The 57,671-nt window shown below is 59.5% G+C and carries 53 protein-coding genes (1 of these 53 running past the window's edge); 36 read left to right on the forward strand and 17 right to left on the reverse strand.

Translation table 11 applies throughout. The features are described 5' to 3' along the window. Positions 1-339: 339 nt before the first annotated feature. A complete protein-coding gene (locus ABAC402_RS28370) occupies positions 340-1,011 on the forward strand; it encodes an outer-membrane lipoprotein carrier protein LolA (protein ID WP_031235435.1) in 672 nt (223 codons plus the stop codon). Between the two features lie 201 nt (positions 1,012-1,212). Continuing rightward, positions 1,213-2,010 (forward strand): exodeoxyribonuclease III, encoded by a 798-nt coding sequence (xth, locus tag ABAC402_RS28375; protein ID WP_023449112.1) that lies wholly within the window; start codon positions 1,213-1,215, stop codon positions 2,008-2,010. Between the two features lie 94 nt (positions 2,011-2,104). On the opposite strand, the gene ABAC402_RS28380 is transcribed toward xth, so the two are convergent. The 3 genes from ABAC402_RS28380 to ABAC402_RS28390 all read right to left on the reverse strand — a co-directional run bounded on the left by ABAC402_RS28380 (position 2,105) and on the right by ABAC402_RS28390 (position 3,747). Beyond that, complete coding sequence (locus tag ABAC402_RS28380) at positions 2,105-2,626, reverse strand: lipocalin family protein (RefSeq protein ID WP_023449113.1); 522 nt, start codon at positions 2,624-2,626, stop codon at positions 2,105-2,107. 61 nt (positions 2,627-2,687) lie between these two features. Further along, positions 2,688-3,044: a hypothetical protein gene (locus ABAC402_RS28385; RefSeq protein ID WP_023449114.1), complete on the reverse strand. Its 357-nt coding sequence runs from the start codon at positions 3,042-3,044 to the stop codon at positions 2,688-2,690. Between the two features lie 16 nt (positions 3,045-3,060). Further along, positions 3,061-3,747, reverse strand: coding sequence for a response regulator transcription factor (locus ABAC402_RS28390; protein WP_023449115.1), 687 nt, complete (start codon positions 3,745-3,747; stop codon positions 3,061-3,063). A gap of 48 nt (positions 3,748-3,795) precedes the next feature. Here ABAC402_RS28390 and ABAC402_RS28395 point away from each other — a divergent pair, with 48 nt between their 5' ends. From ABAC402_RS28395 to ABAC402_RS28405, 3 genes are all read left to right on the forward strand, one after another. Further along, positions 3,796-4,320 carry a L,D-transpeptidase gene (locus ABAC402_RS28395; protein WP_031235437.1) on the forward strand — a complete coding sequence of 175 codons (525 nt, stop codon included), beginning with the start codon at positions 3,796-3,798 and terminating at the stop codon, positions 4,318-4,320. Between the two features lie 171 nt (positions 4,321-4,491). After that, the gene (locus ABAC402_RS28400) at positions 4,492-4,953 is read left to right on the forward strand and encodes a MarR family winged helix-turn-helix transcriptional regulator (RefSeq protein WP_023449117.1); all 462 of its coding nucleotides are present in this window, start codon (positions 4,492-4,494) and stop codon (positions 4,951-4,953) included. Positions 4,954-4,956: 3 nt separating this feature from the next. Beyond that, a complete protein-coding gene (locus ABAC402_RS28405) occupies positions 4,957-5,352 on the forward strand; it encodes a DUF1398 domain-containing protein (RefSeq protein ID WP_023449118.1) in 396 nt (131 codons plus the stop codon). Between the two features lie 107 nt (positions 5,353-5,459). On the opposite strand, the gene ABAC402_RS28410 is transcribed toward ABAC402_RS28405, so the two are convergent. Then, positions 5,460-6,140: a YggS family pyridoxal phosphate-dependent enzyme gene (locus ABAC402_RS28410; RefSeq protein ID WP_023449119.1), complete on the reverse strand. Its 681-nt coding sequence runs from the start codon at positions 6,138-6,140 to the stop codon at positions 5,460-5,462. Between the two features lie 113 nt (positions 6,141-6,253). On the opposite strand from ABAC402_RS28410, the gene ABAC402_RS28415 reads away from it, so the two are divergent. Further along, the gene (locus tag ABAC402_RS28415; protein WP_235079935.1) at positions 6,254-6,781 is read left to right on the forward strand and encodes a thiamine phosphate synthase; all 528 of its coding nucleotides are present in this window, start codon (positions 6,254-6,256) and stop codon (positions 6,779-6,781) included. Positions 6,782-6,809: 28 nt separating this feature from the next. Here ABAC402_RS28415 and ABAC402_RS28420 read toward each other — a convergent pair whose 3' ends face one another. Continuing rightward, a complete protein-coding gene (locus tag ABAC402_RS28420) occupies positions 6,810-7,232 on the reverse strand; it encodes an NtrZ family periplasmic regulatory protein (RefSeq protein WP_023449121.1) in 423 nt (140 codons plus the stop codon). A 465-nt stretch (positions 7,233-7,697) separates the two neighbouring features. Here ABAC402_RS28420 and ABAC402_RS28425 point away from each other — a divergent pair, with 465 nt between their 5' ends. The 4 genes from ABAC402_RS28425 to holA all read left to right on the forward strand — a co-directional run bounded on the left by ABAC402_RS28425 (position 7,698) and on the right by holA (position 12,521). Beyond that, on the forward strand, positions 7,698-8,204 hold the full coding sequence (locus ABAC402_RS28425; RefSeq protein ID WP_031235440.1) for a DUF3576 domain-containing protein: 507 nt from the start codon (positions 7,698-7,700) through the stop codon (positions 8,202-8,204). A gap of 146 nt (positions 8,205-8,350) precedes the next feature. Next, the gene (gene leuS, locus ABAC402_RS28430; RefSeq protein ID WP_023449123.1) at positions 8,351-10,921 is read left to right on the forward strand and encodes a leucine--tRNA ligase; all 2,571 of its coding nucleotides are present in this window, start codon (positions 8,351-8,353) and stop codon (positions 10,919-10,921) included. Between the two features lies 1 nt (position 10,922). Continuing rightward, positions 10,923-11,426 carry a hypothetical protein gene (locus tag ABAC402_RS28435; RefSeq protein WP_023449124.1) on the forward strand — a complete coding sequence of 168 codons (504 nt, stop codon included), beginning with the start codon at positions 10,923-10,925 and terminating at the stop codon, positions 11,424-11,426. Between the two features lie 42 nt (positions 11,427-11,468). Further along, positions 11,469-12,521, forward strand: coding sequence for a DNA polymerase III subunit delta (gene holA, locus ABAC402_RS28440; RefSeq protein WP_023449125.1), 1,053 nt, complete (start codon positions 11,469-11,471; stop codon positions 12,519-12,521). 324 nt (positions 12,522-12,845) lie between these two features. Here the strand turns inward: holA and ABAC402_RS28445 are convergent, their stop codons facing one another. From ABAC402_RS28445 to hemE, 10 genes are all read right to left on the reverse strand, one after another. After that, on the reverse strand, positions 12,846-13,727 hold the full coding sequence (locus tag ABAC402_RS28445) for a ParB/RepB/Spo0J family partition protein (protein ID WP_031235441.1): 882 nt from the start codon (positions 13,725-13,727) through the stop codon (positions 12,846-12,848). A 21-nt stretch (positions 13,728-13,748) separates the two neighbouring features. Beyond that, on the reverse strand, positions 13,749-14,534 hold the full coding sequence (locus tag ABAC402_RS28450) for a ParA family protein (RefSeq protein WP_023449127.1): 786 nt from the start codon (positions 14,532-14,534) through the stop codon (positions 13,749-13,751). Positions 14,535-14,541: 7 nt separating this feature from the next. After that, on the reverse strand, positions 14,542-15,183 hold the full coding sequence (rsmG, locus tag ABAC402_RS28455; RefSeq protein ID WP_023449128.1) for a 16S rRNA (guanine(527)-N(7))-methyltransferase RsmG: 642 nt from the start codon (positions 15,181-15,183) through the stop codon (positions 14,542-14,544). Next, positions 15,180-17,048: a tRNA uridine-5-carboxymethylaminomethyl(34) synthesis enzyme MnmG gene (gene mnmG, locus ABAC402_RS28460; protein WP_023449129.1), complete on the reverse strand. Its 1,869-nt coding sequence runs from the start codon at positions 17,046-17,048 to the stop codon at positions 15,180-15,182. The genes rsmG and mnmG overlap by 4 nt, the downstream gene beginning before the upstream one ends. 88 nt (positions 17,049-17,136) lie before the next feature. Continuing rightward, complete coding sequence (mnmE, locus tag ABAC402_RS28465) at positions 17,137-18,468, reverse strand: tRNA uridine-5-carboxymethylaminomethyl(34) synthesis GTPase MnmE (RefSeq protein WP_040409873.1); 1,332 nt, start codon at positions 18,466-18,468, stop codon at positions 17,137-17,139. Positions 18,469-18,480: 12 nt separating this feature from the next. Further along, positions 18,481-18,741, reverse strand: a complete 261-nt coding sequence (locus ABAC402_RS28470) for a DUF6489 family protein (RefSeq protein ID WP_023449131.1) — start codon at positions 18,739-18,741, stop codon at positions 18,481-18,483. 222 nt (positions 18,742-18,963) lie between these two features. After that, the gene (gene rho / locus ABAC402_RS28475; protein WP_023449132.1) at positions 18,964-20,346 is read right to left on the reverse strand and encodes a transcription termination factor Rho; all 1,383 of its coding nucleotides are present in this window, start codon (positions 20,344-20,346) and stop codon (positions 18,964-18,966) included. A gap of 413 nt (positions 20,347-20,759) precedes the next feature. Further along, on the reverse strand, positions 20,760-21,209 hold the full coding sequence (locus ABAC402_RS28480) for a CopD family protein (protein WP_023449133.1): 450 nt from the start codon (positions 21,207-21,209) through the stop codon (positions 20,760-20,762). Beyond that, positions 21,206-22,231, reverse strand: a complete 1,026-nt coding sequence (gene hemH / locus ABAC402_RS28485) for a ferrochelatase (protein WP_023449134.1) — start codon at positions 22,229-22,231, stop codon at positions 21,206-21,208. Before hemH ends, ABAC402_RS28480 begins: the two co-directional genes overlap by 4 nt. Next, a complete protein-coding gene (hemE, locus tag ABAC402_RS28490) occupies positions 22,231-23,259 on the reverse strand; it encodes a uroporphyrinogen decarboxylase (protein ID WP_023449135.1) in 1,029 nt (342 codons plus the stop codon). Before hemE ends, hemH begins: the two co-directional genes overlap by 1 nt. A gap of 527 nt (positions 23,260-23,786) precedes the next feature. On the opposite strand from hemE, the gene ABAC402_RS28495 reads away from it, so the two are divergent. The 5 genes from ABAC402_RS28495 to dnaQ all read left to right on the forward strand — a co-directional run bounded on the left by ABAC402_RS28495 (position 23,787) and on the right by dnaQ (position 27,473). After that, positions 23,787-24,638, forward strand: a complete 852-nt coding sequence (locus ABAC402_RS28495) for a pyruvate, water dikinase regulatory protein (RefSeq protein WP_023449136.1) — start codon at positions 23,787-23,789, stop codon at positions 24,636-24,638. Between the two features lie 91 nt (positions 24,639-24,729). Then, complete coding sequence (locus tag ABAC402_RS28500; RefSeq protein WP_023449137.1) at positions 24,730-25,326, forward strand: Maf family protein; 597 nt, start codon at positions 24,730-24,732, stop codon at positions 25,324-25,326. Positions 25,327-25,331: 5 nt separating this feature from the next. Next, the gene (locus ABAC402_RS28505) at positions 25,332-26,177 is read left to right on the forward strand and encodes a shikimate dehydrogenase (protein WP_031235444.1); all 846 of its coding nucleotides are present in this window, start codon (positions 25,332-25,334) and stop codon (positions 26,175-26,177) included. Continuing rightward, on the forward strand, positions 26,174-26,752 hold the full coding sequence (gene coaE, locus ABAC402_RS28510) for a dephospho-CoA kinase (RefSeq protein ID WP_023449139.1): 579 nt from the start codon (positions 26,174-26,176) through the stop codon (positions 26,750-26,752). The genes ABAC402_RS28505 and coaE overlap by 4 nt, the downstream gene beginning before the upstream one ends. 31 nt (positions 26,753-26,783) lie before the next feature. Next, on the forward strand, positions 26,784-27,473 hold the full coding sequence (dnaQ, locus tag ABAC402_RS28515; RefSeq protein ID WP_023449140.1) for a DNA polymerase III subunit epsilon: 690 nt from the start codon (positions 26,784-26,786) through the stop codon (positions 27,471-27,473). Positions 27,474-27,641: 168 nt separating this feature from the next. Here dnaQ and secB read toward each other — a convergent pair whose 3' ends face one another. Further along, a complete protein-coding gene (gene secB / locus ABAC402_RS28520) occupies positions 27,642-28,121 on the reverse strand; it encodes a protein-export chaperone SecB (RefSeq protein ID WP_023449141.1) in 480 nt (159 codons plus the stop codon). 178 nt (positions 28,122-28,299) lie between these two features. On the opposite strand from secB, the gene ABAC402_RS28525 reads away from it, so the two are divergent. Continuing rightward, positions 28,300-28,947 (forward strand): Tim44/TimA family putative adaptor protein, encoded by a 648-nt coding sequence (locus tag ABAC402_RS28525; RefSeq protein WP_031235445.1) that lies wholly within the window; start codon positions 28,300-28,302, stop codon positions 28,945-28,947. Between the two features lie 142 nt (positions 28,948-29,089). After that, a complete protein-coding gene (locus ABAC402_RS28530) occupies positions 29,090-30,241 on the forward strand; it encodes an MltA domain-containing protein (protein ID WP_031235446.1) in 1,152 nt (383 codons plus the stop codon). Positions 30,242-30,402: 161 nt separating this feature from the next. Here ABAC402_RS28530 and ABAC402_RS28535 read toward each other — a convergent pair whose 3' ends face one another. Next, on the reverse strand, positions 30,403-30,816 hold the full coding sequence (locus ABAC402_RS28535; protein WP_031235448.1) for an MAPEG family protein: 414 nt from the start codon (positions 30,814-30,816) through the stop codon (positions 30,403-30,405). Between the two features lie 466 nt (positions 30,817-31,282). Here ABAC402_RS28535 and ABAC402_RS28540 point away from each other — a divergent pair, with 466 nt between their 5' ends. From ABAC402_RS28540 to ABAC402_RS28620, 19 genes are all read left to right on the forward strand, one after another. Beyond that, a complete protein-coding gene (locus ABAC402_RS28540) occupies positions 31,283-36,181 on the forward strand; it encodes an NAD-glutamate dehydrogenase (RefSeq protein ID WP_023449145.1) in 4,899 nt (1,632 codons plus the stop codon). Positions 36,182-36,376: 195 nt separating this feature from the next. Next, entirely contained in the window at positions 36,377-36,943 is a 567-nt protein-coding gene (locus tag ABAC402_RS28545) for a NifU family protein (RefSeq protein ID WP_023449146.1), read from the forward strand. A gap of 14 nt (positions 36,944-36,957) precedes the next feature. Next, complete coding sequence (tsaB, locus tag ABAC402_RS28550; protein WP_082179888.1) at positions 36,958-37,584, forward strand: tRNA (adenosine(37)-N6)-threonylcarbamoyltransferase complex dimerization subunit type 1 TsaB; 627 nt, start codon at positions 36,958-36,960, stop codon at positions 37,582-37,584. Next, positions 37,581-38,027: a ribosomal protein S18-alanine N-acetyltransferase gene (gene rimI, locus ABAC402_RS28555; RefSeq protein ID WP_023449148.1), complete on the forward strand. Its 447-nt coding sequence runs from the start codon at positions 37,581-37,583 to the stop codon at positions 38,025-38,027. Before tsaB ends, rimI begins: the two co-directional genes overlap by 4 nt. 71 nt (positions 38,028-38,098) lie before the next feature. Then, a complete protein-coding gene (locus ABAC402_RS28560; protein WP_023449149.1) occupies positions 38,099-38,512 on the forward strand; it encodes a Fur family transcriptional regulator in 414 nt (137 codons plus the stop codon). A gap of 228 nt (positions 38,513-38,740) precedes the next feature. After that, positions 38,741-40,099, forward strand: coding sequence for a tRNA (N6-isopentenyl adenosine(37)-C2)-methylthiotransferase MiaB (miaB, locus tag ABAC402_RS28565; RefSeq protein ID WP_023449150.1), 1,359 nt, complete (start codon positions 38,741-38,743; stop codon positions 40,097-40,099). After that, positions 40,096-41,064 carry a PhoH family protein gene (locus ABAC402_RS28570; protein ID WP_023449151.1) on the forward strand — a complete coding sequence of 323 codons (969 nt, stop codon included), beginning with the start codon at positions 40,096-40,098 and terminating at the stop codon, positions 41,062-41,064. The genes miaB and ABAC402_RS28570 overlap by 4 nt, the downstream gene beginning before the upstream one ends. Further along, complete coding sequence (gene ybeY, locus ABAC402_RS28575) at positions 41,064-41,546, forward strand: rRNA maturation RNase YbeY (RefSeq protein ID WP_023449152.1); 483 nt, start codon at positions 41,064-41,066, stop codon at positions 41,544-41,546. The genes ABAC402_RS28570 and ybeY overlap by 1 nt, the downstream gene beginning before the upstream one ends. Next, positions 41,539-42,414: a hemolysin family protein gene (locus ABAC402_RS28580; protein ID WP_031235451.1), complete on the forward strand. Its 876-nt coding sequence runs from the start codon at positions 41,539-41,541 to the stop codon at positions 42,412-42,414. Before ybeY ends, ABAC402_RS28580 begins: the two co-directional genes overlap by 8 nt. 85 nt (positions 42,415-42,499) lie before the next feature. Beyond that, the gene (lnt, locus tag ABAC402_RS28585; RefSeq protein WP_235079936.1) at positions 42,500-44,071 is read left to right on the forward strand and encodes an apolipoprotein N-acyltransferase; all 1,572 of its coding nucleotides are present in this window, start codon (positions 42,500-42,502) and stop codon (positions 44,069-44,071) included. A gap of 110 nt (positions 44,072-44,181) precedes the next feature. Further along, positions 44,182-44,601 (forward strand): helix-turn-helix domain-containing protein, encoded by a 420-nt coding sequence (locus ABAC402_RS28590; RefSeq protein WP_023449155.1) that lies wholly within the window; start codon positions 44,182-44,184, stop codon positions 44,599-44,601. Between the two features lie 234 nt (positions 44,602-44,835). After that, positions 44,836-46,008, forward strand: coding sequence for a methionine adenosyltransferase (gene metK, locus ABAC402_RS28595; RefSeq protein WP_023449156.1), 1,173 nt, complete (start codon positions 44,836-44,838; stop codon positions 46,006-46,008). Positions 46,009-46,017: 9 nt separating this feature from the next. Beyond that, positions 46,018-46,713, forward strand: a complete 696-nt coding sequence (gene trmB / locus ABAC402_RS28600; RefSeq protein ID WP_023449157.1) for a tRNA (guanosine(46)-N7)-methyltransferase TrmB — start codon at positions 46,018-46,020, stop codon at positions 46,711-46,713. Positions 46,714-46,983: 270 nt separating this feature from the next. After that, the gene (locus ABAC402_RS28605; RefSeq protein ID WP_031235454.1) at positions 46,984-47,595 is read left to right on the forward strand and encodes a hypothetical protein; all 612 of its coding nucleotides are present in this window, start codon (positions 46,984-46,986) and stop codon (positions 47,593-47,595) included. Positions 47,596-47,719: 124 nt separating this feature from the next. Continuing rightward, entirely contained in the window at positions 47,720-48,337 is a 618-nt protein-coding gene (rimP, locus tag ABAC402_RS28610) for a ribosome maturation factor RimP (protein WP_031235455.1), read from the forward strand. A gap of 15 nt (positions 48,338-48,352) precedes the next feature. Beyond that, on the forward strand, positions 48,353-50,020 hold the full coding sequence (gene nusA, locus ABAC402_RS28615) for a transcription termination factor NusA (protein ID WP_023449160.1): 1,668 nt from the start codon (positions 48,353-48,355) through the stop codon (positions 50,018-50,020). Continuing rightward, the gene (locus tag ABAC402_RS0120005) at positions 49,998-50,891 is read left to right on the forward strand and encodes an RNA-binding protein (protein WP_023449161.1); all 894 of its coding nucleotides are present in this window, start codon (positions 49,998-50,000) and stop codon (positions 50,889-50,891) included. The genes nusA and ABAC402_RS0120005 overlap by 23 nt, the downstream gene beginning before the upstream one ends. Positions 50,892-51,022: 131 nt before the next feature. Continuing rightward, positions 51,023-54,214 carry a translation initiation factor IF-2 gene (gene infB, locus ABAC402_RS0120010; protein ID WP_031235458.1) on the forward strand — a complete coding sequence of 1,064 codons (3,192 nt, stop codon included), beginning with the start codon at positions 51,023-51,025 and terminating at the stop codon, positions 54,212-54,214. Between the two features lie 144 nt (positions 54,215-54,358). Beyond that, positions 54,359-57,671: the 5' end (the start) of an autotransporter outer membrane beta-barrel domain-containing protein gene (locus ABAC402_RS28620; RefSeq protein WP_023449164.1), read on the forward strand. 4,400 nt of this gene lie beyond the right edge of the window; the window shows 3,313 of its 7,713 coding nt (coding positions 1-3,313); its start codon is at positions 54,359-54,361; the stop codon falls past the right edge of the window.

The raw sequence follows: 57,671 nt of genomic DNA on the forward strand, positions 1-57,671 counted from the left end.
GGCGACAAAAGGCTGCACCCGCTCTGAGATTTGACAAAGGGATCGAATCGCCGTCATGATAAATGTTTGCGCTCATTTTCAATGATTGAGAATTTACCGACTGTTAACCTCTTCCGGTAACGATTGTTCTTCAATCATTGACAGTTTTTCGCGTCAGAACGCCGCTTTTCAACGTTCTGCCCCGGAATTCACGCGTTGCACGAACGCTTGAACGGCCGGTTCACCCCGCCTTCATTTCCGGGCCACAAAGCGGCGGCCTTGCGTCTTTTTCGCGCCTTTGAATTGCCGTTGCGGCCGTTTACGGTCTAGAGACTGAACATGACCTTCAAGGGTAAACTCATGACCGATCTCAACCGCCGTCTCCTGCTGTCCGGCCTTACAGCCGCAGCGCTGGCGTCCACTGCGCCGGCTTTAGCCCAAAGTGGCAAGAATCAATTCGGAGGCCTGATCACGCCGCCTAGTTTCAATGCCGCCGACAAGGGGCGCATTGAAAAGGCGACCGCCTATCTCCAGGCCCTGACGACAGCCCAGGGCCGCTTTGAGCAGACCGATTACCGCGGCCGCAAGACCCAGGGCAACTGGTTCCTGTCTCGCCCTGGCAAGATCCGCTTCGAGTATGATGCGCCCTACGCGCTTCTGATCGTCGCCGATGGTCAAAAGGTGAAGATGTGGGACCCACGCCTGAAGTCGTTCGACGAATATCCCCTGGGGGAAACCCCGCTTTCGCTGTTCCTGTCTCGCCAGATTCGTCTCGACCAGAATGTCGTGGTGACCCAGGTCACGTCCAATGCGTCCGGCTTTACCCTGAAGGCGCGCGATCGCCGTAAGCAGGTCGAAGGCGGGATCGCCCTTGTCTTCGAACAGGCCGTCAATGGCGGCCTGACCTTGCGCGAATGGACGGTTACGGACGCGCAAAGCCGAGCCACCAGGGTGCATCTGATCAGTTTCAATCGTGGAGGCGGTTTCAAAGGCGACCTATTCGTGCTCAACAAGCCGCAGCAAAAAAAATAAATCCATTTTGAACTTTTTACTTGAGAATTTTCTCAAGCGTGTTATTTTTCACACATGGAAATTGGACCGCGTTCGATTTCCGGACGTGCGTTTTTCCTTTTTTCTCTTCGTGTTATGTGCCAAAATCTTGCCCGGTTCGCGAAAACGAACCGGGTTTTTTGTTGTTTTACAGCGGCTTGACCCGCAAGATTTCCGGACAGTATGCGCCTTTCCCTCGTTACCTGGAATGTCAATTCCGTTCGCCTGCGCATGCCGCAAATCCAGGCCTTTCTCGCTCAAACAGAAGTGGACATTCTCTGCCTTCAGGAGATCAAGTGCCAGGAGCACGAATTTCCCCATGATGCCTTCCGCGAACTGGGTTTCGAGCATATCCAGGTCGCCGGCCAGAAGGGCTGGCATGGTGTTGCTATCGTCTCAAAGGTGCCGTTCGAATCGGGTGGTCTTCTGCCCTTCTGCCGCCGCGGCGAGGCCCGGGCCCAGGCGATCCGCGTCACGGATGTCGATATCTGGAACTTCTATATCCCGGCCGGCGGCGACGTCCCCGATCGAACCACCAATGACAAGTTCGATCACAAGCTGGAATTCTACGAACGCCTGTGCATCCACCTGAAACAGCGCAACCGCGACCATCCCCTGCTGATTTGCGGCGACCTCAATATCGCGCCCGGTGAATTTGACGTGTGGAGCCATCGCCAGATGTTGAAGGTCGTCAGCCACACACCGCAAGAGGTAGAGACCTTCAACGGATTCATGGCCTGTGGTAACTTCCATGACCCGTTCCGGGTCGCCTATCCCGATCCGCAAAAGATCTTCACCTGGTGGAGCTACCGCGCGGCCGACTACCGAGCCAGCAATCGTGGCCTTCGGTTAGACCATATTCTGCTGAACCCGGCGTTGATGGCCAGAGTGTCCGACCTGACGGCAACAATTCACGACAACGTCCGCGGCTGGACCCAGCCCAGCGACCATGTCCCGGCCCAGGTCAGCTTCGAACTTTAGAGCGGGATGGCTTTATGTAGAATCGCCAGTTCTAGTTTTTTGATTTGTCGCGCAATTTTCCCGAAAAGTGGCATCCACTTTATCGGATTGCGCTCTAGAATGCCGGGAATTCGAGTTGGTTGGTGTCGTAACCCAATTCCTTCGCCTTTGCGACCATCACGGAGCGCTCGGCGTCTGACGGCACCTTGCGGGCGTAGATCCACAGGTTCTTCATCTTCGGATCGGCGCTGATGAACCAGCTGTTGTCGGGCGCTTCGTACAGTACCCAGTAATGCCAAGTGATGAAAAGCGGATAGCGCACCTTCAGCTTGGCATTGGCGCCGCCGAAATCTTCTATCGTCCCCTGGCCGCGGATGGTCTTAAGTTTGCCTGAGGGGGTGTCCTTGTAACATCCATCCTCGACCGCAACCTCTCCCTTTTCATCGGAGGAATAGGTGCTGTACCCGGCTACGCAGCCGTCGGTCAACCACATAGGTCTTCGGCCGATTTCCAGCCAGGTGCCGGAATAGTGGCTAAGCGGAACCTGCACGGTCGCAGGACCGCCGCCTTCGGGAACCGAAGCGCAACCGGCCAGGGCAAGGGTGGCGGCAGACAGCATAAAGGCTTTGGCAAGCATCGTGTTCTCCTTGTGGCCCCTCATGAATACGCTCCAGCCATCGTTCAGATCATCGCGGCCGTCAGTCTTTGCTTTTTATGTAGTATTCATCTGCGCCGTGCGAGATCACGGCGCCGCCGTCGATCGACCAGTGAGCACAGGGAAGAAAACCGGCGCCCCCGGCTTCCATGAATTCAAGCCGCGTACAGGCGTTGGCGCGCTCATGAATCCGCCACTGGTACTGACGTACTGCGTCGTCCTTCGTAACGGTTGCTGTGCCGTCATCCCTGACGACGAGCTTCGATCTGTCTTCCGAACTTAAATAGGACCCGGGCAAGTCGTTGGGGTTGACCGTGCAGCCCGCAACGCCCGCAAAACTAACGAAAACCGCCAAAATCCGAAACCACATCTCATTCCCCAAAAACAAAACCGGAGCCATTCGGCTCCGGTTTCAGCTAGAACTGTAAGCGGTAACCACCCGCGTCGGTCATCAGCAACCGTGCGTTGGCCGGATCCGGTTCGATCTTCTGACGCAGGCGATAGACGTGGGTTTCCAACGTGTGAGTCGTCACTCCGGCATTATAGCCCCACACCTCGGTCAGCAGCTCTTCGCGTGAGATCGGCTTGCCGCCGGCGCGATAGAGATACTTCAGGATGTTGGTTTCCTTTTCGGTCAGGCGCGTTTTCTTCTGCGTCTGATCGACCAGGACCTTCAACGCCGGCTTAAATTCGTATGGCCCGATACGGAAGGTGGCGTCCTCCGAGGTCTCGTGCGAGCGAACCTGGGCACGAATCCGCGCCAAAAGCACCGCAAAGCGGAACGGTTTGGTCACGTAGTCGTTGGCACCGGCATCCAGCCCCAGAATGGTGTCCGAATCGGAAACCTGGCCGGTCAGCATGATCACCGGCGTGGTCAGCCCGCCCTTGCGCAGAATACGGCAGGCCTCACGGCCATCCATGTCCGGCAAGTCGACATCGAGCAGGATCAGGTCGGCATTGATCGTTTTGGCCAGACGCACGCCTTCGGCGCCGTTCGCGGCCTGAGTGACCTTGAATTCCTCATGAAGTTCGAGTTGCTCAGCCAGGGCTTCGCGCAGTTCGTCGTCGTCATCGACTATTAGGAGGGTTTTTTGTTGCACCATGATCCTGTATCTTGTGTTTTCTTTTCAGTTTGAGGGAAACTTCGTCCGATGGTCAAGGTTTATACCGCACAGGTAGCGGACACAGGTGTCGGAATCCCTTCACTTTCCCTTGATGAACATAGTGTGCGTTGTGCTCTGGGGAAAGGGGGCGTGATCGCTGCGGGTGACAAAAGGGAGGGCGATGGCAAATCACCTGCCGGTGTTTGGCCTATCCGCTACGTTTTTTACCGACCGGATCGCATGGATACCCCGCAAACGCGGCTGAAACTTGTTGCTCTGTCGCCGGACGACGGCTGGAGCGACGATCCGGCGGCCCCCGACTACAATACCCACGTCAAACTCCCTTATGCCGGCAGTCACGAAAAACTATGGCGTGATGACCATGTCTACGATGTGATCGTCGTTTTGGGGCATAACGATGACCCGCCTGTCGCTGGTATGGGGTCGGCCATTTTCCTGCACCTTGCGCGACCCGACTATTCCGCTACCGAGGGCTGCGTGGCCGTGTCCGGTGATGGCATGCTGGCATTCCTGCGCGCGGCCCAACCCGGAGACCAGGTCGAAATCCGATAGAGCGCAATCCGATAAAGTGTGACGCACTTTTCGGACAAATTGCGCGACAAAACAAAAACGTAGAGCGAGATGGCGATTCTACCAGAAGCCATCTCGCTATAGCTGCCTCGAAATTATAGTTGACTAGGATATTGTCTTTATATAGTTGCCTAGGCAACCAATGAGAGCCAGATGTCCAACGCCGCTCAGATCAGCCCGCTGACACGCCACCTCGGCTACTGGCTGCGCTTTGTCTCCAATCACGTATCCCACGCTTTCGCCCAAAAGGTCGAAGCCAGGGGGGTCACGGTGGCGGAATGGGTCGTCCTGCGCGAACTGCTGGAAAACGGACCAATGTCACCGTCAGCCCTGGCGGATCATCTTGGCTTGACGCGCGGTGCCATTACCAAGCTGGCCGATCGGCTGATTGTTAAATCCATGATTGGCCGGGCCTTTCGCCTGGATGACCGCCGCTGCCAGATCCTGGAAATCCATGACAAGGGCCGCGAACTGGTACCCCTGCTGGCGGCCCTGGCCGATCGCAACGAATGTGAGTTCTTCGGACATATGAGCGAATCCGACCGCGAAACCCTGGGTCGGCTGATGCGCGATCTGGTCCGCTACCACAAACTGAAAACCATCCCGACGGAGTAAACCGTGACCAGCGACATCCGCAGCGCAGCGCAAGCCTGTACCCTTGGCTCCGATCAGGAGCTTATGTCCTTTCCAGAGGTCCTGGGCCGATTGGCGGCCGTGGGCATAGAACGGTATCATGCCGACCTGCAACGGGCGGAGAAGACCTACTATCTGCCGGACGGCCGGTTTGAAGTGACGCCCACCCTGGATCTTGCCGAACCCGCCGCGGAGGCTTTCGATGCCGCCGGCGTCGAGTTGGCAGTCCGCGACAGCCAGGCCGGCATCATCAAGTATAAGGCGTTTTGTTCACGTATTTTGCGCGCCGGCTGCGTCGGCTATTTCGTGTCCCTGGCCGGGCACCGCGCCGTCTATTATGGCCGCACCGGCGAAACCCACGTCGAGCTGTTCCCAAACTGAAGCTGCCGTAAGGCGGCAGACCATCCTTGGGACTCCGCAGACTACACAAATTAACTCTCTGAATAATCTGCGAAATTTGTGTAATCTGTGGACCCGCTGCCTTTGCTTTAACGCGCGCCGAAGATGGCCGAACCGACACGAATTTCGTTCGACCCAAATGCCAGGGCGGCTTCGAAATCGTCGCTCATCCCCATGCTGAGGTGCGTTACACCATTGCGCTGCGCGATCTTGCGCAACAAGGCAAAATACGGTCCCCGCGGACCCTCGACCGGCGGAATGCACATCAGGCCCGCCACCTCCAACCCGAAAACCTCGCGGCACTCCCGGATAAATCCATCCGCCTCGGCCGGCAGTATCCCCGCCTTCTGGTCTTCCTCGCCGATATTGACCTGGACATAAGTCACCGGCCGCCGGCCCTGTTTCTGGATCTCCTCCGCCAAGGCCCGCGCAATCTTTTGGCGGTCAACCGTTTCGATCACATCAAAAAACCCGACCGCCTCCTCCGCCTTGTTGCTCTGTAACGGCCCGATCAGCCGCAACTCCAGTCCCGGCCAGTCGCCACGCACCGGTGACCAGCGCTCTTTCGCTTCCTGGACCCGGTTCTCGCCAAAACGGCGATGACCGGCCTGCAATACCGGCAGGATGACGTTCCACGGCTGGGTCTTGGACACCGCCGTCAGGAAGGCTGACTCCGGCGCTCGTCCGGCGTCGACCAGGCCCTTGTGCATCCTGGCCATCAGCCTAAGATAGGCGGCACTCGAGTCGTTCAGGGTTTCCACCAATGACATACCGGACTCGCTTTCAATATCTGCTCGACAAGGCCACTGACATAACCCGGGAGGCTCGGGCTTTCCTACCCTTACATCAACGTTTGCCGCCGCTTTTTTTCGTCTCTGACCCGGTGCGCACCCCCCACCCTGAGGATATTGCCACCCTGCTGCCCGCCGGTACTGGCATTATCTTCCGCCATTTCGGCGAAGCCCACGCCCGGCAGCGTGCCAAGCTGCTGCGCAAGATCGCTGACGATCACGGTCTGGTCCTGCTTATCGGTGAAGATGACGCCCTGGCGCTGGACGTCGGCGCCGACGGCGTTCACCTGGCCCAGGCCAGTCTGGGACGCGCCGCCGACCTGCACCGCAACCACCCTCAGCTCAGGCTCAGCGCTGCCTGCCACGACATCGACACGCTGGCACGCCTGCCCGACTCCACGCCGTTGCAGGCTGTGTTTATCTCGCCTGTCTTTAACAGCCGAAGCGCTTCTGCCAGGGACGTGACCCCCCTCGGCGCCAGGGGCGCACGCGACTATACCGCCGTGACAGGCTTACCGGTCTACGGGCTGGGGGGGATTACCTGTTATTCGATCGCGGAGTTACGAGATTGCGGACTGGCCGGTTTCGGCGCTGTCGACGCATTTCATATCGCGGATTAGAATTTTTACGGCTGGAGCCTGGCAGGTCTTAAAACTTGAATTTCGTTTCAAATTTAACGCGCGGCTGGGACTTGTCCTTGACTGTCTTAGGTTCGGGCTTCAGCGGATCGGACTTTTCACCGAAACCGACGGTACCACCGACACGCAACGACGGGGTCAGCTTATAGAAGGCGCCCGCATCGATATCATTAAGACCGGACGGCGCGGTTTCAGGCTGGTTGACATCGAACTTGACGCCCCACTTGCCCTTCAGGTCGAACTGATAGATTTTCGACTGGGTCTTGGGGTAGGTAATGCTCGGCTGGTCGATCAGGCTGTCCTTGGACTGCGTGAAGCCGAGGAAACCTGTGTTGGAGCCCGTCTTGGACTGGCCCGCGGCATGGGCGAGCGTCGAGGAACCGGCGATTGCCAGAACCAAAACGGACATAGCCATGGTCACAACGGGTTTCATCAACTCAGCTCTTCAAGCCCTTGGTCCAATTCCGGCGAAAAAGTATACCTTTTTCGTCCAGCCCCGGACGCACATTAGCGTTCTACACATCCAATTTGGCATAGATGTGTCAATTTCGAATTAAGGCGAATTGCCACCGGGGTCAATTTTGAATCGTACGCAAAATCGCTCAAGATTACATTCGCGTAATTGATGTGTTGAATCGGCAACGGATTCGGCCTAGGCAAAACACAGTTACGCGGTAAACCGGCATTGATCCCTTATATTTCATGCCAGACATGGCGCAACGCCTTGAATTTGCCGTTCTGTTGGTAAAGTAAGAAAGCACCTCTTGTCATACCCCACCGGCGGCGTGCTATAGAAGGGCCGGACCAGACGGTGGTAAAGAGAAAACTTAGGAATCCCGGCCTTGGGGGAAAGTTCAAGCCGCCCGCGGATCCGACCATTTGCGGAGTGATCAATTCGATGACGACTAAGCGGTATATGGCCTTCGCGGCTTTAGGACTAGCCCTGGCCTTGAGCGCCTGTGCCAGCGCAGGCAAGAAGGACGGCGTGGCCTACACGACGCCCGAAAGCGACGGCAAGATCCTCGGCATCTTCGGCGGCGGCGACAAGGCAGCGAAGCAGGCAGCTTACAACGAACAGGCCGGCATAGGCGTGAACGCCTATCTGTGGCGCGCGTCGCTGGACACCATCTCCTTCATGCCCCTGATCTCAGCCGACCCGTGGGGCGGCGTCATCATTTCGGATTGGTACGCCAATCCGCAAAAGCCGGACGAGCGTTTCAAGACCACCGTCTATATCCTCGATGCACGCCTGCGCGCCGACGCCCTGAATGTCTCGGTCTACAAGCAGGTCCAACAAGGCGGTCAATGGATCGATGCCGACGTCTCGCAGCAGACCCAACTCGACATCGAAAACGCCATCCTGACCCGGGCACGCGAGCTTCGCCTCTCGGACGTCAGAAACTAAGGTTTTTCCTTCACCTCATAAAAGGCCGCCGCGGGAAACCCGGCGGCTTTTTTGCTGCGTCACATTTCAGTGGCGCCCCCTGCCGCGTCACCTTATAAGCACGGCATTCCCGTTCCTTCCTTACCGCACCCCAGTCTTCCGATAGCATGGCCCGTTACAATCCTAAAGAAACCGAACCCAAGCAGCGCCAGCGCTGGGACGACGCCCAGACCTTCCTGACGCGCGATGATCCGTCCAAGGAAAAGTACTATGTGCTGGAGATGTTCCCCTATCCGTCGGGGCGCATCCATATGGGTCACGTCCGCAACTATGCCATGGGCGACCTGGTGGCGCGGTTCAAACGTGCCCGCGGTTTCGACGTCCTCCATCCCATGGGCTGGGACGCCTTTGGGATGCCGGCCGAGAACGCTGCCATGGAGCGCAATGTCCACCCCAAGGGCTGGACCTACGACAACATCGCCAATATGCGCAGCGAGCTGAAGCGCCTGGGCCTGTCGATCGACTGGACGCGCGAATTCGCCACCTGCGCCCCGGAGTACTACGGTCAACAGCAACGCTGGTTCATCGACCTGCTGAAGAACGACCTGGTCTACCGCCGGGAAAGCCAGGTCAACTGGGACCCCGTGGACATGACCGTCCTGGCCAACGAACAGGTCATTGAAGGCCGCGGCTGGCGCTCCGGCGCCCTGGTCGAGAAGAAAAAGCTGACGCAGTGGTTCATGCGCATCACGCGCTTTGCCGACGACCTGCTGGAAGGCCTGTCCACCCTGGAACGCTGGCCGGACAAGGTCCGCACCATGCAGGCCAACTGGATCGGCAAGTCGCGCGGCCTGCAGATGCGCTTCCCGATCCATAAGAGTGACGAAAGCGTTGAGATCTACACCACCCGCCCGGACACCCTGTTCGGCGCGGCCTTTATCGCTATCGCCGCAGACCATCCGCTGGCCCAGAGCGTGGCGACGGAAAACCCGAAACTGGCCGACTTTATCAAGTCGATTCAAAAGGGCGGCGTCTCCCAGGCCGATATCGACACCGCCGAGAAGCTGGGTTTCGACACCGGCATCAAGGTCGATCATCCGTTCAAGCCAGGCACCACCCTGCCCGTCTGGGTCGCCAATTTCGTGCTCATGGACTACGGCACCGGTGCCATCTTCGGCTGCCCGGCCCACGACCAGCGCGATCTCGACTTCGCCCGCAAGTACCATCTCCCGGTCACCGAAGTCGTTTTGCCCAGCGGTGCCGACGCCGGTACCTGGTATGTCGGCAACGAAGCCTATACCGGCCCGGGCACCATCTTCCACTCCGACTTCCTGGACGGTCTCGAGATCGAAGCCGCCAAGGACGCCGCTATCGAACGCATCGAGGCCTTAGGGTTGGGGACCGGCGCCACCGTCTTCCGTCTGCGTGACTGGGGTGTATCGCGCCAGCGCTATTGGGGCTGCCCGATTCCGGTCATCCACTGCGAGGCCTGCGGTGTCGTGCCGGTGCCTGACGAGCAATTGCCCGTGGTACTGCCCGAGGACGTCACCTTCGACATCCCCGGCAATCCGCTGGAGCGCCATCCGACCTGGAAACACGTCAACTGTCCGTCCTGCGGCGCCAAGGCGCGGCGCGAAACCGACACGCTGGATACCTTCGTCGATTCGTCGTGGTATTTTGCCCGCTTTACCGACCCGAAGCATCCCCAGCCGATCAACAAGGCGGCCGCCGACCACTGGCTGCCGGTCGATCAGTATATCGGCGGCATCGAACACGCCGTCCTGCACCTGCTCTACGCCCGCTTTATCACCCGGGCGCTGAACCACTGCGGCTATCTCGACGTGAAGGAGCCCTTCGCCGGCCTCTTCACACAGGGCATGCTGACCCACGAAACCTATACAGACGGCACCGATGAGTTCGGAAAACCCAACTGGATCGAGCCGGCCGATGTCGAGTTCGAAACCGTAGACGGCAAGCGCGTCGCCAAGCGCCTGTCGACCGGAGCTACCCTGACCATCGGCGACATCGAAAAGATGTCCAAGTCGAAGAAGAACACCGTCGCGCCCGGCGACATTTTTGATACCTATGGTGTTGATTCCGCGAGACTTTTTGTTCTGTCCGACTCGCCGCCGGAGCGCGACGTGCAGTGGTCGACCTCCGGCGTTGAAGGCTCCTGGCGCCTGACCCATCGTATCTGGGACCTGTTCGACAGCCTGCCGGACGAATCCCTTCCGTGTACCGACGAAGCCGCTGCACACGCCCTGCGCAAGGCCGCGCATAAGGCCGTCAAACTGGTCACCGAAGGTTTCGAGGGCTTCCGTTTCAACGCCGCCATCGCCAAGCTGTACGAGCTGGTCACCATTATCCGCACCTCCGACATCGCCAAAACCGGCTCCGAGGCGCGCATCGACGCCCTTACCCTGCTGGCCGGACTGATCGCGCCCGTCACGCCGCACCTCGCCGAAGAGTGCTGGACGCGTCTGGGCCGCGACGGCCTGATCGCCGAAGCCGCGTGGCCGCATTTCGACTCAGCCCTGGCGCAGGATGACGCCTATGTCATGCCTGTTCAGGTCAACGGCAAGCGCCGCGGCGAAATCCTGATCCAGAATGGCGCCAGTGAAGACGAAATCCGCGAGACAGCGCTTGCGGATGCCGATGTTAAACGGCATCTTGATGGTGCGACGATCCGCAAGATTATCATCGTGCCGAACCGAATCCTCAACTTCGTGGTGGGATAAGATGCGAGCTGCCCTGAAACTGCTTTGCCTCGGCGCCCTCGCCGTCCTGCCGGTGACCCTCTCGGGCTGCGCTGGCTTTACACCCCTCTATGCCGAGCGGGTCACGGTTAACATGGCCCAGATCGGTATCGAGGTCCCCCAGACCCGCACCGGCTATTATCTGGAACAGGACCTGCGCAGCGGTTTCGGCGCCGATGACATCTCGCCCAAGCTCTACAAACTCAGCGTCACCATGCAAGAGCGGCACTATTCGATAGGCTATCGTGTCGACGAGACCTCGACCCGCTCTGAAATCACCAGTCGCGTCAGCTATGTCCTGACCGATATCCGGACGAACAAGCGCATAACCCGTGGCAACTTCAGCGAAACCGTGACCTTCAACACCAGCCAGTCACCCTTTGTCGGTGTCGTCTCCCAACAGGATGCTCAGGAACGGATGGCGGGAGTCATCTCGGAACGTATTCAAGCCGATTTGGCCCTGTATTTCCACAATAAGGCAAAGTAAGAGCCTCCGGCGGGCAGGGTCGAGACCCTGCACCCATAACTCATGAAACTCGTCAAGAAACCTGAAATCGACGCCTTCTTCAAAAACCCGCCCAGCCACGTGCTCGGCGTGCTCATCTATGGCAAAGACCGAAGCCAGGTGATCGAACGGGCGACTGGCCTGGCCAAAAAGATCGTTCCCGACATCAATGACCCCTTCAACGTATCGCTCGTCACCGATACCGACATCGAATCCGATCCGGCCCGGTTGGAAGGTGAACTCCAGTCGCTCTCCCTGATGGGTGGGCGCCGCCTCATAAGGCTCAAGTTCTTTACCGAGAAAGCAATACTGGACAAGGCCGTGGCGGCCGTCGTCAAGCAACACGCCGCCGGCGACTACAACCGCGAAGCCTTCCTGGTCATCGAAGCCGGTGGCTTGGGTGGTGACTCGGCCCTGCGACGCCTGGCTGATGCCGACAAGGCCCTGGTCAGCATAGCCTGTTACGAAGACGAGACCGGCGACATCGTCCGCATGGCGCGAGAAGCCTTCGCCAGCAACGGGGTGGCGCTGACCACCGGCGCCATGGACATCTTCGCCCAGCGCCTGCCCAAGGAACGCGGCATCGCCCATCAGGAAATCGAACGCCTGATCCTGTTCATCGGCCCCAACACACACAAGACCCTCGACGAGCGCGAACTTCAGGACTTCCTCGGCGTCGAACCCGAGGCCTCCCTCTTCAAGGCCGCCCAGGATGCTTTCGGTGGCCGGATGAAATCCGCTCAGGCCGGCCTGCGCCGCGCCTTTGCCGAGGGAGAGACCGGCCCCGACGCCATGCGCGCCCTGTCCGGCCATTACAGCAAGGTCAAGCTACTCAAGAGCAATATGAGCAAGGGTCTGAGCAGCAAGGAAGCCGCCAAGGTATCCGGCGTATTCTGGAAAGACGAAGCCGACATGTTGCGTCAGGCCCAGACCTGGAGTTTCGATTTGCTCGACCCCCTTGCCAGCGATCTGATCGAGGCCGACAAGCAGTGCAAGTCGACCGGCATGCCCGACCTGCTTATCGCCGAGCGTCTCTATCTGCAAATCGCCGGCAAGGCCAATCGCGCCGGCCTGTAAAGATTATTCTTCCTTCTCCTCCCCATTTTTTCAATGGGGAGGTGGCGAGCAAGTGAGCCCTCTTATGGGGCGAAACGCGTCGAGACGGAGGGGTCCACTTTTCCCACGACAACGCCACCAAATACCAACGGCGCCAAGGCCTGATCTTTCTTCGCCCACCCCGTTTACAGGGAGGGTGGCGCGAAGCGCCGGGCGGGGCTCTTCCTCAAGAGTCAAAGTCAGGCGCTGTTGATATAATGCCTGCTCTCTCACGAATCTGGCGGGTGTTGGATGCGGCGTCCGCTGTCAAATTCGCGACAAACGCCGTTCTTCAAAAATTCCTTTTTATTTCATTAACTTACGGCACAACTCATCGAGCTGTTCAAGGCTTTTATAACTCAACTTGAGCTCGCCCCGGCCGCCAGCATCGCTCAGCTTAACTTGAAGACCCAAAGCCTCCTGAAGGTCCTGTTCGAGTGACAGAATGTCGGCATTGGCGGCCGGCCGGGTCCTGGCCGCCTTGTCCTGGGCCCTACCCTCGTCGCGCACCAGAGCCTCGGCCTGGCGCACGGACAGACCCTCTTCGATGATCATCCGTGCCAGAATTTCCGGGTTTTGCGCCGTGATCAGCGTGCGGGCATGACCGGCACTTATCCGGCCCTCAAGCACATGGTCCTGAATCAACTCCGGGAGGGCCAGCAAACGCAGGGTATTGGCTATGTGCGACCGCGACTTGCCGACCACCTGGGCCAGGGCATCCTGAGTCCGCCCAAAGCGTTCCATCAGAACCTTGTAAGCTCGCGACTCTTCGATAGGATTGAGGTCGGCACGCTGAACGTTTTCTATAATGCCGACCTCCAGAACTTCCAGGTCGTTCAGTTCACGGATAATCACCGGCACAGTATGCAGTCCCGCCTTCTGGGCGGCACGCCAGCGCCGTTCGCCGGCAATGATCTGGTACTTCCCGGGTTGACCAGGGGCTGACCGAACGAGAATAGGCTGCAGCACACCCTTCTCACGAATCGAATTCGATAGCTCCTCGATCTCGGCCTCACCGAACACGCGGCGCGGCTGGTCTGGATTGCGGACCAGCAATTCTGTCGGCTGTTCAAGGCCACGCACGCCATCGACAGGCTTGTCTGCCGATCTGTCGGTTGGAGTCGAAACTCCCTGATCGCCCAGCAAGGCCGACAGCCCGCGACCCAAACCTCTATTTTTTTCAGACATTTAGCTTCCTTTTGCCGCGCTTCAGGCGGCTTGTGGCTTGCGCGTCTTTTCGCGCGCCACCAATTCCTTGGCCAATTGAATATAGGCCTGGCTGCCCGAGCAGCGGACATCATAAATCAGAGCCGGCTTTCCAAAGGATGGCGCTTCCGACACGCGGACATTGCGAGGTATGACTGTGTCATACACAAGATGACCAAAGTGTTGCCGCACGTCTTTTTCAACATGGCCACTGAGGGCGTTGCGCTTGTCGAACATTGTCAGGACGATACCTTGCAAGCTCAGCCGCGGATTAAGCGAGCCACGCACCAGGTCGATCGTCCGCATAAGCTGGCTAAGGCCTTCCAGGGCGAAGAACTCGCACTGCAAAGGTACCACAACCGCATCGGCGGCGCTCATAGCATTAACGGTCAGCAGGTTCAGCGACGGTGGGCAATCTATCAAGACATAGTCATAAACTTTTTCGCCAAGGCCCTGGAGCGCGTCACGCAGACGATACGAACGACGTTCGGCGTGTCCTAACTCGATTTCGACACCCGATAGGTCTGGATCTGATGGCAGAAGAGATAGTCCAGGCACGGAGGTTTTTACCGCCGTGTCGCCAATTGGGCGCTGATCGACAATAACGTCATACAGTGAACTCTCGCGATCAGCCTTGGGGACACCCAGACCTGTCGACGCATTGCCCTGCGGATCGAGGTCGACCAGCAAGACCTTCATACCTATGGCCGCAAGGGCCGTGCCCAGATTGATAGCCGTTGTTGTCTTGCCCACGCCGCCCTTCTGGTTGGCGATGGCCAGAACACGCATGGTCTTCTCATCTGGATTGGACACGTTGTAACCTTTGTATATGGACGACTCGACCACGTGGATCGGAAAGGGACTCGGTTTCTTCTACCTGAAAACGCCAGGCCTTGCCAGCTTCGCGCAGCTCTTCCCCCACGTTTTCCCCCTTTAAAAACCAGGCGTCAGCGCCGTTGTGCATAAAGCGTTCGGCAAAACCCAACAGCTTCGTCATCGGTGCACAGGCCCTCGCCGTCACCACTTCAACCTTCAGGTCGAGGTTTTCGGCGCGATCATTGACTACCACCGCCGGCAAGGCCAGTTCGGCCACCGCTTGCTGGAGGAAACGACAACGCTTGGCCAGGGAATCTATCAGGTAAACCTTCGGCGCTTCGACCATATGTTTGAGCAAGATCGCCAGCACGACGCCGGGAAACCCTGCCCCCGCACCCAGATCTGCCCAGGTTCGGGCATCCTGACGGTGATTGAGGAGTTGCGCGCTATCCAGGACATGGCGCGACCAATAGTATGGGACCGTCGCCGGACCAACAAGGTTCATGACAGCATTTTTGTCCTCGACCAAGCGACCAAAGGCAGCAAGGTCGTCGAGCGCCTCCTGTTTCACGTGAAACACGAGCTTATCCGCCATCTCGGCAGGCGTCATGGTGTCAGTCATGCTGAACGCTTGGCGTGGTTGCGAACGTAGAACAAGAGGGTCGTCATGGCACCCTGGGTGATGCCTTCGATCCGACCCGCCTGCCCGAGAGTCTGAGGACGGACACGGTTCAACTTCTCCCGCGCCTCGTTCGAAAGCCCCACAATGTTGAGATAGTCCAGGTCCGCCGGCAGGGCCAGGTTTTCATCCTTGCGGAAGGTTTCGATTTCAGACTTTTGACGGCCCATATACCCCGCATAAAGGGCATCTATTTCGACCTGTTCGTACAGGGCCACGGGCCATGCCATGATTTCAGGCCACAAGGCCTCGAGCTTTTCACGTGAACAGCTGTCATAGGCCATCAGTTGCATGACATTGCGGCGCTGACCGTCACCATTAACCTGTATGCCCTGTGCCAGGGCCTCCTTGGGACCGGCGCTGAACTCGCTCGCCTGGGCGCGGATCGCCGCCAAACCATCGCGCTTTTTACACCAGGCCGCCTTACGACGCTCACCGACCACACCCACGGCAAGCCCTTTACCGGTAAGGCGCTGATCAGCATTGTCGGCACGCAAACTGAGGCGGAACTCGGCGCGACTGGTGAACATGCGGTAAGGTTCGGTGACCCCGCGGGTGACCAGGTCGTCGATCATAACGCCAATATAGGCCTCGTCGCGACCCAGCACCGTCGGCGCATAACCGCCAGAACGACAGGCGGCATTGACCCCGGCTATAAGCCCCTGGGCACCAGCCTCTTCGTAGCCGGTTGTGCCATTTATCTGGCCTGCCAGGAACAGACCCGGCAAGCGCTTGAGCTCCAGGGTCGGGTTCAGTTCACGTGGATCGACATAGTCATACTCGATGGCATAGGCGTAACGCTTGACCACGACATCTTCGAGACCGACGATCGTGCGCAGGAAGGCGTCTTGTGTCGCCTCCGAAACGCTGGTCGAAATACCGTTGGGATAGACAGTGTCGTCTTCATAACCTTCCGGCTCCAGAAAAATCTGGTGTGAGGTTTTGTCAGCGAACTTGACAACCTTGTCTTCGATTGATGGGCAATAGCGCGGACCCATCCCTGCGATGTGACCCCCGTAAACTGCCGACTCGTGCAACCTCTCGGCAATGATGCGATGGGTTTCATGATTGGTGTAGGTGATGCCGCAGGTGATCTGTTTGCGATCGATAGACGGCGTCATATAAGAAAAGGGTGTGATCGGGTCATCGCCATGTTGCTGCTCCAGGCGGTCCCAGTGAATGGTCTTGCCGTCGAGACGTGCCGGCGTGCCAGTTTTCAGGCGGCCCATATCCAGCTTCAGCTCATAGAGGCGATGACCCAAGCCATTGGCCGGTTGATCACCCCAGCGGCCGGCCGGGGTACGCTTGTTGCCGATATGGATGACGCCGCGCAGGAAAGTTCCCGTGGTCAGGACCACCGCCTTAGAGAGATAGCGCTGACCGGCCGCATCAATGGCGCCACAGACAATGCCATGGTCGAGTATCAGATCTTCGACCGCGGCTTCGATAATGGTCAGGTTTTCTGTCTGGCTTAGTTCAGCCTGAACGGCCTGGCGGTAAAGCATGCGGTCGATTTGAGCACGCGGACCACGAACAGCCGGTCCTTTGGAGCGATTCAGTACCTTGAACTGCATACCCGCCTGGTCAGCCATGCGACCCATGATGCCATCGAGGGCATCGATCTCGCGGACCAAATGACCCTTACCCAGACCACCAATAGCCGGATTGCACGACATTTCGCCCAGCGTGTCCTGGCGATGGGTGAGCAGAAGCGTCCTGGCGCCCATGCGCGCAGAAGCCGTCGCAGCTTCACAACCAGCATGTCCGCCGCCCACGACAATCACGTCCCACAGGGTCTGTTCAGTCATATCAACATCCGGAATTTCTAGGGAGGCTATAGCAGATAGAGCCATCGGGGTCGAATCGCTATTTGCAGCGTTTCACGTGATACAACTGCTATTTGCCGATACAGAAGGTCGAAAAGACGACGTCCAGAACACCCTCTACATCGTAGCGGCCAAACAGGGCTTCGAAGCTATTGATGCTGGCGCGGACGTGCTCGGCTGTAAGCTCCGGAACGCGCATCCGGGTTCCTTGCGCCTGCTCCAGGTGATCCGCCGCCTCCTGTAATCGCTCTACGTGCCTCGCCCGGGTGGCCGCCGGGAAGGTCTGAACGGACAGACGCTCCGTGACGACTGTCTCGATAGCCGCCACCAGGTCTGGAACACCCTGCCCTGTTGAAGCGCTGACTTTAAGTGATTGTGTTTCACGTGAAACATCGGATCGAACAAAGGACTTGTATAATTTGTCAGAACCCTGATCAATCTTGTTAAAGACGACCAGGTCCCCGGCCCTCGGATCAATGCCAGCGAAACCAGCGGCGGACGAGTCGACAACCCATAAACGCAAGTCAGCTTCGTCACCTTTGGCTCGGGCCCGGCGTACCCCTTCTCGTTCGACCAACTCCTCCGTCTCGCGAAGGCCCGCCGTATCATAGAGCAGGACCGAATAAGCACCTATCCGCAGCTGCGCCTCAATGACGTCCCGGGTTGTGCCGGCGATCGGGGTGACAATGGCCGCTTCGACCTTAAGCAAGGCGTTGAACAAGCTGGACTTGCCAGCATTAGGTTCGCCAAGAATAACAATGCGAAAACCTTCGCGGATCTGGCAACCGCGCTGAGAGTCAGCAATCGCGAGCTTCAGCGAGGCTTCAACATCAGCGATGCGCTCCAGGATCGAGTCTGCGAGTTCGGTTGGCAGGTCTTCGTCGGGAAAGTCGATGAAGACTTCGATCCGCGCCAGAATGTCGATCAGAGCCGTACGCCAGGCTTCGTATTGGGTTTTGAGGCCTCCCCCTATTTGGGTCAGCGCCTGGCGTCGTTGCGCTTCGGACTCGGCATCGACCAGGTCAGCGATGCCTTCAGCCTGCGTGAGGTCGAGCTTGCCATTCTCGAGCGCACGACGGGAGAATTCCCCCGGCTCCGCCAGACGCAACCCAAGCCTGGTCAGCACACCATAAAGCCGGTCGAGGATGGCCTTGGAACCATGGACATGGAGCTCGATGCAGTCTTCGCCGGTGAAGCTATGCGGCGCCTTGAACCACAAAACGATGGCTTCATCTATCAGGTCACCCTCGTGGGTAAGCGATGTAAAAACAGCCGTGCGCGGTGTTACAGCCTTATTGGTAAGCTGTTTTAGTGCCGTCAAGGCGTCGGGACCGGATAGACGAATGATCGACACACCGGCCCGACCCTGGGCGGTGGCCAGGGCAAAAATCGTCTGTTTCACGTGAAACACGGCCTACCTGTTGTCCTTGCCGCCAAAACTGTTGATCGAAGCCTGGGCCGCCGACTGCATCAATTTGAAAAACTGATCCTGGGCTGTGACGCCGAGACTCGACCAGTTCTTAAGCATCTCTTCCGGCTGCATCGACTGGACGTTCTGAGCCATCCGATCCTTCATGGCGCCGATCATGTAATCGTTTAAGGGTTCGACGTCGGGCAGTCCCAAAAATGCCCGGGCTTCCTGCGGCGTGCATTCGACATTGACCGTGACCTTCATGGTGGGCTCCGAAGCAGGTTTCATAAAAACGTCAACCCGATATGAGCCTGTCATACCGGGTTGGCAAGAGGTTTGACGGAAGCCGCGTCTTCGAAGGCGGAGGCTGAGGCGAGACCGACTGGTCGCCCGAGCCTATGCGAGGAGCACGCGCGGCGCTTGGGCGCACACTCTGGACACCTCATGTCTACCCAAAAAGTGGCAGTCCACTTTTTGGCATGAGGTTTAGGTATTCATCGACTGGAAGAACTCGGCATTGCTCTTGGTCTGGCGCAGCTTGTCTATCAGGAACTCGATTGCGTCTTGAGCGCCCATTGGGTTGAGGATCCGACGAAGGACATACGTCTTTTGCAGGTTCGACTTGTCGGTAAGCAACTCTTCCTTGCGGGTGCCGGACTTGAGGACGTCCATGGCCGGGAAGACGCGCTTGTCGGCGACCTTGCGGTCCAGAACGATTTCTGAGTTGCCGGTGCCCTTGAACTCTTCGAAGATGACTTCGTCCATACGCGAACCGGTATCGATCAGGGCGGTGGCGATGATGGTCAGAGAGCCGCCTTCTTCGATGTTACGGGCGGCGCCGAAAAAGCGCTTGGGGCGTTGCAGGGCATTGGCGTCGACACCCCCGGTCAGGACTTTACCGGATGACGGCACGACCGTATTGTAGGCGCGGCCCAGGCGGGTGATCGAATCGAGCAGGATGACGACATCGCGCTTGTGTTCGACCAGGCGCTTAGCTTTTTCGATAACCATTTCCGCAACCTGAACGTGGCGGGTCGCCGGTTCGTCGAAGGTCGAGGAGATGACTTCGCCACGGACGGTACGCTGCATGTCGGTAACTTCTTCCGGCCGTTCGTCGATGAGGAGAACGATCAGATAACAGTCGGGGTGGTTGGCGGCGACCGACTTGGCGATGTTTTGCAACATAACGGTCTTACCGACGCGGGGCGGGGCGACGATCAGGCAGCGCTGGCCTTTACCGAGCGGGGCCACGATGTCGATAATGCGGCCGGATCGGTCCTTTAGCGTCGGATCTTCGATCTCCATCCACAGGCGCTTTTCGGGATAAAGCGGCGTCAAGTTATCGAAGTGGACCTTGTGGCGGATGTTTTCCGGATCTTCGAAATTAATCGTCTGAATCTTGAGCAGGGCGAAGTAGCGTTCGCCTTCACGCGGGGAGCGAATCGGCCCTTCGACGGTATCGCCGGTGCGCAGGCCATGACGGCGGATTTGCAAGGGCGAGACGTAAATATCGTCAGGGCCCGGCAGGTAGTTGGCTTCGGGGGAACGAAGGAAGCCGAAGCCGTCCTGGAGGACCTCGACGACGCCCGAGCCGGTGATCTCGACGCCATCTTCGGCCAGGGCCTTCAGGACAGCGAACATCAGGTCCTGCTTACGCAGATTGGAGGCGTTTTCGATGCCCAGTCCTTCGGCAAAGGTGACCAGGTCGGTGGGGGACTTGTCCTTGAGGGTCTGGAGCGACATCTTCTGTCCGCTCAACGGACCGGGGCCGTCCTCATCCTGATCGTCGGAATCGTTGTCGTTCTCGGTATCCTGGTCCTCGGTCGTCTGGTCCAGTTCAGGCAGTTCGTTTTCGTTATCTTGTGACATGAGATCTCTCTTGCGACGGACGCGTCAGACGGCCTACGGCGGTTCTGCCGTTGGCGCTTTACGAGTCCCCAAGCCCTTTTGACGATAAATATCTGAAAAGGCTGATAAATTTTTTGTTGAGAAGGCGAGTCCACAGAACGTGGGGCCTGATGATGCGTTTTGTGCGCGTTGAAGCGGCCCTCGTCAAGGATTATGTTACGGGGTGCGGGGGTGAAAAGCGAAGGTTTTCCGACTGGCAAACCTTATCAAATCGACCCGATGGGTTGATTTCCGCGACGAACGCCCAGAGCCATGCGGCGGACAACCCACATCTTTCCTTAACATCTTTCAGCAGCACGGCCCCTTTGGGGGCCCGGCAACAGAAAGAAATTAGGAAGGCTGGAACCACGGGCCCCAGACCCCAAAACATATATTTACCAGGTCCACTCCAGCGTGACCGACAACACCATCACCAGCGCCAGCAAGATCGGCAGTTCATTGATCATCCGCCAGAATTTCTCGGTGCCTATGTCCTGACCCGCCTGGAGTTTTTTGAAACGGACCGCCAGAAAATGGTGATACCCGGTCAGGATCACAACCCCGGTCAGCTTTACCACCAGCCACGGCTGCGCCAGAATCTCCCAGCCACCGCCGGTAATTCGCATATGCAGCAGCCACCCGCCAAACACCCAGGTGATCACCATGGCCGGGTTCATGATGATTCGCAGCAGATTGCGTTCCATAACGGAGAAGACACCCGTCACAGCCGGTTCTGCACTGTGCTTTACGTGGTAGACAAAAAGCCTGGGCAGGTACAACAACCCTGCCATCCACGCGATCACAGCGACGATGTGCAGTCCACGGGCCAGATCATACCAATTCATGCCGCCCTCTTCGGACAGAATTTATGACACTTGCCACAATCATGATCACCGATGACCGGTCCAGGCATCCCCAAGGCCTTCATCACCTCGGCCCCCAGTGCCTGGATCAACCCTTTGTGCGTTCGCAAGGCCGGCACACGGCGGTAGACGTGAACTCCCGCCTTCTCCGCCAACTCGGCATACTCGATATCCAGTTCGACCAAGGTCTCGATATGCTCGGAAACAAAGGCGATCGGGATCAGCATCACCGCTTTGCCATCCTTGCCAGCCGCCAAAATTGTCTCATCGGTTGAAGGCCCGATCCATTTCAACGGCCCGACCCGGCTCTGGTAACAGATGACATGGTCGATATCGCCCAGTTGCGCCATAATCCTGGCCACAGACGATTCAACCTGCTCCTGGTACGGATCGCCATTCTTGATGATCTTCTCTGGCAGGCCATGCGCCGAGAACAACAACCGGACATTCGAGGTATCCCCGACCTTACCCTTCAGCCACTCGCGGATCAGTTGGACATGGGCATCGATAAAATGATCATTGTCCGAATAACAACAGACATATTTGACGGGCACCTGACCGCGCCAGGCCTTTTTGAAGGCTTCGAAACCCGACAAGGTTGTCGTGGACGAGAACTGCGGATAGAGCGGCAGGAGCACCACCTCGTCCGGCTTCCACTGTTCGATTTCCTTCACGCAGTCCTCGATGAACGGATGCCAATAGCGCATACCGATAAAGACCTTGGCTTCGATGCCCGTGCCCTTGTTCAGGTGCGCTTCCAAGGCCTGGGCCTGGTTGCGTGTCTCGGACAGGATAGGTGATCCGCCCCCCATCAGCGCGTAGTTCTTGCGCGCCATCGGTGCCCGCCGGCTGGAAATCAAAGATGCTACACCCTGACGTATCCCCCATGGCAGGTCTATTATGCGGCGATCGGCGAAGAGATTGTATAGGAAACCTTCGACGTCGGCCTGTTTTTCAGGACCCCCGAGATTGAACATCAACACCGCTACGCGCTTCGCCGTCATCACAAACCCCGGATACGTTTTAATGCCTGCTCGACATGGGCGATCGGCGTATCAGGAAAGATGCCGTGCCCGAGATTGAAGATCAAGGGCCCCTGGCCCCAGACTTCGAGAATACAGTCGATGGCGAAGTCAAGCGACGCGCCACCTGATCGCAGTGCCACCGGGTCTAAAGCCCCTTGGATCGGTCGGATTTTCTGCAACTCCACGCCCAGGGCCAATGGAGTCGCGGTACCCAAGGCCATGGCTTCGATCGTCACGGCCTGCGCGTAATCCAGGCACCTGGCCTCGGCGCCGCGCGGAAAACCGATAATCGGCAGGGTCACACCCAGTTCCCGCACGCGATTAATCAAGCGAATATGGGGCTGCGTTACCAGTAGATCGAAATACGGGTCAGGAAACCCCTCCGCCCAGCTTTCGAAAATCTTCAGCACTTGCGCGCCCTGCTCGGCCTGCAGTTTCAGGTACTGCGCCGAAGCCTCAATGACGATATCGATCAGGCTGAATACGGTCGCCGGATCGTTATAGACAAAGGCGCGGATGAGGCTGCGGTCATGGGCTTTACGGCCATTCAGCATATAGGTCATTACCGTCCACGGCCCGCCGCAGAAACCGATCAGGGTCGTCGTTTCATTCAGTCCGTCTTTTACACGGGCGACCGTCTCACCCACATTCTTCAAGGCTTCGCCCGCAAACGGCGCCTTATCTCGCATCGATGCCAATGATGGCAATTCGCCCAGCACAGGGCCTTCACCAACAGCAAACGTCAGGTCCTGACCCAGCGCCAAGGGAATCATCAGGATATCAGAGAACAGGATAGCGGCATCGAAACCGAACCTGCGGATGGGCTGAAGCGTCGCCTCTGCTGCCTTTTCCGGATTGAGACAAAAGTCGACAAACCCCGAAGTCGTCGCCCGCAGTTCGCGGTACTCCGGCAGGTATCGCCCCGCCTGACGCATGAACCACACCGGCGGCGGCGTAACCGTTTCGCCACCCAGAACCCTGATTAGGGATGCCTTACCTGCCTGCATGGAGTCAATCCTTCGACGTGTCACGCGTCGTAATGACTTAAACCTTATAAAAAGAAAAGAGATTGTAGTGGTTTATAGTAGCGTGGACCGGGCGAAAAAGTGTCGCAGATTTCGCGTGATTCACGACTTTTTCACAGTCCGCTCATTTAGGGATGACTCTATTCCCACAGCCTGTGGGAAAGGCGGATAATTAACCAAATCTTTATACGCGTTAAGAAATCCTTAACCATGTGGTCGAATTGAGTCTGAATGGTTAAGGATTGGTTAAGGCATCCACAACCTGCGGATTTCCATTCATACAGTGTTTACCATTTGGACAGAATCAGGACGAATCGAGCCGTTGTGCACCCTTGTCCCCAACGCACCTGCGAGAAAACCCTGATAACAGGAATCACCAACACCCGGGACAAAACTGTCCACGGATTCCATTCACAGTAATTTTTAGCACCTGCGTGTGACATCCATGTGAAAGCGATAACCGCACTATTTCGAAGACAAGCCGCCACAAATCCGGTTAAGGAATCGCCATGTCACTGGCACCGCAAAAAATCGGCACGTATTTCCACGTCCACCTGATATCGGATTCGACAGGTGAGACCCTTAACGCCCTGGCCAAGGCAGCCGCGGCACGTTTTGAAGGCATCCTGCCGATCGAACATCTCTATGTTCTTATTCGGTCGGAAAAGCAGATGGCGCGCTCGCTGACCGAGATTGAAAGCTTTCCGGGTATTGTCCTGCACACCATCATCGATCCGGAGCTGCGCAATATGCTGGAAATGCGCTGCCGAGAGCTGGATATCCCGTCTATCGGCGTGTTGGATCCTCTTGTGGTCGCCTTCTCGCGCCATCTGGGGGCGGCAGTGTCGAAGCGCGTTGGCGCCCAGCACAATCTCGACAATGAGTATTTCGAGCGTATCGAAGCCCTCAACTACGCCATAGCCCATGACGACGGGGCCATGGCCGACAAGCTGAAACAGGCTGATGTCGTCCTTGTCGGGGTATCGCGAACCTCCAAGACCCCGACCTGTATCTATCTGGCGCACCGTGGCATCAAGGCGGCCAATATCCCGCTGGTACCAGGCCGCGACCCGCCGAACGAATTGGACGAACTGGATATCCCGTTGATCGTCGGCCTGATTGCATCGCCGGAACGTCTCGTGTCGATCCGCAAGAACCGGCTTTTGAGCCTGAACGACGACCGGCCCTCTACCTACACTGACACGGACGCCGTCCGCGAAGAAATCATCCGCGCGCGCCGGCTGTTTGAACGCAAGGGTTGGCCGGTGATCGACGTGACGCGGCGCTCGATTGAAGAAACCTCTGCCACCATTATCAGCCTGCTAAATGAGAAGCGGACCGGGCGTCTGGGCGGCATTTAACGATTTGCAGGGCGTTAAAAGCTCAGGATATACGTAAACACTAACAAGTTATGGGGTGCTGGGGTCTGCGACCCTTGCGAAGGACACGTCTATGCCATCGTCTCTGATTCTCGCTTCCGGTTCCGCCTCACGCGCTGCCCTGCTTACCGCCGCCGGCATTTCCTTCAGCAAAATTCCCGCCGATCTCGACGAGGACGCCATCAAGGACGACGGCCTGGCACGCGGCATGAGCCCCAAGGCGATCGCCCTGAAGCTGGCCGAAGCCAAGGCGCTGCATGTCTCGGCGCGCAATCCCGGTCTGGTTCTGGGAGGCGATCAGGTGCTGCAGCTCGAGAAGGACCTGATCAGCAAGTCGCACACCCTTGACGACGCCCGCGACCTTTTAAGGCGGATGAGCGGCAAGACGCATTACCTTCACGGCGGTCTGGCTCTGGCCGAGGGCGGCCACATTATCTGGTCGACGGTCGAAACGGCCGAAATGCATGTGCGCCGTCTCAGCGCTGACTATATCGATGGCTACTTGGAACGTACCGGTGACAAGATCCTGAGCAGTGTCGGCTGTTACCAGCTGGAAGGTGAGGGCGTGCACCTCTTCGAAGCCATCCGCGGCGACTATTTTACGGTCCTGGGGCTTTCGCTGTTCCCGCTGTTGGCCCAGCTGCGCCATATGAGGATCGTGCCGGCATGATCGATATGGACTCCCTGCCCACAGGTGCCGCCCGTGTAGCCGCCGTCGTCGGCCAGCCTGTCCACCATTCGCTGAGCCCTTTCCTGCATAACGCCTGGCTGCGACACCTGAAGCTGAACGGCGTCTATGCCGCCTTTGGGCCTAAGGACGAACGCGGCTTTGACAGACTGATCCTGTCGTGCCGTAGCAATGGCATCAGGGGTTTGAACGTTACAGCACCTTTCAAGGAACAGGCTCTGTCTCTGGCCGATACCGTGGCCGCGTCGGCACGGGCCTGCGGTTCCGCCAATCTGTTGACCTTCGATGACGACGGCCAGATCCACGCCCAAAGCACGGACGGCCATGGTCTGATCCGTGCTTTTGAACTGCAGGCACCCAACTGTGACCTCAGCGCCGGCCCAGTGGTGGTCATGGGCGCCGGCGGGGCGTCCCGTGCGGCGGTTGCGGCCATGCTGGACGCCGGTTCGCCAGAGGTTCGCATTGTCAATCGCACCTTGGCCCGTGCCGAGGAAGTGGTTTTCGCCTTTCCGGGCGGCAAAGTCACCGCCTTCGAGCTGACCCAGGTCGATCGCGCGTTTCGTGGCGCGGTTGCTGTGATCAATGCCGCCTCAGGTGGGCCCCTGCCCCTGTTCGATGCGCTCGATACGGCCGCGACCATCATGGACATGACCTACCGGCCTCTACGTACCAGCTGGTTGTCCGCAGCTGCAGAATGCGGGTTGGGCACGGTCGACGGGCTGAACATGCTGATTGAACAGGCGAGGCCATCGTTCGAAGCCTTCTATGACGTAGCGCCCGACCCGGCTTTCGACATCCGAGGCCTGGCTCTGCATTACCTCGGTGAAGCATGATAAAACTGGGCCTGACCGGATCGATCGGCATGGGCAAGTCGACCATTGCTGACATGTTCGAAGCCGAGGGAGTCCCTGTCTGGGATGCAGATGAAGCCGTCCATCGTCTCTATGCCCAGTCCGAACCGCTGAAAGCTGCCCTCACCCAGGCCTTCGGCGATGTCCTCACCGACCATACCGTTGATCGGGTAAAGTTGCTGGCGTCGCTGAACGGCCGGTTCGACGCTTTGAACGCCCTGGTTCATCCGGCGACGGTGGCTGATCGCGAGGATTTTCTCTCACGAAACGCTGGCGCTGCTTTGGTCGTCGCCGATATCCCGCTACTCTTTGAAACGGGCGCGGAAGCCACAGTTGACAAGGTCCTGGTCGTCAGCGCCCCGGCGCAAATCCAGGCTGAACGTGTACTGAAGCGACCAGGCATGACTCCGGAAAAGTTCGACTCAATCCTGTCTCGCCAGATGCCGGATGCCGAAAAACGCCGCCGCGCCGATTTCGTCATAGATACTGCCCAAAGCCTCGAGACCTGCCGCGAAGATGTCCGAAAGATCATTCTTCTCCTGACAAGCGACTCTTGAAATTGACCACCGAACACCCGCAAAGATAAGCATGGCCTTAGAAATCGTTCTCGACACCGAAACCACCGGCATTGACCACCGCAAGGGCCACCGCCTGATCGAAATCGGCTGCATCGAGATCGAGGACCTGTTGCCGACCGGCCGGACCTTCCACCACTATGTCGATCCGGAACGCGAGATCGAAGCCGACGCCATTCGTGTCCACGGCATCAGCAACGAAAAGGTTCGCGGCAAACCGAAGTTTAGCCACATCTGTGACGAATTATGCGAATTCATCGGCGACAAGCGCATTATTGCGCACAATGCCGCTTTCGACCGTGGATTTATCAATATGGAGATGCAACGTATCAGCCGGGCCTGTCACCCGGACGACCAGTGGGTTGATACGCTGGAACTGGCTCGCCACAAGTTTCCTGGCATGGCCAATTCCCTCGACGCCCTGTGCCGGCGCTTCAACATATCCCTGGCTGAACGCGACCTGCACGGCGCCTTGATAGACGCTCGCCTGCTGGCCAGCGTCTATCTTGAACTGTTAGGCGGCAAGGAGCGCGGTTTGGATCTGGAAATGGCGTCGGCGCGGATCGAAGCGGTCCAGGTCGCCAATCCGATCAGCTATGGCGCCAGGACACGCCCCCTCGCCCCGCGCATTACATCGGCTGAAGCCGCGGCACACGAGGCTTTCGTCTCCAAGTATCTCAAAGACAAATCCTTGTGGAAATGAAAAAGCCCGTTGTGAACAACGGGCTTTAGAGCGCAATCCGACAAAGTGGACGCTACCGCACGGGCGCTCCCGTTTTCGGACAAATTGCGCGACAAAATAAAAACTTAGAGCGAGATGGCGATTCTACCTAAAGCCATCCCGCTCTAAACGACAGTTTTATGGTGAGGCCTAGGCCTCACCGGCGGCCGCTTGATTTTGCAGCTGCGACTTTTGCTGGGTATAGAGGGATGCGAAGTCGATAGGCTCCAGGAAGAAGGGCGGGACAAAGCCACCGTCCGCGGTGACGTCCGCAATAACGCGGCGAGCGAACGGGAACAGGTAGCGCGGACATTCCACCAGCAGGGTAGGCTCCATCAGCTCTGGCGGGATGTTGACGAGCTGGAAAAGGCCACCATAAACCAGTTCGATGTTGAACATCGGGCCTTCCGGTGTCGTTGCCCGGACATTCAGCTTCAGGTCGACTTCAAACATGCCGTCTTCGCGGCCCCGGGCGCTCATCTCGACACCCAAGTCGATCTCGGGCCGCGATTCCATGCGCAGGGAGTTCGGCGCGCGCGGATTTTCGAACGAAAAATCGCGGATGAACTGTGCAATGATCTGCATGTTGGGGACCGGCGGCGAACCGGGGGTGACGGGGGTCTCAGTCATAAACTCTAGGCTCCGGAGGATTGCGCCCAAGGAGAGTGGCGCAGGTTTCGACACGCCCCTATCAGATAAGATTGTCTTAGGCAACGAAACGAACAGTTCACATTCGGCAATCTTATCCTATATAGGGAAGGTTGATCGCCTTATTAGCCGATTGAAAAGAGATTCCGTCTTGGACAACATGGTCGCCCTCATTATTTTCGCCATCGTCGCCGTGGTGATTTTGTTCCAGCTCTACAATGTGCTCGGGCGCAAGGTAGGCTTTCGTGCCGAAGACAAGCCAGTAACCGTCAAGGGTGACGAATTCGGTGATCTCACCGGCAAGGCCGATAAACAGGTCGAGACGTCGCGCATGCCGAACCTCGACATGCTCAAGACCCGCGACGCCAGTTTTAACGAATTGAATTTCCTAGAAAAAGCTCGAGAAACCTACGAGCAGGTGGTCATCGCGTTTCATAAGGGCGAGCTGGAATCCGTAAAGGACAAGCTGTCCGACGCCGTCTATGGCGTCTTCGCCAAGGCGCTGATCGACCATGTGGCGCCGGAGGAAACTCTGAGCTTCGTCGATCAGCCCAAGGCCGACATCGACCATATCGACTTCAAGGACGAGATTGCTCAGATTCGGGTCCGTTTTCTGTCGGAACTGGTGTTTGAAAAGGTGGATGCCCCGGTAGAAAGCGCTGAGTCGGCTGTACCAACCACAAAGATTGATTCCCCAAAGATACACCGCCGCCACAAGCGAACAGCCGAATACTGGACCTTCCAGAAGGGCGTGCGCGTTTCAAACAGCCCTTGGCTGCTGACCAAGGTCGGAGCCGCCAAGCCTTGACGTGCAAAGGCCTGACTCACCGGGGCCTGACTCACCGGGGCCTGACTCACCGGGGCCTGACTCACTAGGGCCAAGGTCACCGGGGCTTGACCGGTTTCGGCTAACAGATCAGAGTGCCCGGTGTCAGGTGTGGAGGGTGAGCATGTTCAAGAGAATCGGGATCGGTTTGGGATTGGCCGCTGCTCTGGTGGTGTCCGCCTGCGTTGAAACACCCAAGATACCGCCGGTGGTAACACCTCCTGTCGAAACGCCAGTTCCTGTTCCTACGCCCGGCATTAACCCGGTTCCCGCAGCCATGCGGCTTGACACCTTGCCCGGCTGGGCTGCCAGCGACGCCTTTATCGCCCTGGAAGCCTTGCGTGCCACCTGCATTTACAAACAAGGCCGGCAGTATGTTCAGGTCTGTGCCGATCTCGCTAAACAGGAGTTCCATTCATCTGTCGAGATAAAGACCTTTCTCAACAGCCATCTTCAGGTCGAGATGGTTTCGGGCGAAGGTCTGCTTACCGGCTACTATGTCCCGGACTATCAGGCGCAATATACGCCCAACGCGGAATTTTCTCAGCCAGTGCGACCCAAGCCGGGTGACCTGGTCGTGATTCCGGGTTCGCAGCTTACCCCACCGTCGACAGCCGCCAAGATTGCCGCACGCAAGATTGGTGACACATATGTTCCCTATTATTCTCGCGCCGAAATAGAGTTGATGCCGGTTACGACGGGCTATTACATGCGACCCGAAGACTATTTCTTCATGCAGCTTCAGGGTTCAGCGTTTCTGACGACGCCGGACGGCAAGACGGTCTATTCGGCCTACGCCGCCGACAATGGCCGGCCGTTTGTCGGCATTGCCAAGGTGATGCAGGAGCGCGGCTACCTCGCGCCGAACCAGACCTCGGGCGACAATATTCATAAATGGCTCGCGGACCATCGCGGTCCGGAAGCGAGGGAGGTGATGAACGCCAATCCGCGTTACGGCTTTTTTGTGATCCAGCCGGATCGAACATCACCGGTCGGCGCCTCGGGCCTGTCCTTGCCACCGGGCTCGGCCATTGCCGTCGATCCGATCCTGAACGCTCTGGGAGATCTGTTCTGGATCGATGCCAATGCTGGTACTTTGGCCGACGCGTTTCCGGTCTATCAACGGCTTGTGTCGGCTCTGGATACGGGCGGAGCGATCAAGGGTCAGGTCCGGGCAGATCTCTACATCGGTCATGGCACCAAGGCCGGTACCGAAGCTGGTAGGATCAAGCACAAGCTGAAAATGTGGCGGATCGTACCGTTTGTTGTTGAATGATACTAATTGTCGTCGACGGGTAACGCGTAGCGCCCTTAGTTACAATACCAAGCTTCATTCTTTATGAGGCTTAGTATAAGCAAGGATTCAGCAACGACACGACAAAGTTCGTCTCATGTGGTTCGTGGTTAGACTTGCCCGTTCCACAGGCCTAAGCCGGATCAGAATATATCAAACACCAGCCGGATGGTCTGCAAACACAGCAGACCCAGAACACCAGAGCTGGCGATAAAAATGCAGAACCGAACTACGGCCTCGTTCCAGGTTGCCTGGACGATCGAATGGACCACCCGCAAAGCCACATACAGCCATGCCAGATATTCCAGGTCGGGGCTGTTCAGGCCATAAATGTAGATACCGAGACTCAGGGCATAAAACAGGGTCGGCTGTTCCAGCAGATTGTTGTAATTGTCGGCTGGCCACTGCGCCTGCGGCGGCAGGCTACGCGCCGCGTCGCGGGCCCGCAGGTTCGGTTCGGTCACCGCATAATGCCACAAGGCGGGCAGCCGCCGGACATAGAGCCAGACGAGCATGACCATCGACCAGGCAATAAGGACGAGAACAGGCTGTATCATGCCATTCATGCTAAACAAGAATGGTGAAGATTGCGTTGCTTAAGCACCTGAAAGTTATGAATTTTCCCTAAATTAGACCTTTCCGAATCCTTAAGCAAACTCACACAAGTGTGATACCAGACGCTCTGGTGGCTCACCCCCTGGGGTGGTAAAAATGGGGGTATTGAGACGTGCCTCTCTCACGGCTCAAACACGGGTTCGCGGGCTTATCATGCCTCTTCCGGTGGTGATACGAAACAGCTGCGGTCCTGTTTTCCCCCCAGTGGAAGACGAATGCGGCTTCCAAGACCGCCGGCCTTGAACAGGCTGGCGGTTTTTCGTTTCTATTGAAGCTATCGGGTGACACCCAGGGCGGGTTTTGTTAAACAATCCGCGCCACAATCACGCCTTGGCGGGAACGTAAAGAGCCGGCGGCCAAGCCGTGCCCAGACTTTCCACTACGTGCGGCCGGGTTAAGGAAATAGCTATGGACGAACTCACCTCCCTCCACGTAACCAAGGATGCCCTGACCCGTGGCTTTGTCGCCGCGACCGGCCACCGCGATTTCCTCCGCCTGCCCGAAGCGGAAAAGGCATTTCTGAGCCAGATCCTGGAGGACTTCGATCCTGAAGAGCTGCCAGGGCTTGATAACCGCACGCTCAACACGCTGATTTCTGAATTCTGGCGCTTTGCCGACCGGCGCGCCAATGGTACGGAAACCCTGCGGCGCATTCGTCCGGCGACCACCGCAGACGGCGAGGGAACGGCCTACGATCTGATCGAAATCGTGCAGAGTGATTCGCCATTCATCGTCGAAACCGTGATGGGCGAGTTGATCGACCAGGGGGTCTCGATCCGCTCCATGTTCCATCCGGTTGTTGTGTTGATGCGCGACAGCGATGGTCGCAGCGCCGCCTCTGGAACGGCGTACAAGGAATCGATGATGCTGATCGTCATCGAGCGTCAGTCGGCCGATCGACACAAGGCGATCCTGGCCGGCATTGACGCCAGCCTTCACGACCTGAAGCTGGCCGTGCACGATTTTCCGCGCATGCAGAAGCTGCTCGCCGAGGAAATCGCCACCCTGGAAAAGTTGAGCGATGACAAAACCATTCGCCTCGATGAAGCCGTCCTGGCTGAGAATCTCGCCTTCCTGCATTGGGTTGACGAGAATCATTTTGTTTTCCTGGGAGCCCGCGGTTACACCTATCCGCGCGATGACGGCGGCGCCTATGCGCAGGAACAGCCGATGTACCAGCTCCAGGAAGGCTTCGGCGTTCTGCGCGATCCTACCCGCCAGATCCTGCGCCGCAGCAGCGAACCGGCTGTGCTGAGCCGGCAGATCCTTCACCAACTCGAGAACTCGGAGCCGGTGACCGTCGCCAAGGCCAATATCAAGTCACGCGTCCACCGCCGTGTCTATATGGACTATATCGGTATCAAGCGGTATGGCCCCGATGGCAAGCCGTCGGGCGAGGTCCGGTTCGTCGGGCTCTTCACCAGCGAAGCCTATGATCGGCCGGCATTCGAAGTGCCTCTCGTCCGGCGCAAGGCCCAGCACGTCCTTCATGAAGCCGCGGTCATGGGCCTTAGCGGTGGTTACAACGAAAAGCGGCTCAAAAACATCGTTGAAACCTATCCACGCGACGAACTGTTCCAGATGACAGAGGATGAGTTGTTGCGCACAGCCCGTGGCATCTTGCACCTGAGTGATCGGCCGAGAGTCAAGTTGTTCACACGCAAGGATCCGTTCGACCGCTTTATCTCTGTGATGCTATACATTCCGCGCGAAATCTACCAGTCTCAGATGCAGATCAAGGCCGGTGAAATCCTGGCCACGGCCTATCTCGGCCGCGTTTCGGCATCGTACCCCTACGTTAACGACTCCCTGCTGTCGAGCATCCACTATATAATAGGCGTAACGCCGGGTGATCACTTCGATCCTGATATCGCCGACCTGGAAGCCGATATCGAGAATATCACCCGGTCCTGGCCGCAAAAACTTGTCGCCCTGGTCGAAGACACCGACATTACACAACGCACGTCCTTGCCGGCGGGCCTGAGTTGGGCGGGTCTGCGTTGGGACGATTGGGCAGCTGCTTTTCCAGTCGGGTACCAGGAACGTTTTGATCTGCCCGAGACCGTGGTCGATACGGCCTATCTGGCGGGCCTGTCGCCGGAGGCCCCGGTTAATGTCCGTGCCTATCAGCGCCTGGAAGATCTGGACTCTATCTTTTGCTTTAAGCTCTATACGCGTGCTGATCGCGCCATTCCGTTGAGCGATATCCTTCCCGTGCTGGATCAAATGGGTCTCAAGACGTTGGAAGAATACGGTTTCAATGTCAAATCGTGGAACCTGGGCTGTTTGTGGGTCCACGAATTTATCATCCAGTTTCCTCCGGGTCCGCGCGCCGATTTCGCCGACTTCGGGCGTGAATTCCAGCAGATGATCCTCGCCCTGTGGTATCGTAAGACAGAAAGCGACGGCTTCAACGCCCTGACGATCAACGGCGCTTCGTGGCGTGAAATCGCCCTGTTGCGCGCGCTGTGCCGCTACCGCGTTCAGTCGGGCCTGGACCCATCGCCGGGAGTGCAACAGACTGCCCTGCGCGAAAACCCCAATGTCGCGGAAGCCTTGCTCCACCTGTTCAATCTCAAATTCTCACCGGATCTGAAAGAGATCAAGCAGCGAAAACTCCTGGTCGAGGAAGCGGGCGAGCAGATCGAAACTCTGTTACAAAACGTTGCCACCCTGGACCATGACCGCGTTTTGCGTCGGCTTTACCTGCTGTTGAATGCCACGCGTCGCACCAACTATTTCCAGACCGACGCGGATCGCGAGCCAAAAACCTATATTTCGTTCAAGGTGGCGTCGCGCGAACTAACCGACCTCCCCGAACCCAAGCCCTATCGCGAAATCTTCGTTTGGTCGCCACGAGTCGAAGGGGTTCACCTGCGCTTTGGGCCCGTTGCGCGTGGCGGCCTGCGCTGGTCCGACCGCAAGGAGGATTTCCGCACCGAGGTCCTGGGTTTGGTCAAGGCTCAGCAGGTGAAGAACGCAGTCATTGTGCCCGTCGGATCGAAGGGCGGCTTTTTCCCGAAGCTCTTACCGCGGCCGGGCTCGCCCAATGCCACTCCGGACAATATCCGCAACGAAGGCATCAAGGCCTATAAGGTCTTCCTGTCGGGCCTGCTGGATCTGACCGACAACCTTGATGCCAAAGGCAAGATCGTGCCACCGCCCCAGGTCGTGGCCTGGGACGATCCCGATCCTTACCTGGTCGTCGCAGCCGACAAGGGCACGGCTACCTTTTCCGACATCGCCAACGGTGTCGCGAGCGACTATGGCTTCTGGCTGGGCGACGCGTTCGCCTCGGGCGGCAGCGTTGGCTACGACCACAAAGCCATGGCGATTACGGCGCGCGGGGCCTGGGAAGCGGTTAAGCGTCACTTCCGTGAGCTTGGCAAGGATATCCAGTCCGAGGACTTCACGGTGGCGGGTGTCGGTGACATGTCGGGTGACGTCTTCGGCAACGGCATGCTCTTGTCGCCCCATATCAGGTTGGTGGCTGCTTTCGACCACCGTGACATCTTCCTCGATCCCAATCCCGACACCGCCAAATCCTTCTCCGAGCGCCAGCGCATGTTCGCCCTGCCGCGATCGTCGTGGCAGGACTACAATAAGTCACTGATTTCGCAGGGTGGCGGGGTATTTTCGCGCGGGCAGAAGTCGATTCCTCTGTCGCCTGAAGTCAAGGCCATGCTGGATCTGACGACCGACGCTGTGACGCCGTTTGAGTTGATGAACGCGATTTTGAAGGCGCGGGTCGAACTGCTCTATTTCGGCGGCATCGGCACTTATGTGAAGTCTCCTGTCGAGAGTCATGTCGATGTCGGCGACAAGGCCAACGACGCCGTGCGCATCGACGGCAGCGAGGTTCGCGCCCGGGTGATCGGGGAGGGCGCCAACCTGGCCCTGACCCAGGCGGGTCGAATTGTCTGCGCCGAGGTTGGCGTGCGGCTGAACACTGACGCCATTGACAATTCCGCCGGCGTCGATTGTTCCGACCACGAGGTCAATATCAAGGTTTTGCTGGGCCAGTTGACGGCGACCGGCCGGATGACCCTCGAGGCACGCAACAAGCTGCTGGCCGAAATGACCGATGAGGTCGCGTCGCACGTGCTGAAGCACAATTACGACCAGACCCTGGCATTGACGTTGCAGGAGGCGACGGCGGCGGACGACAACGCCAATGCCCAGGCTTTCATGACGGTGCTGGAAAAGCGCGGCCGGTTGGACCGCAAGGTGGAGGGCCTGCCGTCGAATTCGGCTTTGGAGGTTCGGCGCGGTCGGGGCAGGGGCCTTACGCGACCGGAACTGGCCGTGGTCATGGCGTATGGCAAGCTGGTGCTGTTCGACGATATCGTGGCGTCCGGCGCACCGGATGATGCCGACCTGGAGTCGGTATTGATCGACTATTTCCCCGATGCCCTGCACCACTATGCGGCGGATATACGCAAACACCGCCTGCAGCGTGAGATTATCGCGACTGTGTTGGCGAATGACATTGTCAATGTCACAGGTCCCAGCTTCCCGACGCGGGTGCTTAAGGGCGCGGGCGTCGACGTCGAAGCCTTTGTCTATGCCTTTGCCGCGGCATGGAGACTTTTCGGCATTTCCGTGCTTTGGGCGGAGGTATCGGCCCTGGACGCCAAGGTGCCGGCGGCGGCCCAGACCGGGCTTTATCGTGACCTGTCGGGTTTTGTCCGGCGCCAGACCTACTGGATCGCTCGCCGGTTCTCGCAGACGCCGGGGTCTCTGAATTCGCGGATAAAGCCCTATGCTGAGGGTGTGACCGAACTTGTCGGTTTAGGAGAAAGCGCTTTGAGCGAACCGGTCAAGGCGCGCTTGGCGGTTCGGGCCGCTGAACTGACCGCGTTGGGTGCACCGGCAGACCTCGCCCGCCGTGTGGTGTTAATGTCTGTGTTCCACCATGCAGTCGATATCATCGACCTGGCGGGCGGCCCCAAGAAGCCGTTAGACAAGACGGCTGAGCTTTATGCCCTGACGGGCGACCGGTTCGGCTTCGACCGTCTGACAGAGGGGGCGGGATCTTTGACCAGCGCCGACCCATGGGATCGGATGGCGACGCGGCGTTTGATCGAGGATGTGCTGACCGAGCAAAAAGCGGTGGTCAAGGCTATGATGTCGCGCATGTCTCCGTCAGAGTCGCCGCAGCAGATCATTGAGACCTGGGAAGGTGAGAATGCTGCTATGGTGCAGTCGTTGCAGTCGATGATCGCCGACATGCAAACGGGCGGTTGGAGTTTCGCCAAACTGACGATCGTTAATGCCGTGCTGCGGGAGTGGGTGGGTAAGCTTTGAGGCTGGCAGAAAAGACGCTTCTGTAATAACCGCGACATTTGAAGTATCAGAAAGCCCCTCATCCGATCGCGTTCACTTCGATCCGCTCTCGTCCTCTCCCCGTAAACCGGGAGAGGAAAGAATGGCTTCACCATAGACTCTTGCCAATGCGCTGTTTTGCGCCCATTTAGCGCTTGAGTTATAAGGGTAGCCATCATGTTCATCCAGACCGAAGCCACGCCCAATCCCGACGTCATCAAGTTCCTGCCCGGTCAGACTGTCCTGGCCACGGGCACGAAGCAGTTCGTCACCGAGGACGAGGCCAAGGTCTCGCCCTTGGCCGAAGCGTTGTTCAAGATTGATGGCGTATCCGCCCTGTTCTTCGGTTCAGACTTCCTGACCGTGCGCCGCGATCCGGATGCCACGCTCATCTGGGCTCAGTTGAAACCGCCGATCCTCGCAGCCATCATGGACTTCTATACGTCTGGTCAGCCCATCATGCGCGAAACCGAGATCAGGACGGAAACTGTCTATGAAGGCGAACTCGGTCAGATTGTCGCCGAGATAAAGGCGTTGCTTGATACCCGAGTGCGTCCGGCTGTCGCGCAGGACGGTGGCGACATAGAGTTCGACAGTTTCGACATGGAATCCGGGACACTCTACCTGCACATGCGCGGTGCCTGCGCTGGCTGTCCGTCGTCATCCGCCACCCTGCGCCAGGGCGTTGAATCCCTGATGAAGCACTATGTACCGGAAGTGCGCCAGATCGAGGCGGTCCTCTGAGTACCGTCCTCGTCATCGACACTGCGCTGAACGCCTGTCAGGCTGGGCTGTTCAGGGGGGGAGATGTTGTTGTTAAAGCTACCGATCCGATGCTGCGTGGGCATCAGGAACGCCTGCCGGTCATGGTGGCCGAACTATTTCGTGATGCCGACCTGACCCCGCGCGATCTGACGCATGTCGGCGTGACGCTTGGCCCGGGCTCGTTCTCGGGTTTGCGCGTCGGCCTGTCCTTCGCCAAGGGCCTGGCCTTGGGCCTGGGTCTTGCCTTAAAAGGTGTGGGCACACTGGAAGCCCTGACAGCGCATCCAGCGCTGGAAGGTCGGGAGGCGGTAGCCGTAATCAGTGGCGGGCGTGGAAGTTTCTATATCCGGAGAGGTCTACACGCGCCACAGGCGATAGGTTTTGCAGACTTGCAAAACCTGTGCGATATCAGAGTTTTAACCGGACCGGCGATGAATGAGGTAAGACCCCACTTTCCTGAAGCCGAGGCTTTTCCTCAGGACTGGCCGGCGTTGGAGGCCCTGGCGGCCTTGACGATGTTACCGGGGCATGACGACCTGACGCCGCAGTACATGCGGGGTGCGGATGCGGTGGCGTCGATGCGTGGCATCATCGTCCTGGCGCCGCAGGTTACGGCATGACGGTTATCCGCCAGCTTAATGCGCCCTGCACGCAACTGGAGTATATCCACTCTCGCTGTTTCGACTACGGTTGGAGCGCAGGTGTGTTCGCCGACCTTCTTATCAAGCCGCACCACCGCACCTATGTCTTTGAGGCGCAAGGCGACGTGGTGAGTTTCGTGGTCATGGCGGTGGTGGGGGGTGAAGGCGAAATCCTGACCCTTGCCACAGATCCGTCCTACCAAAACAAGGGGCTGGCGCGGATGCTGCTGGTTCAGGTGATTGCGGCCTTGCGGGCCGAAGGTGCTGATAGTCTGTTCCTGGAATGCGCCACGGACAATGTCTTTGCTTTGCGACTTTACGAATCCTGCGGGTTTAAACGGGCGGGTCGACGCAAGGCCTATTACTCACGCAAGGACAGTGAGCCTGTGGATGCACATATACTAAGGCTTGCGCTCCATTAGGCAAAGCCTTACATTTATTGGCATCGCGTTCTAGCGCGTCGCAAAAACACGACCGGTCAGGGAGCATCCGCATGGATCCCATTGAGAAACAGTGTATCGAAAAAGGCATGCGGATGACCGATCAGCGCCGGGTTGTGGCGCGTGTGCTGTCGCAAGCGCAGGACCATCCCGACGTTGAGGAGTTGTACCATCGTGCCGCCGCGGTCGATCCCAACATTTCGCTCGCCACGGTTTACCGCACGGTGCGCCTTTTCGAAGAGGCAGGGGTTGTCGAGCGTCATGATTTTGGCGACGGCCGTTCGCGTTATGAACAGGCCGGCGATGATCATCACGACCACTTGATCAACATCAAGACCGGTCAGGTCGTCGAGTTCTTCGACAAGGACATCGAGATCATGAAGGAAGCTCTGGCCCAGAAGCTGGGCTACAAACTGGTCGGCCACAAGCTCGAGCTTTACGGCGTTCCTTTGGAAGAAGAGAAATAAGGTCAGGGGCTGACAAGCGAAGGTTTGCCGCATGGCAAACTTTAGGAAATCAGCCCGGCGGTGCGATATCCGCACCGAACGCCCTAAGCCAGCCATGCGGCGGGTGAGCGCGGCGTCCCGGGCTTCTTGATGTTCACCCGAATAATCACTGGGGAGTTATGGGGTACAGGGGCCCGAGGCCCCTGGCTCTTATTGCTTTTTTCAATGGAAAACTCCATAAGGCCCAGCATGAACGCCCCTTTGAAGAAGCTGCATATTAAAACCTACGGCTGTCAGATGAACGTCTACGACAGCGAGCGCATGATCGATATCCTGCGTCCGCTGGGCTATGAGGTCTCCGACACTGCCGATGGCGCTGACCTGGTCCTGCTCAACACCTGCCATATCCGTGAAAAGGCGGCCGAGAAGGTCTATTCCGAGATCGGCCGGCTGAAGGAACTGCGCGGCGAAAAAGAAGCCCGCGGCGAGGGCCGGATGACCATCGCCGTCGCGGGTTGCGTCGCCCAGGCCGAGGGCGTCGAGATCATGCACCGCGCCCCGGCCGTTGACCTGGTCATCGGCCCCCAGGCCTACCACCAGTTACCCGAACTGATCGCCCGCACCCATCGTTCCAAAGGCGAGCGTCTGGCTGCAGATTTTGCGCCGGAAGCCAAGTTCGACGCCCTGACCAACGACCGCGCCGTGACTGGCCCCGCCGCCTTTCTGACCGTTCAGGAAGGCTGCGACAAATTCTGTACCTTCTGCGTAGTGCCCTATACGCGTGGCGCCGAATGGTCACGTCCGGTCGCGGCTATTCTAGACGAAGCCCGAGGACTTGCGGCCAAGGGCGTCCGTGAGTTGACCCTGCTCGGCCAGAACGTCAATGCGTTCAACGGCGTCGGCGCCGATGGTCAACCCTCGACCCTGGCGCGGCTGATGTATGGCCTGGCCGACATAGCCGGCATCGACCGTCTGCGCTACACCACCTCGCACCCCAACGACATGGGTGATGACCTCATCGCAGCCCACCGTGACCTGGGCGCTGTCATGCCGTATCTCCACCTGCCGGTGCAGTCCGGCAGCGATAAGATCCTGCGTGCCATGAACCGCAAACACGGCCGCCAGGCCTATTTTGACCTGATCGCGCGCATCAGGGCAGCCCGGCCCGACCTGGCCCTGTCCGGCGACTTCATCGTCGGCTTCCCCGGTGAGACCGACAAGGATTTCCAAGACACGCTCGACCTGGTTCGTCAGGTCGGCTACGCCTCGGCCTTCACCTTCAAGTATTCGCCGCGCCCGGGCACCCCCGCCGCCGCCATGCCCGGCCAGGTGCCGGAAGCCGTTATGGATGAACGCCTGCAAACCCTGAACGCACTGATCATGGAGCAGCAACAGGCTTTCAAAACCACCCTGGTCGGCAAGACCCTGAACATCCTGTTCGAAAAACGTGGCCGTTTTGGCAACCAGGCCATCGGCCGCTCGCCGTACCTGCAATCGGTCTATGTCGAGGACGCTGCCCACCTGATTGGTCAGATCGTTCCGATCCGGATCAAAGCCGTCGGCAACAATTCACTGCAGGGCGCCCTGCTTGAAACTGTCTCCGCATGACGTCTGCAAAAGAAGACTTCGTTACCCTGACCGATGCCTGTGTTCTGGCCGTAGCCGGACCCACCGAACGTTACCTCGCCATGCTGGAGGGTGCGTTCAAGGTTCTGGTTGAAATGCCGGGAGGCGGCCTGATCGTGTCCGGCGACGCACGGGCGCGGCAAAAGGCGCGCGCCGTTATCGTCGCCTTGAGCGACCTGTACGACCGCGGCATCGAAATCAGCGAGACCGATGTCCGCCGTCTGATCGAACAGCCTGCGTCGTCAGCCGATGCGGTAACCCCGCCCGTGGACCAACGTAACACCGTGATCATGGGCCGACGCGGCGCCATCGTGGCCAAGACCGCCGGCCAGGCAGCCTATCTCCGCGAGCTGGCCGACAAGGACCTGGTCTTCGCCATGGGTCCGGCTGGGTCCGGCAAGACCTTTCTGGCCGTTGCCCATGGTGTCTCCCTGTTGCTTTCGCGCAAGGTCGACAAGCTGATCATCACCCGTCCGGCTGTCGAAGCCGGTGAGCGCCTGGGGTTCCTGCCCGGCGACCTGAATGAGAAGATCGACCCGTACCTGACGCCGATCTGGGGGGCCCTGGACGATATTCTTGGCGCCCAGGTCCTGGCCAAAAAGCGCGAAACCAAGGAGATCGAGGTTGCGCCCCTGGCCTATATGCGCGGCCGGACTCTGAACTACGCCTATGTCATCATTGACGAGGCCCAGAACACAACGCGTATGCAAATGAAGATGTTCCTGACCCGGTTGGGCGAAGGCTCCAGGATGGTGGTCACCGGCGACCCGTCCCAGGTCGACCTGCCGAACAAGGCTGACAGCGGTCTGACCCATGCGGTTGGCCTGCTGGTTACCGTCAAGGGTGTCGGTGTCACGGAACTGACGGCCGATGACATCGTCCGTCACGAACTGGTAGCGCGCATTGTCCGCGCCTACGACAATGAACACAAAAACAGTTTCTCCTGATGGAACCTCTGATTGATATTGAAATCGACGACGACGGCTGGCTCGACGCCCTGCCGGACGCGGTAGCCGTGGTCGAAAGCGGCGTCTCGGCCGCCCTGAAAGCTGTTGATTTCAAGGACCAGGCCGATGTCGTCGTCCTTTTATGCGACGACGCTGAGATGAAGCGGCTCAATGCCGAATACCGCAACAAGGACAAGGCGACCAACGTCCTGAGCTTCCCGGCGCCCAAGTCGATGCAGATCAAGGGCGTGCTTGAACACCTCGGCGACATGGCCCTTGGCCTGCAAACCTGTGTCCGCGAGGCCAGGGATCAGGGCAAGACGCTCAAAAATCACGTCCTGCATCTGTCTGTGCATGGTACTTTGCATTTATTGGGTTATGATCACATTCACGACGCTGAAGCTGAGACTATGGAAAACCTGGAACGCAGTATTCTGAATGGCCTGGGCGTCGCCGACCCTTACGCAGACGGCCATGCCTGACCCAGACCCGCAGAAAAACAAGTCCTCTCTCTTTTCGTTTTTCGGCCTGACCCGGCCGCAAACCCGAGCCGAAGCCGAAATCGCCAGCGGAGAAGACCACGTTGCCTCCGAACTGGTCGACCATGCCCGCGAATTCCAGAATCTCAGTGTCGCCGACGTCATGACGCCGCGCGTCGATATCGTCTCGATCGAGCTGTCCTCGACCTTGGCCGATGTGGTGCGCAGCTGTATCGAGAGCGAGCATTCGCGCCTGCCCATCTATCGCGAAACTCTCGATGACCCGGTGGGCGTCGTTCATATCAAGGACGTACTCAAGCTGCTGGGGCCCGATATCGGCAAGGCTGGGCCCAACTGGGCCGAGCCGGTGCTGCACCGACTGCGCCGAGAACTGCTGTATGTTCCGCTGTCGATGACGACGGCCGAGTTGATGCTGCGCATGCAGGCCCAACGCATCCACATGGCCCTGGTCATCGACGAATTCGGCGGGACGGACGGCCTGGTCACCCTGGAGGATCTGGTCGAGGCGGTGGTCGGTAATATCGACGACGAATATGACGAAGCCGGCGAAGACGAGATCCGCGAACTTCCGTCGGGCCAGATCGAGGTCGACGGTCGCGTCGAGGTCACCACCTTGCAGGACAAACTTGGCATGGAGCTCTTCCCTGAAGACACCGAGGAAGAAATCGACACCATGGCTGGTCTGGTCGCCGTCCTGGCCGGCCGAGTGCCTCAGCGGGGTGAGATCATCCCTTACGAGAAGGCCGGCTTCGATATCGAAGTCATGGACGCCGATGCCCGCCGCATCAAGAAGCTGCGCCTGCATCGCCGCAGTTTCGCCAACGCCGATCTGACGACGGCCGATGAGTAAGGCGCCTGTTGCGAAGTTCCGCGCCTGGCTGAGCTGGCTCGACCTGCCTGCACGGCCGCGCTGGCTGGCCGCCCTGTCCGGTGCATTGCTGGCCATCGCTCAGCCACCCTTCGGGATTTTGCCCGGCCTGCTCGGCTACGCGCTGTTGTTGTGGGCGTTGGAACGCGATCTGGGTACGAAAAATCCCAATCGCACTGCCTTCTTTATGGGTTGGCTGGCTGGGTTCGCCTATTTCTTCGTCGGCTGCTTTTGGGTGGCGGAGGCCTTTCTGGTGGACGCGGAAACCTATGGCTGGATGGCAATTCCGGCAGCAGCCCTGCTCCCCGCCGGCATGGCCCTCTTCTGGGGGCTGTTTGCCGTCGTCTATCGCCGCTTCGCACCAAAGGGCCAAATCCGCTTCCTGTGGTTTGCTGCCCTGTTTTCCTTGCTGGAGATGGTGCGCGGCATGATTTTCACCGGCTTTCCATGGAATCCATCGGGAGCGACCTGGCGCGCCGGCTCGGCCATGTCGCAGATAGCGGCCTATGTTGGCGTGTACGGCCTGGGCTTTTTCACCGTGCTGATCTTTGCCAGCGTAGGCGTCATACGCCGTTACCGCGCCGAGGAGGGCCGGGGGCTGCAGGGCTATACCGCCGTACTGGCCATGGTCTTGACCCTGTGCGGGCTGTTTGCCGTCGGCCAATACCGTCTGAACACGACAACCATCACCTATTCCGACTATGTTGTGCGTGTGGTTCAGCCCAATGTCGGTCAGGCCGCTAAGTGGTCGCGCAATGGGTTCAAGGCTATCTTCAACGACTATGTCGCCATGAGCCGACAGGCGCCGGCACCGGGTAAGCCGTGGCCGGATCTGATCATCTGGCCGGAAGGCGCCTTGCCGGTATCGTCGGATGATTTGTTTGCCGATGATTCCTGGACCGCCCCGGTCATGGTGAATCTTTTGCGTGATAAACAGGCACTTATTTTCGGCGCCTATCGATCCGATTACGATCCGAAGTTGGGTAACATCTGGCGCAATTCGCTTATTGCCGTTCAACAACACGAAAAAGTGTTCGAAATTCAGGGCTACTACAACAAATATAAACTGGTGCCCTTTGGCGAATTTCTCCCCTTCGAGGACGCCTTGGAAAGCATTGGCCTTACCGAATTGGTACATATAGGTGATGGATTTACCCCCGGAAAGCGAACGCATCCGGTAACCTATGGCAGCATCCCGCGATTTCTGCCGCTCATTTGTTTCGAAGGAATTTTCCCGTCTTTGGACATGAGCGCGTACACATCGGCAGACGTCAGATTGCGACCAAAGTGGATCGTTAACATCAGCAACGATGCCTGGTTCGGACCGACCACTGGTCCTCAACAACATATGAATTTAGCCAGTTTCCGCTCGATCGAGGAGGGCCTGCCCATGGTTCGCTCGACACCGACGGGGGTGTCGGGCCTGATCGACCCCTTGGGTAGGATGATGCCGCAAACAAGACTGGGTTCACAAGACCGTGGCATCCGTGATATAGTTGTTCCAAATCCCCTCCCCGCGACTCCCTACAGCGCGAGTCGCTTTTGGATACCCTCCCTGGTCGCTTGTATTTTCTTGTTTTTTGTGACAGTCGGATTACTTTCGAGGGTGGTTCTTAGGACCCCGGACAACCTCCGATAGGTTTCGCGGCGATTGTTGATAAACGGCAGCCATGAAATAGTCGGTGTTGGCCGGTATTGCGTATAACCAGTTCTACCCCACGTGGGTATGATGAGATAATAGAGGCAAAGTTGGACGAGATAACCAAGACGGACCGCGGGCCCAACCCGGTCGATTTGCACGTTGGCGCGCGTGTGCGTATGCGCCGTAAATTTCTCGGTATGAGCCAGGAAGGTTTGGCGGAAGTCATTGATTTGACGTTCCAGCAGGTACAAAAGTACGAACGTGGCTCCAATCGCATCAGTGCTTCGAAACTGTATGAGATCGCGCGCGCGCTCAAAGCGCCGGTGGCCTATTTCTTTGAAGGTTACGGCGAATCTGAAGCCGTAGAGGGCTTTTCAGAATCCGAGTCCGAGCAATTCGTCCACGGCTTCCTGATGACGACTGAGGGCATCGAACTGGCCGAGGCTTTTCCGCGAATTCGCAGTGCCAAACTGCGCCGCAAGGTGCTCGAGCTGGTGCGTGTTCTGGGCGAAAACGAAGACGCCTGAACGTCGGCTTTGCAATGGATTGGAAAGCCCTGTTCTCCGGAACAGGGTTTTTTTGCGTGCCAATGCGATCTCGCTTGATCATATAAAGATATGTTTATATGTGTATAGGATACTTCTAGGCGGGATGTGTTTTGATGGACTCAAAACCCCGGTCTAGGTTTTTTGTTTTGTCGCGCAATTTTTCCGCAAAGTGCTGCACACTTTTTCGGATTGCGCTAACGCGAGACCTGTAACATGCGCCCCTCCTATATCTTCACCTCTGAAAGCGTATCTGAAGGCCATCCCGACAAGGTTGCCGACCGCATTTCAGACGTCGTGGTCGATGCTTTCCTGGCGCGCGATCCTGAAGCTCGTGTGGCGTGTGAAACCCTGGTGACGACTAACCGGATCGTCCTGGCGGGGGAATGCCGCGCCGGAGATGAAGAGATCCAGGAGATCATCAATAGTCTGGAAGACAAGGTCCGTCATGCGGTCAAAACCATCGGCTATGCCCAGAAAGGTTTCCACTGGGCGACCGCCGACTATGCCTGTCACCTGCATGCGCAATCGGCCGATATTGCCATGGGCGTCGATGCCACCGGCAATAAGGATGAAGGCGCCGGCGATCAGGGCATCATGTTTGGCTATGCCACGGATGAGACCGCCGAACTAACTCCGGCGCCGCTGCAATGGTCGCACAACATCCTGCGCCGCCTGGCCGAGGCCCGCCATGCCGGCGAGCACCGCCTGGAGCCCGACGCCAAGAGCCAGGTGACGGTGCTTTACGAAAACGGCGTCCCGTCGCGCATTCTGAAGGTCCTGGTATCGCATCAGCATCACGAAGGCCTGTCGCCTCAGGATGTCGAAGCCATCATCAAGCCGTTTGCCCTGGAAGTCCTGCCGGCGGGCATGGTGACGGATCAGACCGACTGGCTGGTTAATCCGACCGGAAATTTTGTCATCGGTGGGCCGGACGGCGATGCCGGTCTGACCGGCCGCAAGATCATCGTCGACACCTACGGCGGCGCGGCGCCTCACGGCGGCGGCGCGTTTTCTGGCAAGGATCCGACTAAGGTCGACCGTTCGGCGGCCTACGCCTTGCGTTATCTTGCCAAGAATGTGGTGGCTGCCGGACTGGCAAAGAAGTGCACCCTTCAAGTAGCTTATGCCATCGGCGTGTCGAGTCCCTTGAGCTTCTATGTCGACACCCACGGTACGGGCCAGGTGTCGGAAGAGAAGCTGGAAGACATCCTGCCCCAGCTGATCGGTGGCCTGGCGCCGCGCGCGATCCGCACGCACCTGGGCCTGAACAAGCCGATCTATGAGCGCACCACGGCCTATGGCCATTTCGGTCGGACGCCGGATGCCGAGGGAGGCTTCTCATGGGAAAAGCTCGATCTGGTTGACGAGATCAAGCGCGCCTTCTAAAGCGCGCCGATGACATCAAAAGAAAAAGCCGGCGGTTGGGGCCCGATGCGTTCGTTCGGGCGCATCAAGGCGCGCACCCTTAAACCCCGTCAGGCCAGTCTGTTCGATACGCTGTTGCCGCAAATCGAAGGGACGGACGCTCGCGTCTTGTCGGCCGTCGAGTCAGGCTGCGATGTCTGGCTGGAAATCGGCTTCGGCGGCGGTGAACATCTGGCGCTACAGGCCGCCCGCAATCCCGACGTTACTTTCATTGGCTGCGAGCCGTTTCTGAACGGGGTCGGCTCGGCCCTGCGCCATATCGCTGATGCTGGTCTGAGCAATGTCCTGATTTTGGCGGATGATGCCCGGCCTTTATTGGACAAGCTGCCGAGCGCGTCGTTGAGCCGGATCTTTATCCTGTTTGCTGATCCCTGGCCCAAAGCCCGTCACAACAAGCGTCGCTTTATCCAGCCCGAAACGGTGGCATCGTTTGCGCGGGTGCTGAAGCCGGGGGGCACAGTTCGTTTCGCCACCGACTGGGCCAACTATGCCGACTGGGCGTTGGAGCGGTTTGAGGCCAATCCGGACCTGGAGTGGCAGGCGCAACGCCCAACGGACTGGACAGTCCCGCCGGCGGATCACATCACTACGCGGTATGAAACGAAAGGGCTGGGCGATTGTAAGCCAGTGTTTTTCGATTTCGTTCGATCCGAACCCGTCGTGTAGCGGGCCGTAAAGTGAAAGTGTGTCTACAGATTACACAGATTTTTCAGCGCTTTATTCTGGTGGCTCCGGAGATCGCACGGCGCATTGGTCCGAGGCTCCGATCTTAATCTGAATTGATCTGCGAATTCTGTAGACCCACTTTCCAAACGACGCCGCTACGTGGCGGGTCCGGTCCAACCCAAAAGCCATACCTTCACGTCCCCGTGATCAGGGCTGTAGCCATTCATCCGACTTTGCGCCAAAGTTAATGCCTGGTTTCGGGAGATGGGCATGGAACGCATTCACAAGCTGTCGGCGGCGTTTGTCTTCGCCTTTCTATGCCTGCATTTCGCCAACCATTTCGCCGGCCTGTTCGGAATCACCGCCCATGAGCAGTTCCTGGCGGCCGTGCGGACGCTCTATTATGTGCCACTGGTGGAATATGCGGTGCTGGCGGCTTTCGCCATTCAGATTCTGAGCGGGCTGCCGCTGATCTGGGAAATCTGGACAAAGAAGAAGGATATCATCCATCAGCTTCAGGCCGTTTCGGGCCTGGTTATGACCCTTTTCATCGTCACCCATATCGGTGCGGTCCTGTTCGGGAGGCATGTCCTGCACCTCGACACCAATTTCCATTTCGTTGCCGCCGGTCTGATGTCGCCCGATTGGAAGCCCGCTCTCCTCGGCTACTATGGCGCCGGGGTCTTCTCGCTGTTCGTCCATTTCGGTTGTATCGCCTACGACATCTTCAAGAAAACAAACAAGCCCGCGGCCTGGCTGTGTTTGCTGGCGGTTTCGGCCGTGGGCGTCTATGTCACCTGGATTCTGCTGCAGGTCTATTCGGGCCAGCTCTATCTTGTCGAAATCCCAGCCGAGTATGGCCGGCTGTTCCGCGGCGGTTGAGATTCCACTTGGCAAGCCGACCCATTCACCCTATATAGCGCTCAACAAACGTCCGATGCCGAAAGGCAGCGGCGGCGGCCACCAAGGTCCGCCGCCTTTTTTATTGCTCGAAACAAAAGTCCTGATGCGCGCCAAGACCAGCGAAGACCGCAAGCTGATCGAAATTTTCGACCCCATCGCCAATGACCTGGGGCTGGACATCGTGCGCGTGCGCCTGATGGGCTCCAACAAGCCCGGCGGTGCCCGCCGGCTTCAGATTATGGCCGAGCGCCAGTCTGACGGTGATATAAATGTCAACCAGTGCGCGCGCCTGTCGCGCGCCCTGTCGGCATTCCTGGATGAAGCCGATCCCATTTCTGGCGACTACGTACTGGAAGTGTCCTCGCCCGGAATAGACCGGCCGCTGACCCGCCTGAAGGACTTCGAAACCTTCGAAGGCTACGAAGCCCGCATCGAACTCGATCGCCTGGCCGAGGGCCGCAAGCGTTTCCGCGGTGTTTTGGCGGGCATCGAGGACGACCATATCGCTATCGACCTGGAAGGTGAGGCCGAAACTGTTTTGATGCCTTTCGCGTGGGTGATCGACGCCAAGCTGGTCCTGACCGATGAGCTGTTGAAGCGCGGCGCCGAGATGCGGGCCAACCGCTCGGACGAGGACGATGAGGAAGACGAAGACTTTGATGACGACTTCGAGGATGCTGAAGACCTCGAAGACGACGAACCCGCCAACGACGACAAGTAAGACAGAGGACCTCAGATGAGCTTCACCGGGATCAGCGCCAACCGTCAGGAACTGCTGCAAATCGCCGACGCCGTTGCGCGCGAAAAGTCGATCGATAAGACCGTGGTCATCGCTTCGATTGAAGAGGCGATCCAGAAGGCCGCCCGTTCACGCTACGGCGCCGACCATGACATCCGTGTCCACATCGACACCAAGTCGGGCGAAATGACCATCACGCGCCACGTCACCGTGTGCGGCGATGAGGAACTGGAAAACGAATACGCCCAGAAGACCCTGTCCGACGCCCTGCGCGAAGACAAGGAGGCCTTTGTCGGCAAGGAATACATAGAGGTCCTGCCGCCGTTCGAGCTGGGCCGTGTTCAGACTCAGATGGCTCGCCAGGTCGTGACCCACAAGGTCCGTGAAGCCGAGCGCGAGCGCCAGTATGACGAGTTCAAGGACCGCGTCGGCGAAATCGTCAACGGCACTGTCCGCCGCGTCGAATACGGCAATGTCATTGTCGATCTCGGTCGTGGTGAAGGCATCATGCGCCGCGACCAGTCGATCCCGCGCGAAGCTTTCCAGGTCAATGACCGCATCCGCGCCTACATCTACGACGTCCGCCGCGAAACCAAGGGCCCGCAGATCATGCTGTCGCGCGCTCATGGTGGCTTCATGGCCAAGCTGTTCGCCCAGGAGGTACCGGAAATCTACGACGGCGTGATCGAAATTAAGTCGGTCGCCCGCGACCCGGGTTCGCGCGCCAAGATGGCTGTTCTGTCCAATGACAGCTCGATCGATCCGGTCGGCGCCTGCGTCGGTATGCGCGGTTCGCGCGTCCAGGCGGTGGTCGCCGAACTCCAGGGCGAAAAAATCGACATCATTCAGTGGTCGCCCGACGAAGCCACCTTCATTGTCAATGCCCTCGCCCCGGCCGAAGTCACCAAGGTGGTGCTGGATGAGGAAGAAGATCGCGTCGAAGTGGTCGTTCCCGACGAACAGCTGTCGCTGGCCATTGGCCGCCGCGGCCAGAACGTCCGCCTTGGCTCGCAGCTGACCGGCTGGCAGGTCGACATCATCACCGAATCTCAGGATTCCGAGCGCCGCCAGAAGGAATTCGCCGAGCGCACCACCCTGTTCCAGGAAGCCCTCGACGTCGATGAGGTCATCGCCCAGCTGCTGGTCACGGAAGGATTTACGTCCGTGGAAGATCTGGCTTATGTCGATGAGACCGAAATTGCCTCCATCGAAGGCTTCGACGAAGACACGGCTCAGGAACTGCAGGCCCGCGCCCGTGACTTCCTCGAGCGCGAAACCGCTGAACAGGACGCCAAGCGCAAGGAACTGGGTGTCGAAGACGCCCTGTTGGATGTGCAGGGCTTGACGCTGCAGATGGCCGTGGCCCTGGGCCAGGCCGGTATCAAAACAGTTGAGGATCTGGCCGACCTGGCCACCGACGAACTGCGTGGTGGCTTCGAACAGCGCGGTGGCGAGCGTGTCCGTGTGCCAGGAGCTCTCGAAAGCTTCACCCTGTCGATTCCCGATGCCGAATCCCTGATCCTGAACGCTCGCGTGACGGCCGGCTGGATCGATGCACCCGTTGAGGAACAGGGCGAAGACCTGGCCGAGGACGGTCTGGGTGAGGACTACGTCGAACAGACGGAAGAAGAGGAGGGCGCTGATGTCGCCAGCCTCGAACAATGAGCCGGTTGAGCTAAACCATACTGACAGCGCCTCCGGTGACGAGCCGGAGGTTGCGATCCTGTGCGAGGAGACGCCGGGAAAGCTTCGCCGTGACATTGCGTCGGGGCAGAGCAACGATACCGCGCGCTTGATACGCTTCGTCGTCTCACCGGAAGGCGCCCTGACGCCGGACTTGGCGCAAAAACTGCCCGGTCGCGGCCTTTGGGTGGCATCAGAACGTGCCGCCCTTGAAAATGCGATAAAACGTAACATATTCTCCAAGGCAGCCAAGCGGCAGGTCAAGGCCACCCCTGATCTCATCCCTCTGGTGCACGACCTCCTGCGCCGCCGGTGTCTCGATCTGTTGGGTCTGGCGCGCCGCGAAGGTGGTGTAATCAACGGCTTTGAGAAGGTGCTGACTTCGGTCAAATCCGGCAAGGCCGCCTGGCTGATCGAAGCCAGCGACGGCGCCGAGGACGGGCGCAACAAGCTTTTGGCGGCGGCCAGGGCCGTCAACATTCCGGTCGCCGGCCTGTTCAGCAATGACGAACTGAGCGTCGCCATGGGCCAGGAAAACGCCATCCACGCTGCCCTTTTAGGTGGCCGTCGGGTGCAGCGCTGGGCCGCCGAAATGGCCCGGCTGTCTGGTTTTGAACCGCTGACACCCCCCGACTGGGGGCGAGGCAGGTTTTCAGAGCCCTCAACCCGTGAACGGGGCCGACCTTCGGCGGTAGGGCAGCAAAAGCCCTCAAGCAGCGAAGCGGTAGGGCAACAAAAGCCCTCAAGCAGCGAAGCGGTAGGGCAACACAAGCCCTCAAGCAGCGAAGCGGTAGGGCAACAAAAGCCCTCAAGCAGCGAAGCGGTAGGGCAATCAGGAGATACGTCGCCTTGACGCTATGAAGCGCATAAGCGCCGCCTTTTACGGCCCCGCACGGGCGGAATCGTCGAGGAACAGAGACTATTTTTCATAACACGGGTCGCGCGAGGTTGCGCAGCCCCCAAGGGTTAAGTAAAGCAAGCCGCATGAGCGACCCCAAAGACGACAAGACCAACGACCAGAACCGTGAGCGCGCGCCGCTTTCTCTGAAGCCGCGTGTAGCCGGCAATGTTTCGACCGGTACGGTCAAACAAAGTTTCAGCCATGGCCGCTCCAAAACGGTTGTAGTGGAAACCAAGCGCCGGATTGGCACGCCGCCGCCAAGCGGTGTCGGCCAGCATCAGCCGCGCCCCAGCGCTGATACCAACCTGGCACGTCCAAACCCGCAGCCTCAGCGCCCGCAGCAGCAATCGCGTGCGCAGCAGGGCGGCGCGTCCGGCGGGTTGCGTCAGGAAGAACAAGACGCCCGTCAGCGGGCCATTGCTGTCGCCCTGCAGGAGCAGCAGCGCCGAGATTCTGAAGCCCGAGCGGCTGAGGCCCGCGCTGCGTCTGAGCGCGCCGTCGCAGCGCCGGCGCCGCAACCGCAGCCCGAAGTTCGCCCGGCACAGCCGCAGCCCCCGACGGAAGCCCGTGCTCCGGAACCTGCGCCGCAGCCTCAAATCCAGACTCCGGCCCCCCAGCCCCTTCCGGAGGCGCGAGCCCCCGCAGCGCCGCAACGGCCGGCGCAGCCCGAACGGCCGGCGTTCCGCAATGAACGCACGCCGCGCAATGACGTCCCCAGAGACGGTTTTCGCAGCGATCGTCCCCAAGGTGATCGCGCTTCGGGTGACAGGCCTCAAGGTGACAGACCCCAGGGCGATCGGCCTCCGTTTAACCGTGACCGCCCTCAGGGTGACCGTCCCCAGGGTGATCGCCCTCCGTTTAACCGTGACCGGCCCCAAGGTGACAGACCCCAGGGCGATCGGCCTCCATTTAACCGAGACCGCCCTCAGGGTGACCGTCCCCAGGGTGATCGCCCTCCGTTTAACCGTGACCGGCCCCAAGGTGACAGACCTCCGTTTAACCGCGACGCCCCCCGAGGCGACCGCCCTCAAGGTGACCGTCCGCCGCGAGACCCGAACCGGCCCTTTACCCCGCGCGACCCTAATGCGCCGCCGCGCCCGCCCCGCGACCCGAACGCCCCGCGTCCGGATCGTGGTGAGACTGTGCGCTACAGCGCCAATTCGCCCCGCCCGCCCCGCCCGGGCACAGGCGCTGCGCCCAATGCTCCGGCGACCCCTGAAGTCGACCGTATCCGCTCGTCGCGTGGTACAGCCGGTCCGGTCAAAGCTGGCGAAGTCCGCGGTCGCAGCGAGGACGACGACCGTGGTGTCAAGCGCGGCAAAACCGGCACGCCGACCAAGGCCGTGTCCCAGACCCGGGGCGAGCCCAAGCGCCGTGAAGGCCGCCTGACCCTGCAGGCCGTGGTCGGTGACGACGAGAATGCCGTCGAACGTATGCGTTCGCTGGCTTCGGTTCGCCGCGCCCGTGAGCGGGAACGCGAAAAGCGCAAGGGGCACCAGGTCGAACAGGCTCGCGTCTCCCGTGACGTCATCATTCCGGACGTCATCACCGTCCAGGAGCTGTCGAACCGTATGGCCGTCCGTGCCGTCGACATCATCAAGATGCTGATGAAGCAGGGCATGATGTTGAAGATCAACGACGTCATCGACACCGACACGGCTGAACTGGTTGCCGAAGAGTTTGGTCACACTGTCAGGCGCGTGTCGGAATCCGACGTCCTGGAAGGCTTCATCGACGCCGCCGACCATAGCGACGATACCCAGCCGCGCCCGCCAGTCGTAGCCGTCATGGGTCACGTCGACCACGGCAAGACCTCGCTGCTGGACGCCCTGCGTTCCAGTGACGTGGCCGCGGGTGAAGCTGGTGGCATCACCCAGCATATCGGCGCCTACCAGGTCCGCCTACCCGATGGCGAACGCGTCACCTTCCTGGACACTCCGGGCCACGCGGCCTTCTCGGCCATGCGTGCCCGCGGCGCCAATGTAACCGATATCGTCGTGCTGGTCGTGGCGGCTGATGACGGAGTCATGCCCCAGACCATCGAAGCCATCAACCACGCTCGGGCTGCCAAGACGCCGATCATCGTTGCTGTCAACAAGATGGATAAGCCAGGCGCCAAGCCGCAGAACATTGTCAATGAATTGCTGCAACATGAAATCGTCGCCGAAAGTCTGGGTGGCGAGACCCAGATCATCGAGGTTTCGGCCAAGACCCGCCTGGGTCTGGATAACCTGATCGAAGCCATCCTGCTGCAGGCGGAAGTTCTGGATCTGCGCGCCAACCCCGACCGTACGGCCGAGGGTGTGGTGATCGAATCCAAGCTCGACAAGGGTCGCGGTCCTGTCGCTACAGTACTGGTCAAGCGCGGTACCTTGAAGCGCGGCGATATCGTCGTGGCAGGCTCCAACTTCGGGCGCGTCCGCGCCCTCATAAATGAGCGCGACGAGCAGCTGGCGGAAGCCGGTCCCTCCATGCCAGTCGAAATTCTCGGACTCGACGGCACGCCCGATCCAGGCGAAGCTATCGCCGTGGTCGAAAACGACGCACGCGCTCGTGAAATCACCGAGTACCGTCAACGCGTCCGCCGTGACAAGCAGATCGCGCCGGTGGGTGCCGTTTCACTGAGTGACATGATGAGCAAGCTGGCCGACAAGAAGGTCAAGGAGCTTCAACTCATCATCAAGGCCGACGTCCAGGGTTCGACTGAAGCTATTGTGGGCTCACTGGAAAAAATCGGTAACGAAGAGGTGCGCGCGCGCATCATCCACTCTGGTGCCGGTGCGATCACTGAATCCGACGTGCAACTGGCCAAGGGTTCCAACGCGCCGATCATCGGCTTCAACGTCCGCGCCGGCAAGCAGGCGCGCGACTTGGCCGAACGCGAAGGTGTCGAAATCCGCTACTACGCGATCATCTACGACCTGCTGGACGACATCAAGGGCGTCCTGTCCGGGATGTTGGCACCGGTCCAGCGCGAGACCTTCCTCGGCAACGCGGAAGTGCTGGAGGCGTTCGACATCTCCAAGGTCGGCCGCGTCGCCGGTTGTCGCGTCACCGAAGGTAAGGTCCAGAAGGGCGCCCGCGTCCGCATCCTGCGCGACAACGTCGTCATCCAGGACATGGGCGTGCTCACCACGCTTAAGCGCTTCAAGGACGAGGTCAACGAAGTCGTGGTCAGCCAGGAATGCGGTATGTCGTTTGGCGCGTTCCAGGACATCAAGGCCGGCGACTTTATCGAGTGCTTCACCGTCGAAGAGATCCGTCGCACGCTGTAAGCTTCGATCTCATTTGTCGTTATCGGCCCGGCTGCAAAGCCGGTCCGATTTCGTTTTATGGCTACTCGCCCGTTTCGCGAAATAGCTGGTGGAGTCGCAAATTGTCCCTGAAATTGTGCCAAACGCATCAACCAGGGGGCTGTTTTGCGTCACTCGAATTCCAAAGATGTCCTGGCGCGTCTGGCCGGAGACATCACAGCGCTTTGCCTGAAGACGGAAATCGCCAACCTGCAGGGTTCGGCGAAACGTCGCGATGATCGTGCCGCCCTGCGCATGCTGGAAGCCGTTGGGGGCCTGCGCCGCGACATCGCCGGTCGCGGATCTCTGAATGACGTCGATCAGGCGCTTTCCTGGCTGGAAAGGCTGCTTGAAGAGCAGATTGTCCACCTCAGCCCACAGCGCCGGCAACGGCTTTTGGCGGCGGGCGGCAAGGCGCCGGACAGTCTGGCGAACCTACTGCGTCCGGCCCTGGCCGCTGGTTTGATCGGGACCGTCGCCATGCCGACGGCAGCGGCGGACCTGGTCTGCGACACATCGGGCGCGGTGATCGTCTGCGATGCCATATTGACACCACCGGCCGGCGAAGACGGTCTGCTCAAGCGGGATACGGCGTCAGATGCTTCATCGGGCCGGGACGGAGCCCTTGGTATCAGTGCCAAGGATGGCAATGACGCCGATACGGGCAATGACATCACCATCACCTTCAACGGTGAAATCACCGTGATTGATGCGATCGGCATCGAAGTGGTGTCTACCGGCGGACTGGGCGGCAAGGGCGGCGATGGGTACCTCGGAGCCTCGTCGGGTGACGGTGGGCGCGGCGGTACAGGCGGCAAGGTCCTGGTCACCAATAACGGCGTCATTACGTCCCAGGGCATCGGTATCGGGGCGGTCAGTCAGGGCGGTGATGGTGGCACCGGCGGCGGCGATATTGTCAGTATCGGGGGCAATGGCGGTGAGGGCGGCCAGGGTGGCCTGGGCGGTTTTGTCGACATCGTCAACCACGGCACCATCCAAACTTCCGGCGAGACCTTTTCCGTCGGCATCGTGGCCCAGAGCCGTGGCGGTTATGGCGGCGGCGGCGGCGACAGTGTGGGGTTTGTGAGTACCGGCGGCGAAGGCGGCCGTGGTGCGGATGCCGGCATCGTCCGTGTTACCAACTATGGTCGCATCGAAACCGAAGGGCAGTATTCCAGCGGCGTACTGGCTCAGTCGATCGGTGGCTTCGGCGGCGGCGGCGGCACGGCCTACGGTATCGCCATCGAGGGCGGGGACGGACGCACAGCGGGCAATGCCAATTATGTCACGGTTCAGAACGGTGGCGCGATCGAGACTCACGGCGACCATTCGGAAGGCATCCTGGCGCAATCCATCGGCGGCGGCGGCGGCCATGGCGGCGATGCCGGTGGCCTGGGGGCCGCGGGCGGCTATGGCGGCGCCGGCGGTATCGGCAGCGTTGTGTTCGTCCGCAGCACCGAACAGATTATCACCCATGGTGCCGACTCCACGGCCATGAAGGCGCAGTCGATCGGCGGCGGTGGCGGCGATGGCGGGCTGGGAACCGGGGTAGCCGTGATCGGCGGACGTGGCGCCGGTGGTGGCGCCGGCGGCGAGGTCAATGTCGACATCAGCGGTACCCTTCTGACCGAAGGCGAAGATTCCGCCGGCATCTGGGCCCAGTCGGTGGGCGGCGGCGGCGGCTCGGGCGGCGGCACGATCAGTGGGTCGCTGTGGGCCGGTTTTGCCGTCGGCGGTTCGGCGGCCAAGGGCGGTGACGGCGCCGGGGTCTTCGTCAACGCCCTGACCCATGAGAATTCGCCGGAAGGCCATATCGTTACCAAGGGCGATCGCGCCTTTGGTATTTACGCGCAGTCGATCGGCGGCGGCGGCGGTCATGGTGGCTATGCGATCAGCGGCACCCTGGGCCTCGCCGGCAGCGCCAGTGCGGCCGTGGGCGGCACCGGCGGCGAGGGCGGCGACGGTGGTGTTGTCCTGACGCGCTACAATGGCAGCATTACCACCTCCGGCGACGACGCGACGGGCATCCTGGCCCAGTCGGTCGGCGGTGGGGGCGGGACCGGCGGCTATGCCCTGTCGCTGGCGGCTTCGGCGGACGGTGCCGTGGCCGCCGCGGTCGGTGGTACCGGCGGCGGCGGCGGCGATGGCAAGGCCCTGGGTGTCTATACCTGGGCCGATATCACGACCTCCGGTGACCGCGCCTATGGAGTCATGGCGCAATCGATCGGCGGCGGTGGTGGTGACGGCGGGGCTTCGGCGACCGCGGCGGCCGGCCTGACCGTTGGTGCCTTGGGGGTCAGTTTGGGCGGAACGGGCGGCGGTGGCGGTGATGCCGGTCGCGTCGATGTCTTCAGCCACGGGACGATCTCGACCGGCGGCTATCAGGCCCACGCTCTCAGCGCCCAGTCGCTGGGCGGTGGCGGCGGCAATGGCGGGGTCAGCGCTACCTTTGCCGGTGGTGGTTTCAACGCGGCGGCCGTGACCCTGGGCGGTTCCGGCGACGAAGGCGGCCTGGGCGGCTTTGTGGCGATCGAGAATGACGCCGCGCTCCATACCGTGGGCGGCGAAGCCCACGGCCTGTTTGCCCAGAGCGTCGGAGGTGGCGGTGGGTCCGGCGGCATGGCGGTGGCCGGTGAAATTACCTTGGGATCGGCCGGGGCCAGTGTGGCGCTGGGCGGTTCCGGTGGCGGCGGACTGGATGCCGGCGCCGTTGAGGTGAAAAATTCCGGCGCCATCCATACTGAAGGCGACGGCGCTCTGGGGCTTTATGCCCAAAGCGTTGGCGGTGGCGGCGGGTCCGGCGGCATGGCCATATCGGGCGCCCTTCAGGGTCTGGGCGGTGGTGTCTCGGTCGCCATGGGCCGCGAAGGTGGTACCGGCGGCAACGGCAGCACGGTGACCGTGACCAGCTCGGGCAATGTCACCACGCAAGGTCATAATGCCGGCGGTCTCCAAGTCCAGAGCATCGGGGGCGGTGGCGGCGCCGGCGGGGTCAGTGTCTCGGCCGCAACAGGGGCTGTGGCTTCGGCGGCTGTCTCCCTGGGTGGCTCGGGCGCGGGCGGCGGAACGGGCGGCAATGTCCGCGCCGATATCTCCGGCGACTATGCCACGGCCGGGGACCTGTCACACGCCTTGACGGCACAAAGCATCGGCGGCGGTGGCGGCAGCGGTGGCTTTGCGGCTTCCGGCGCCGGTTCGCTGGAGGCGGGTTCGGCGGCGCTGTCCATGGGCGGCAGTGGCGGCGACGGTGGCTCGGCCGGGGCGGTGAATTTGAACTATGACGGCCATGCGGTGACCGAAGGCTTCAACGCCTTTGGGATCCTGGCCCAAAGCGTCGGCGGTGGCGGCGGCTCGGGCGGCTTTACCGCTGCGGTTTCCGCCAGCCACGGTTCGGGGACGGCCGCCCTGTCGATGGGCGGTGAGGGCGGTGAGGGCGGCT

The sequence above is a fragment of the Asticcacaulis sp. AC402 genome (genome assembly GCF_000495835.1).
In the GTDB taxonomy this organism is placed as follows: Bacteria; Pseudomonadota; Alphaproteobacteria; order Caulobacterales; family Caulobacteraceae; genus Asticcacaulis.

Excerpts from the sequence above, each read along its gene's own strand:
- rimI (WP_023449148.1), top strand. The coding sequence starts at position 37,581 with ATGACGGTTATCCGCCAGCTTAATGCGCCCTGCACGCAACTGGAGTAT.
- nusA (WP_023449160.1), top strand. The coding sequence starts at position 48,353 with ATGAGCTTCACCGGGATCAGCGCCAACCGTCAGGAACTGCTGCAAATC.
- ABAC402_RS28480 (WP_023449133.1), bottom strand. The coding sequence starts at position 21,209 with ATGAATTGGTATGATCTGGCCCGTGGACTGCACATCGTCGCTGTGATC.
- ABAC402_RS28425 (WP_031235440.1), top strand. The coding sequence starts at position 7,698 with ATGACGACTAAGCGGTATATGGCCTTCGCGGCTTTAGGACTAGCCCTG.
- trmB (WP_023449157.1), top strand. The coding sequence starts at position 46,018 with ATGACATCAAAAGAAAAAGCCGGCGGTTGGGGCCCGATGCGTTCGTTC.
- dnaQ (WP_023449140.1), top strand. The coding sequence starts at position 26,784 with ATGGCCTTAGAAATCGTTCTCGACACCGAAACCACCGGCATTGACCAC.
- rho (WP_023449132.1), bottom strand. The coding sequence starts at position 20,346 with ATGTCACAAGATAACGAAAACGAACTGCCTGAACTGGACCAGACGACC.
- metK (WP_023449156.1), top strand. The coding sequence starts at position 44,836 with ATGCGCCCCTCCTATATCTTCACCTCTGAAAGCGTATCTGAAGGCCAT.
- ABAC402_RS28545 (WP_023449146.1), top strand. The coding sequence starts at position 36,377 with ATGTTCATCCAGACCGAAGCCACGCCCAATCCCGACGTCATCAAGTTC.
- ABAC402_RS28560 (WP_023449149.1), top strand. The coding sequence starts at position 38,099 with ATGGATCCCATTGAGAAACAGTGTATCGAAAAAGGCATGCGGATGACC.
- ABAC402_RS28580 (WP_031235451.1), top strand. The coding sequence starts at position 41,539 with ATGCCTGACCCAGACCCGCAGAAAAACAAGTCCTCTCTCTTTTCGTTT.
- ABAC402_RS28605 (WP_031235454.1), top strand. The coding sequence starts at position 46,984 with ATGGAACGCATTCACAAGCTGTCGGCGGCGTTTGTCTTCGCCTTTCTA.
- ABAC402_RS28500 (WP_023449137.1), top strand. The coding sequence starts at position 24,730 with ATGCCATCGTCTCTGATTCTCGCTTCCGGTTCCGCCTCACGCGCTGCC.
- hemH (WP_023449134.1), bottom strand. The coding sequence starts at position 22,231 with ATGACGGCGAAGCGCGTAGCGGTGTTGATGTTCAATCTCGGGGGTCCT.
- ABAC402_RS0120005 (WP_023449161.1), top strand. The coding sequence starts at position 49,998 with ATGTCGCCAGCCTCGAACAATGAGCCGGTTGAGCTAAACCATACTGAC.
- hemE (WP_023449135.1), bottom strand. The coding sequence starts at position 23,259 with ATGCAGGCAGGTAAGGCATCCCTAATCAGGGTTCTGGGTGGCGAAACG.
- ybeY (WP_023449152.1), top strand. The coding sequence starts at position 41,064 with ATGGAACCTCTGATTGATATTGAAATCGACGACGACGGCTGGCTCGAC.
- ABAC402_RS28380 (WP_023449113.1), bottom strand. The coding sequence starts at position 2,626 with ATGCTTGCCAAAGCCTTTATGCTGTCTGCCGCCACCCTTGCCCTGGCC.
- ABAC402_RS28505 (WP_031235444.1), top strand. The coding sequence starts at position 25,332 with ATGGACTCCCTGCCCACAGGTGCCGCCCGTGTAGCCGCCGTCGTCGGC.
- ABAC402_RS28525 (WP_031235445.1), top strand. The coding sequence starts at position 28,300 with ATGGTCGCCCTCATTATTTTCGCCATCGTCGCCGTGGTGATTTTGTTC.
- ABAC402_RS28370 (WP_031235435.1), top strand. The coding sequence starts at position 340 with ATGACCGATCTCAACCGCCGTCTCCTGCTGTCCGGCCTTACAGCCGCA.
- mnmG (WP_023449129.1), bottom strand. The coding sequence starts at position 17,048 with ATGACTGAACAGACCCTGTGGGACGTGATTGTCGTGGGCGGCGGACAT.
- ABAC402_RS28540 (WP_023449145.1), top strand. The coding sequence starts at position 31,283 with ATGGACGAACTCACCTCCCTCCACGTAACCAAGGATGCCCTGACCCGT.
- rsmG (WP_023449128.1), bottom strand. The coding sequence starts at position 15,183 with ATGACTGACACCATGACGCCTGCCGAGATGGCGGATAAGCTCGTGTTT.
- ABAC402_RS28535 (WP_031235448.1), bottom strand. The coding sequence starts at position 30,816 with ATGATACAGCCTGTTCTCGTCCTTATTGCCTGGTCGATGGTCATGCTC.
- ABAC402_RS28450 (WP_023449127.1), bottom strand. The coding sequence starts at position 14,534 with ATGCGTGTTCTGGCCATCGCCAACCAGAAGGGCGGCGTGGGCAAGACA.
- ABAC402_RS28445 (WP_031235441.1), bottom strand. The coding sequence starts at position 13,727 with ATGTCTGAAAAAAATAGAGGTTTGGGTCGCGGGCTGTCGGCCTTGCTG.
- ABAC402_RS28385 (WP_023449114.1), bottom strand. The coding sequence starts at position 3,044 with ATGGCTCCGGTTTTGTTTTTGGGGAATGAGATGTGGTTTCGGATTTTG.
- holA (WP_023449125.1), top strand. The coding sequence starts at position 11,469 with ATGAAACTCGTCAAGAAACCTGAAATCGACGCCTTCTTCAAAAACCCG.
- infB (WP_031235458.1), top strand. The coding sequence starts at position 51,023 with ATGAGCGACCCCAAAGACGACAAGACCAACGACCAGAACCGTGAGCGC.
- coaE (WP_023449139.1), top strand. The coding sequence starts at position 26,174 with ATGATAAAACTGGGCCTGACCGGATCGATCGGCATGGGCAAGTCGACC.
- leuS (WP_023449123.1), top strand. The coding sequence starts at position 8,351 with ATGGCCCGTTACAATCCTAAAGAAACCGAACCCAAGCAGCGCCAGCGC.
- ABAC402_RS28395 (WP_031235437.1), top strand. The coding sequence starts at position 3,796 with ATGGTCAAGGTTTATACCGCACAGGTAGCGGACACAGGTGTCGGAATC.
- ABAC402_RS28435 (WP_023449124.1), top strand. The coding sequence starts at position 10,923 with ATGCGAGCTGCCCTGAAACTGCTTTGCCTCGGCGCCCTCGCCGTCCTG.
- xth (WP_023449112.1), top strand. The coding sequence starts at position 1,213 with ATGCGCCTTTCCCTCGTTACCTGGAATGTCAATTCCGTTCGCCTGCGC.
- ABAC402_RS28390 (WP_023449115.1), bottom strand. The coding sequence starts at position 3,747 with ATGGTGCAACAAAAAACCCTCCTAATAGTCGATGACGACGACGAACTG.
- miaB (WP_023449150.1), top strand. The coding sequence starts at position 38,741 with ATGAACGCCCCTTTGAAGAAGCTGCATATTAAAACCTACGGCTGTCAG.
- ABAC402_RS28420 (WP_023449121.1), bottom strand. The coding sequence starts at position 7,232 with ATGAAACCCGTTGTGACCATGGCTATGTCCGTTTTGGTTCTGGCAATC.
- ABAC402_RS28400 (WP_023449117.1), top strand. The coding sequence starts at position 4,492 with ATGTCCAACGCCGCTCAGATCAGCCCGCTGACACGCCACCTCGGCTAC.
- secB (WP_023449141.1), bottom strand. The coding sequence starts at position 28,121 with ATGACTGAGACCCCCGTCACCCCCGGTTCGCCGCCGGTCCCCAACATG.
- ABAC402_RS28495 (WP_023449136.1), top strand. The coding sequence starts at position 23,787 with ATGTCACTGGCACCGCAAAAAATCGGCACGTATTTCCACGTCCACCTG.
- ABAC402_RS28470 (WP_023449131.1), bottom strand. The coding sequence starts at position 18,741 with ATGAAGGTCACGGTCAATGTCGAATGCACGCCGCAGGAAGCCCGGGCA.
- rimP (WP_031235455.1), top strand. The coding sequence starts at position 47,720 with ATGCGCGCCAAGACCAGCGAAGACCGCAAGCTGATCGAAATTTTCGAC.
- ABAC402_RS28570 (WP_023449151.1), top strand. The coding sequence starts at position 40,096 with ATGACGTCTGCAAAAGAAGACTTCGTTACCCTGACCGATGCCTGTGTT.
- ABAC402_RS28410 (WP_023449119.1), bottom strand. The coding sequence starts at position 6,140 with ATGTCATTGGTGGAAACCCTGAACGACTCGAGTGCCGCCTATCTTAGG.
- ABAC402_RS28530 (WP_031235446.1), top strand. The coding sequence starts at position 29,090 with ATGTTCAAGAGAATCGGGATCGGTTTGGGATTGGCCGCTGCTCTGGTG.